Origin of the sequence: Mediterraneibacter catenae (genome assembly GCF_008691045.1) — a bacterium.
GTDB lineage: Bacteria > Bacillota > Clostridia > Lachnospirales > Lachnospiraceae > Mediterraneibacter > Mediterraneibacter ornithocaccae.
Window position 1 is genome coordinate 1 of the sequence record NZ_VMSO01000001.1, and the last position, 57,671, is coordinate 57,671.

Genomic DNA, 57,671 nt, shown 5'->3' on the forward strand with positions numbered 1-57,671 from the left:
CGTGGATGCGTGAATTGTCTGTGCTGTATCAATCTGTTTTGTGCTGTTTTTTAATTATGAGCCTGTACGATAAATCCGGAAGTTTAACGCTCCTCGCGGAAGTAGTTAAGACCGCAGCTCTTGGGCTGTGCATGCTCTCTGCTCTCCCGCATGCTTGTCACGACAAGCACAACGATCGTTGCCACATACGGCAGCATATCGTAGATCTGTGCCGGAAGTCCCGGGATATTGACATACATACGCATGATAGTCAGTCCGCCAAAGATAAGCGCCACGAGCATACCGCGTGCCGGACTCCATGTGGCGAAGATAACGAGAGCCACTGCGAGCCAGCCGTAACCGCTGACACAGTCGTGAACCCACACGCCGGACGTCGTTACCATGCTCATGTACATACCGCCGATGCCACAGATTCCTCCGCCGATTACGGTCGCCAGATACTTATAGAGCGTGATATTAATTCCGGCCGCATCTGCCGTCGCCGGATCTTCGCCCACTGCCCGCATGTTCAATCCTACTCGCGATCTGCTGAAGAACCATGCCATGATAATCGCCAATATAATCGCAAAGTATACAAGCCAGTTATACCGGAACAGAAGCGGTCCCAGCACCGGTATATCTGACAATACCGGTATATCCAGCCCGGAAAATGCTTTCTTCGTCACATCTGTGACCGCCACATACCCGCCAGCCTGCTGCCCGATATATTCTCCGAAGAAGTTACCGAAGCCGGTGCCGAAGATCGTCAGTGTAAGTCCGGTCACGTTCTGGTTCGCGCGCAGCGTGATCGTAAGGAAACTGTAGATCAAAGCTCCTCCTGCCCCCGCGATAAAGGCTGTAACCAGAGCAATCCCTGCCGAAAGGACTCCGTTTGGATTTCCGCCTCCTGCGATCACTGCCTGTTCATAGTAATAAGAACCGGCAAGCCCGGTGATAGCGCCCATAAACATCATACCTTCCACACCAAGGTTTAAGTTTCCCGATTTCTCAGTCAGGATCTCTCCGAGCGCACCAAGCAGGAGCGGTGTGCCTGCAAGCACTGCCGCAATAAATAATCTGTTTAATATATCAACCATGATGTTCCTCCTTTCCTCTCGGAATCAGCTTATAAGTGATGAAAAACTCACATCCGAGCATGAAGAACAGTATAATACCAATAAGAAGATCTGATGCCGATGCCGGAATCTTGAACTGTGTCTGGATCGCATTAGCTCCTCTCTCAAGCATTGCGATAAATACAGAGACAACCAGCATACCAAAAGGATTCATCTTGGCCAGCCATGCCACTGTAATAGCAGTAAACCCAACTCCTCCGGCCGTGCCTTCATTAATCGTGTAATCCGCCCCTGCAAACTGGAGCATTCCGACCAGACCGCAGAGCGCGCCAGAAAGGAACATGGTCCGTCTGAACACCCGGCCCACATTGATCCCTGCATACCGTGCCGTGTTGTTACTCTCTCCTACAACTGCGATTTCGTACCCCTGCTTTGTCTTATTAAAATAAATATAAGACAGCACAACGAGAACCAGCGCCAGTATCCAGCCCCAGTGGACTCCCAGGACTTTTGTAAGACGTGCCCCGGGTACAAGCATATCTATTTTCGGGTAACTGCTGCCTTCTGCTTTCCACGGACCGTTCATCAGATATTTGATAAATGCAAGGGCTATATAATTGAGCATCAGGGTAAACAGCGTCTCATTTGTTCCCCATTTTGCTTTACATACAGCCGGAAGAAGTCCGTAGATCCCACCTGCCACAATTGCTGCCAGCATCATGAGCAGCACCAGTGGAAGCTTTGGAAAGATGTGCGCTGTAAAGAGTCCGAATGCGCCGGCTGCCACAGCACCGGCAAGAATCTGCCCTTCGCCGCCGATGTTCCAGAATTTCATCTTAAAGGCAAAAGAGATACCGATTGCCGTGATCAGAAGAGGTACTGCATTCTTGATTGTCTCATGGATAACCGTACTGGATCCCCACGCGCCTTTTACCATCGAAACATACACAGAGAACGGATTATGTCCCAGCATAAGGATTACGATTCCTCCTGTCACAAGCGAAAGGACGAATGCAGCCGCACGGATTCCCCACGCTTTTTTCTGTGACATCGTATCTCTTTTGACCATCCTGATCAGAGGTTCTTTTACCTGTGTGCTGTGTGAACTCATGCTGTCACCTCCTCTTTCTTATCTTCTGCAGACGAGTGCCCGGTATGGATCATCATCAGGCCGATGTCCTCTTTTGTCACCTTACGCGGATCTACGATGCCGCTCACTTTACCGCCGCACATGACCATGATACGGTCGGAAAGCTGCATCAGAACATCCAGGTCTTCTCCGATAAAGATGACCGCGACGCCTTTTTTCTTCTGCTCGTTGAGCAGATCGTAAATCCGATAGGAAGAATTGATATCCAGGCCGCGCACCGGATAAGCTACAATCAGCACGGAGGGCTGACAGGCAATCTCTCTTCCGAGAAGTACTTTCTGGACATTGCCTCCAGAGAGCCTGCCAACAGGGGTATCTACTCCCGGAGTCACGATCTCAAGCTCTTCGATCAGTTTCTCCGCCAGTTCTCTTGGGGTCTTTCTATCGACAAACAGCCCTTTATTAGACTTATAGCTCCTAAGCATTACATTGTCTGTCATATCCATATCCGCCACAAGTCCCATGCCGAGTCTGTCCTCCGGCACGAACGCCATGGATATTCCTTTTTTTACAATCTCATCCGGCTTTAGTCCAAGGATACGTTCCTGGACAGGAATGCCATTGTGATCTCCCAGATACAGCACAGATCCGCCAATCGACGGATATAACCCTGCTATAATCTCGCACAGTTCCTTCTGTCCGCTTCCTGCGATTCCGGCGACACCCAGTATTTCGCCGCCGTATGCATCAAAAGACACATTGTCAAGGGCTTTCACCCCGTCGCCGTTCAAACAGGTCAGATCAATTACCTGGAGCCGCTTTTCCCCGCGTTCCACCTGCGGCCGTCCAATTTCAAGACTGATCGGACGGCCTACCATCATTTCAGTAAGCTGAGCCTGATCTGTCTTGTCCGTATCCACAACACCGATGTATTCTCCTTTTCGCAGAATCGCGACACGGTCAGAAATAGCGAGCACCTCATTGAGTTTGTGGGTAATGATAATAATGGATTTACCGTCTTTTTTCATATTCCGCAGCACAGCGAAGAGGCGGTCCGTCTCCTGTGGCGTCAATACCGCCGTGGGCTCATCCAGAATCAGGATATCTGCTCCTTTATACAATACTTTCAGGATTTCCACTGTCTGTTTTTCCGAGACAGACATATTATAGACTTTTTTTCCAGGATCGATCTCAAAACCATAACGTTTTGCAAGTTCCGCCACCTTTTTATTGATCTCTTTCCTGTTTACTGTCGCTTTTCCTTTCAGCCCCAGTACAATATTTTCCGCCGCCGTCAGCACATCTACCAGCTTGAAATGCTGGTGGATCATGCCGATTCCGAGAGCGAATGAATCTTTCGGGGACCGGATCGTGACTTCTTTTCCTTTCACATAGATTTCTCCGTGATCCGGAAAATAAATGCCGGACAGCATATTCATCAGCGTAGTCTTTCCACTTCCATTTTCTCCGAGGAGAGCGAGGATCTCTCCTGTCTTCAGCTCCAGATTCACATCTTTGTTGGCGATAACTTTACCAAACGTCTTCGTCACATGATGCATCTTCACTGCATACTCTGCTGTTCCTCCCAAAACCTCACCTTCCTTCTTTTTTCTTGTATGTATTCTACACAGTTCTTCTTTTTGCCAGGTATCCTGAACCGCATATCAGAAGTACCGTGATACAAACAAAGCCGTCCTAAGACGGCTCTGTATTTGTATCTTCTTCAAATCTGTTAAAAATATTATTTCAATTACTCAACAACATTGCATCCGTCTACAATGTACAGCCATGACGGAGCAGATGCCTCTTCCTGCTCATGATAGTATTCACCTTCAGCGACTTCATACTCTTCACCCTCCGGACTCACACCTTTGAGTGGTCCTTCAAACACATGAAGATCTCCGGATATCAGCTTTTCTTTAGCTGCATCGATAGCTTCCTGTGTTCCCTCTGCCGCAATATCCGTATTCAGAGGTGACAGATAAACTGCATCGTCTGCAAGACCTTTGCACCAGTCAACCGGAATTTCCTCGCCATTGATCACAGCCTGTACAGCTTCTGTCACATAGATACCCCAGTCAATACGCGGGGAAATCAATGAAGCATTCGGAGCTGCCTCAATCATGTCATTGTTGTAACCCACCTGCCATACACCGTTATCCTCTGCTGTAGTAGCCGGAGCCGTGGAATCAGAGTGCTGTGAGATCACGTCGCATCCGCGATCGATCAGAGCCTGTGCCACCTGGGATTCAACAGTCGGATCGTTCCAGGAATTTGTATACATAATATCCATTGTCACATCCGGATTTACGCTCTTCGCGCCCAGATAGAATGCCGTATATCCACTGATAACCTCTGCGAACGGGTATGCCGCGACATAGCCGAGCTTGTTCGACTCTGTCTTCATGCCTGCAGCGATACCTGCCAGATAACGTCCCTCATAGATGGATGCGAAATAGTTATGGAAGTTATCCAAACCAGAATCAGCTGCCTGATATCCCGTCGCATGGCAGAACTCCACATCCGGATATTCTGCTGCAACTTCCTTCACATAATCCTCGAATCCAAAACTTGTCGCGAAGATGATGTTACATCCTGCATCCACAAGCTCTCTGAGCGCTGTATCACACTCAGCATCCTCAGGTACATTGTATTTATTGATGATCTGGTCATCACTTAAACCAAGAGTCTCCTGCATCTCCTGTGTTCCCAGATCCTGATTGTATGTGTAACCCATATCACTGGGATCTGATATGTGCACAAATCCTACTTTAATCTCATCTGCCGGAATCCCTTCAGATGATGTAGAAGAGGAACTGTCCTCCTCATTTCCGCCGGTTTCTGCTGCCGGAGCTCCGCACCCCGCAATCAGGGTGACTGCCATAGCCGCACACAATAATACACTGATGATCTTCTTTTTCATACTTGTCCTCCTTTTTTTCCTGCCGTTCCGGCCGGCTTGTCGCCGGAACAATGCCAGTCTGTTAAAAAATGCTATCCTTTTTAAGAAAATGTGTTCTTTTTTCAGGATAGCTACGCTTTCATTCTACCCTCTGACGAACTAGAAGTCAATAATCCATGAACAAACTGTTAAAAATCTATAAAACTGCAGTCAGGTTTGAACAGCAGCAAACTGCCCGGCAACTTTTAGAAAGTCACCGGGCAGCCGAAAAATTATCAGGCGGAATAAGAACTCCTTATTCGATTCCCAACACTTTGTAATCCTGATCTTCCACCGTCTTTTTGAGCACATCATCCGCAATCTCCGCATTCAGCGTAACTATCGCTGTTCCTGCCTCGTGGCTTACTTCCGCTGCATCCACTTCCGGAAGCGCCTCCAGGACTTTCTTCACTCTCGCCTCGCAGTGCCCGCACATCATACCCTCGATCTTCATTGTCTTTGTCATTGTTGTTTCCTCCTTCTTTCTCTTGACTTTTATTTTCTTATCTCTGCTGGCGTCATACATTTTAAACCAGTTGAGCCTAAGTGCATTGCTCACCACACAAAAACTGGAGAGACTCATTGCTGCCGCTCCGAACATAGGATTCAGCTGCCATCCAAATACTGGTATCCATACACCTGCTGCCAGTGGAATACCGATCACGTTATAGAAAAATGCCCAGAACAGATTCTGATGGATATTCCTCAGCGTTGCACGGCTCATCCGAATTGCCGCAGGCACATCGCTCAACCGGCTCTTCATGAGCACTACATCAGCGGCGTCGATCGCTATATCAGTACCTGCGCCGATGGCAATGCCCATATCCGCCCTTGTAAGTGCCGGAGCATCATTGATACCGTCGCCAACCATGGCGACTTTCCCTTTTCGTTTCAGTGATCGGATCACACTCTCCTTGCCTTCCGGCAGGACGCCGGCGATCACTTCGTCTACACCGGCCTGGGCCCCTATAGCCTTTGCCGTACGCTCATTGTCACCCGTGAGCATAACAACATGGATTCCCATATTCTGCAATTCCTTTACAGCCTGCGGGCTGTCTTCCTTGATCACATCTGCAACCGCAATAATGCCGGCAAGCTTTCCATTTCTGCTGAAGAACAGCGGTGTCTTTCCCTGTTCTGCAAGCTCTTCTGCCTTTTGTCTGGTCTCACCGGAGATCTCTGCATTCCGGATAATAAACTTGAGATTTCCTCCGCAGACTGTCTCTCCGCCGATGTTTCCTGACAGGCCGTTCCCCGCAACCGCCCGGAAGTCCTCGGCCTCCGTTTTATTGTCCACGCCTTTTTCCTCCGCCTTTGCAAGGATAGCTCGTGCCAGCGGATGCTCACTTTTCTTCTCCAAAGTATATGCCAGGCTCAAAAGTTCTTCCTCAGTCACTCCCTCAGCCGGGATCATATCCGTCACTTTCGGTTCGCCGCTTGTGATCGTTCCGGTCTTATCCAGCGCAACGATCTGTGTCTTGCCCGTCTCTTCCAGCGAGACGGCTGTCTTGAACATAATACCGTTTTTCGCTCCCATACCGTTTCCGACCATGATCGCCACAGGGGTTGCAAGCCCGAGTGCACACGGGCAGCTGATAACAAGCACGGAGATTCCTCTCGCAAGCGCAAATCCGACCGTCTGTCCCGCGATCAGCCATACGATGATCGTTATCAGGGCGATAGCGATCACTGCCGGAACAAAGACGCCGGATACCCTGTCAGCCACCTTTGCGATCGGCGCTTTCGTCGCCGCAGCATCGCTTACCATCTGGATAATCTGGGAGAGAGTCGTATCTTCCCCGACACGTGTCGCCTCGCAGCGCAGAAAACCGGACTGGTTGAGAGTGGCTGCCGAGACAGCGTCGCCTTTCTTTTTATCCACCGGAATACTCTCTCCTGTCAATGCGGATTCGTTCACCGCACTGTTTCCCTCGACCACGATCCCGTCCACCGGGATATTCTCCCCCGGTCTTACAACAAAGATATCACCTTTTCTCACCTGATCGATGGGTACTTCTTCTTCCACACCATTTCTCATTACTATGGCTGTCTTCGGCGCAAGCTTCATCAGACTCTTCAGGGCGTCTGTCGTCCTTCCTTTGGATCTTGCCTCGAGCATCTTTCCGACCGTGATCAGCGTCAGGATCATGGCCGCTGACTCGAAATAAAACTCATGCATAAAGGACATCACCCCTGCAGTATCCCCCCGCAGCTGCGCATCTGTCATGGCAAAGAGTGCGTAAAGACTGTATCCATAAGAAGCTCCCGCACCGAGAGCAACCAGGGTATCCATGTTGGGCGCCCTGTGGATCAGGCCTCTAAAGCCGCTGATAAAGAACTTCTGGTTGATCACCATGACTGCCGTAGTCAGCAGGAGCTGTATCAGCCCTATCGCCACATGATTTTCTTCAAGGAAAGACGGCACCGGCCAGTTCCACATCATGTGCCCCATGGAGAAATACATCAGCGGGATCAGGAAACACAAAGATGCGATCAGTCTCCGCTTCATCTTCGGCGTTTCCTTATCTTTTAAAGAGTCCTCTGCCTCTGCCATGGACATTCCGGCGCTTCCGGTCTTCCCGACGCCGTGAGCTGCTCCTTTTTCCGATGCCCCGTATCCCGCCTCCTCTACGGCTGCTATAATATCAGCCGGCGAGGCGCTTCCTTCGACTCCCATAGAGTTCGTCAGAAGGCTTACGGAACAGGATGTAACGCCCGGAACTTTCGAGACAGCTTTCTCGACACGGGCACTGCACGCAGCACAGCTCATCCCCGTCACATTGTATTGTTCCATACCTAATCCTCCTTTACTCCGCTGCTGTTCACATCTGACCTCCGCCCGCATGCGAACAGCGGCTTTATTTCATCAGTTTCTGCAGGACAAGAACAAGTTCATCTATCGTCTCTTCTTTGCCCTCGCGTATATCCTCCGCCACACAGGAACGGATATGCTCCGCCAGAAGCACTTTGTTAAAGCTGTTGAGAGCCGCGTTGACCGCCGATACCTGGATCAGGATATCCGGACAGTACACGTCGTTCTCCACCATTTTTTTGATTCCTCTGACCTGCCCCTCAATACGGCTTAAGCGGTTGAGCATATCTCGCCTCTCCTTCTCGGAGCGTTCCTTCGTTTTATATTTGCACGCAGGACAGACTTTATTCGTTTCTCCCATATAAACTCTTCTCCTTCCTGTCATTTTTTCAGTTTTGCATCATGCGGCCTGCAAAATCAGGTTCACTTCTGCTATAAAATCAAAACCCCTGAGGGGTATCTCTCTTACAAGGAGAGTATATACCCTTCAGGGGTATTATGCAAGCATAAATTAAAACTTTTTACAAATTTTCTTCCCATTCTTTCTCGCGGAAGCCTACCAGTACCTTATCCCCGCTGACCAGAATCGGACGCTTTACAAGCATCCCGTCCGTAGAAAGCAGGCTGAGCTGCTCTTCTTCGCTCATTTTCGGAAGTTTATCTTTTAACTTCATTTCTTTGTAAAGGTTTCCACTTGTATTGAAGAATTTTTTCAACGGCAGAGAGCTCTTTGTCCACCACTCTCTCAGCTCATCCGCAGTCGGATTCTCAGTCTTGATATCTCTGAGCTCATATTCCATTCCCTTTTCTTCAAGCCATTTCTTTGCTTTCATACATGTGCTGCATTTCGGATAACATACAAATAACATCTTATCTCGCCCTTCTTTCTATTATATATGCGGTTACTTTTCTGCCCCGCTTCCATCCGTCCGCTCTGTACGGACAGGACTGTATTCCCATCATAACAGCTCTTTGTATGAAAATAAATATGCGTATTGCTAATTTTAGCTTTTATGGTAGAATAGAGTCGTTGATATTTGTTTATTCATTCACAATCTTATGATCACACTTTATAAGGAGGAATTTTTTCATGCACTGTTTCAGAAAAGTAACAGACGACCTGTACTGGGTGGGAGGTAATGACCGGCGCATCGAACTTTTTGAAAATATTTTCCCACTCTCTGACGGAGTCTCATACAATTCTTATCTTCTCCTTGATGAGAAGACTGTACTTATTGATTCTGCAGATTATGCCGTTGGACGGCAGTTCCTGGAAAATGTCAAGGCTGCATTAGACGGCAGATCTCTGGATTACCTTATCGTAAACCATATGGAGCCGGACCACTGCGCTATGATCGATGAGCTTGTGCTGCGCTATCCGGACATGCAGATCATCGGAAATGCCAAAACATTCCCCATGATCAGCCAGTTCTTTGACTTTGATCTGGAAGGAAAGAAAGTCATCGTCAAAGAGGGAGATACATTCTCCACAGGGAAGCACACACTTCATTTCGTCATGGCTCCGATGGTACACTGGCCGGAAGTTATGATGACATATGACGAGACGGACAAAATCCTGTTCTGTGCCGACGCTTTCGGAACATTTAAAGCCCTGAACGGCAATATCTTCAACGACGAAGTAGATTTTGACAGAGACTGGCTTGATGAGGCCCGCCGTTACTATACAAATATCGTCGGAAAATACGGTATGCAGGTACAGAGCGTACTGAAGAAAGCCGCAGGCCTCGACATCCAGATGCTCTGTCCTCTCCATGGCCCCATCTGGAGAACGGACCTCGACTATATCATCGGCAAGTATGACAAATGGAGCAGATATGAACCGGAAGAAAAAGGGGTTATGATCGCGTACGCATCCATGTATGGCAATACGGAGAATATGGCGGAGATCCTGGCAAACCTCCTTGCGGAAGAAGGCGTCAAGAATATCTGCATGCACAACATCTCCAAAACACATGTGTCCGAGCTGATCGCAGACAGCTTCAAGTACAGCCATATCGTACTGGCGGCTCCTACGTACAACAACGGTATCTATCCGCTGATGGATAACTATCTTGAGGATATGAAAGCCCTCGCCCTTAAGAACCGCACGATCGCAGTTCTCGGAAACGGAAGCTGGGCACCGCAGAGCACGAAACTGATCAGCACAAAGATCAGCGAGATGAAAGATATGTCTCTGATGGTGGCAAATGTCACGATCAAATCTTCCGTAAAAGATGAACAGATGGAAGAATTAAAATCTCTTGCAAGACAAATCGCAGAAGAAGTGTTATAATAACAGGTATCTCATTTTTTGAATACAAAGGAGGAGTTCTTATGAAATTAGTAATCACCATGAGCCGCCGTTTCGGAACCGGTGCAAGTATCATCGCAAAAGAACTTTCCGAACAGCTTAATATTCCCGTATATGACAAGGCATATATCGAGCAGAAGCTCCATGACCACATGTATGAGAGCGAAGCGGAGGCTATACGCAAACTTGCTGAAAAGCCCTGTATCATCCTTGGGCGCTGCGCTTCCGATATCCTGAAAGACCGTTTAAATGTCCTCAATATCTTTGTATGCGCGGACAAAGAAGACCGTATCCGCAGGATTATGGACAAGGAAAACTTAAGCTATGACGAAGCAAAGGAAAAAGTGGAGACAACTGATGAAGAAAGAGCTTCCTATTATTATGAACACACCGGAAAGACATGGGGAGATGTGAATGATTACCACATGATCCTTGACACCTCTGAGCTTGGGGTGGAAAACTGTGCCGATATCCTGATGCACTATTTTGAGAAATGTGAGTATATCTGATCCCGGATCAGGATATTTACATCTGCCAGATTATCACATCGGAAAATTTAAACCCAAAAGCCAGCGATCCTGTTTGACCGCTGGCTTTTGCATTTTTCTATATTTTTCTGTTCTTATCCGCTTAGTGCCTGTTTATTCCGATGCACTGTCCCCTGAATTAGTGTCATCTGCAGTGCTGCTGTCTGATGAGGTGTCTTCTGACGTATCGCTGCCGGTATCAGCGCTGCCCTCCTCTGATGACTCTTCTGTCTCTGATGTGATGATCGTCACTCCCGTATCTTCAAAGTCAACTTTATCCCAGGCTTTCTCGTCGACCTCAATCTCTGTACTGTCACGCCACTCTTCCAGAAGTGAATCGTACTGGTCCTGCCGGCGCTGCTCCACGATTGTTTCTTTTTCCTGATCTGTCGCTTCCCGGTCAAGAAGGCTGGTGAGCTGTCCTACGTAGATACCGCTGTCTGTCTCAATGACATCTGTCACTTCGCCCTCAGTCTCAAATGCATCAACCGCGGCGATCAGATCCTCATTCGGTGTTGTACTCTCTGAGTCAAATGTAAGATCAGAAGCTGTCTGTCCGAGTTCCTCAGCAACCGTTGCGAAATCCTCGCCGCCTTTCACTCTGTCCACGAGTGACTGGGCGTCTGTCTTCAGGCTCTCTTTCTCTTCATCGGTAAGCTCTGTAGAATTACCGGAGTCATCCGTAGTTGTATATGAGAAAAAGACATATTGCATTGCTTTCTGTGCCGCTTCTTCGTCAGATACTTCCTCGTCCACGCCCTCCCTCATCTTACTGTCCATCTTTGTCTGTATCGTGGCAAGTCTGAGGAATTCTTCTACATCCTTGCGATAACCGGATACTGTTTCTTTCGCTTCATCCGTATTATCTTCATCGAACTGTTTCGCTGCTTCAGAAATAGCATCCTCTTCCTCTTCTGTCAGCGACACGTCATATTCTTCCGCATGCTGGGCGATAAGATACATATTCTGCAGGCTCTCCATCAGTCCGTCCTTGACTGACTCTTCGTATGTCTGATCCTCACCTGCTTCCTGTGTCCACATCGCATCACCAGTCGTGCCAAGCATCGATGCATAATAAGTCTCATACTGTCCCTGCGTCATCCTTGCATAAAAATTGGCAAGTCCGAGTGTGATATCGTCTTCCCCCACTGTGGCAACAACTGAATCTGTATTGATCGAGCCGCTGCATCCTGTAACAGTCATGGCAGCCAGAGCGCCTGCGGCAGTCAGAACTGCGGCCTTTTTTCCGAATCGCATCATAAGTATCCTCCTCTTTTCCGGGCATATAAAATATGGCATGTATACAATGCCCGCATACTGATACATTATAACGTGTTTTGAGGGAAGTAACAAGTAGGATTCACAAATATGTCACGAAATCGCCAGCCCTTTTATGTCATCCAGCACCCTGCGCACCGTATCAAGCACGCTCTCCCCTGTATCTTTTCCGCTCTTGCCCAGTTTCCGGTAAAGGAAATACGGTGGCTCCTCTGTCCGGAACACAAGATCTTTTCCATAGCCCTGCAGCATTGCCGGAATCCTCTGCGGATCAATCTTTGCCTTCTCATACATAGTAAACCGGATATCTCCGCCTTTCTGCTCTACCGCCGTCACATAAGCCGAATGCGCAAGTCCTTTCAGAGATGCGATATGCAGGAGCTGCTGAACCTTCTTCGGAATGTCTCCGAAACGGTCGATCAGCTCTTCTGTCATATCATCCATCTCTTCCTCGTTCTCGATCGCGGCAATCCTCTTGTAGATATCCAGCTTCTGATACTCATTTTTAATATAAGACTCCGGAATATATGCGTCAATATTAAGATCGATGGTCGTCGTAAAGCTCTCTTCTTCTCCGCCGCCTTTAAGCTGGAGGACTGCTTCATTTAACATTTTGCAGTACATGTCATATCCCACAGCTTCCATATGACCGCTCTGGGCTTCCCCGAGCAGGTTTCCTGCGCCTCTGATCTCCAGGTCGCGCATGGCGATCTTAATACCTGATCCCAGATCTGTGAATTCCCGGATCGCAGACAGACGTTTTTCTGCCACTTCTTTTAAAAGCTTATCCCGCCGATAGAGAAGGAATGCGTAGGCCATACGGTTAGAACGACCCACGCGCCCCCGCAGCTGATAGAGCTGGGACAAGCCGAAACGGTCCGCATCCTGAATGATCATCGTATTGGCATTAGGTATGTCCAGCCCGGTCTCTATGATCGTTGTCGAAACAAGTACGTCAATATCCCCGTTGATGAAGTCATACATAATGTCTTCCAGCTCCCTCTCCCTCATCTGCCCGTGGGCAAAGGAGATATTCGCTGTCGGGATAAGCTGCTGAAGATGGCCGGCCACATCCGCAATATCATTTACTCTGTTATACACATAATATACCTGTCCGCCCCGGGAGAGTTCTCTCTCTATCGCCTCTCTCACCATCTCGTCATTGTATTCCATGACATAAGTCTGGATCGGCATCCGGTCCTGTGGAGCTTCCTCCAGCACACTCATATCACGGATTCCTATCAGACTCATATGAAGAGTTCTCGGAATCGGCGTAGCCGTTAGTGTAAGAACATCTATATTCTCCCTCAGTTTTTTGATCTTCTCTTTATGGGTCACTCCGAACCGCTGCTCCTCGTCGATGATCAGAAGCCCGAGATCTTTAAATCCTATGTCTTTTGAGAGGACACGGTGTGTTCCTATCACAATGTCCACCAGTCCTTTCTTAAGATCTTCCACTGTCTTTTTCTGTTGATAAGATGACCGGAAACGGCACAGAAGGTCGATCCGCACAGGGAAATCTTTTAACCTCTGCACAAATGTATTATAGTGCTGCTGTGCAAGAATCGTAGTTGGCACGAGATAGACAACCTGCTTCCCTTCCTGGACAGCTTTGAACGCCGCGCGGATCGCGATCTCTGTCTTTCCGTATCCCACATCTCCGCAGATCAGACGGTCCATGATCTTTGTGCTTTCCATATCATGCTTTGTATCCTCGATAGCCTGGATCTGATCTTCCGTCTCCTCAAATGGAAACATCTCTTCAAATTCTTTCTGCCACACAGTATCCGGTCCGTAGACAAATCCTTCTGACTGCTGTCTTGCCGCATAAAGTTCTACCAGATCTTTTGCTACAGCCTGGACTGCTTTTTTTACCTGACTCTTGGTCCTGCCCCACTGGATCGTCCCCAGTTTGTTGAGCTTCGGCTTTTTTGCATCCGCACCTGCATATTTCTGGATAAGGTCCATCTGAGCCACAGGAATATAGAGTACTCCGCTGTCAGCATAGGAGATCTTCATATAATCCTTGACCACTTTGTCCACTTCAATCTTCTCGATTCCATTGTAGACACCTATCCCGTGATTTTCATGGACGACATAGTCCCCCGGCTTCAATTCGGCAAAATCCTGAATCTTCTGGCCCTCGTATTTTTTGCGGCGTTTTTTCTTTTTCTTCCTGCCGAAGATGTCAGATTCTGAAATGACCATGAATTTCAGCATAGGATACTCATAGCCTTCCGCCACATACCCGCAGGAGACCATGATTTCACCGGGATTCACTTCACGATCCATATCCTCGCTGTAAAAACTGCTCAGGTCGTAATCCCGCAGATCCTCTGCAAGACGCTTAGCCCTCGTCCTTGAGCCGGACAAGAGCACCACCCTGTATCCGCTGCGTTTCAGACGTTTTAGATCACGGGTGAGCAGTTCGAAACTGTTATTGTACGGATTCACGCCCTTTGTCTGAATGCTGTACGTCTTCCGCACCCGGAAGAGACCGCATTTTGATTCCAATGTCGTCATCGCGATCCCGGTATAGAGATTCATGGAATTTATGATATCTTTTGTCTGATACACAGTCAGTTCCTGAGCCCCGCCATCTTCCGGATCAGACTCTTGTCTTTTCTCCCTGCTGCGGAAATATTCCTCTTCCACACTCTCTGCTGTTTCCTGTAGACGCTGCGGCTCATCCAGCAGAAGTATGCTCTTTTCTTCCGGAAAATACTCCAGAAAAGAGACTGTCTCCATCCCGTCTTCCCAGTTCTCTGATGCGGGATAAATCGTAACTGTTTCCAGATTTTCCACAGAGCGCTGACTCTCCACGTCAAAGCTTCGAAGAGAATCAATCTCATCTCCCCACAGTTCGATCCTGACCGGAAGCTCTTCCGTAAGCGGGAACACATCCATGATGCCGCCCCTCACGGCAAACTGTCCGGGCCCCTCGATCTGGCTCTCCCTCTCATATCCCATATCTGTCAGTCTCTTCTCTAATTCCGTGAGATCGATCACGTCCCCTCCCGTCAGGCTGATCCTCTGTTCTTTGAGTTTTTCCGGCCGGGCCAGTCCGTCGAGGAATGCATCCATGGTCGTGATCACCGTGACGTCTTTCCCCTCTTCTTTTTCGATCAGGGCGCGCAGGACTCCCATGCGCTGATCCGTGAGCAGCTTTCCTTTGATATCAGCATGGTAAAAAAGCAGATCTCTCGCCGGATACAGATACACATCCTCCGTAAAAACACGATACTCTTCGTACGCTTTTTTTGCCTTTTCTTCACTGGAAAAAGCGATGATCCTATATTCAAAGCCATCGCCCAGAGCATACATCAGATGCGTCTTCTGCGAACCGACGCCCCCTGCGATCTGTATGATCCCGTTTTCTTTTTTCCTGTCCTTTATGATTTCCTGATAGTCTGCCAGCTCGGCAAGCGGCGCAAGTAAAGCCTGCATGATCCTTCCCCTTTTTTCTGCAAAACTTCCCGGTCTTCCGCCCGGAGTTATTTCTCTTCTTTCTTTTTGCGGTTAAATTCACTCATCGCATCTCCGATCCGTCCGGAGATGATCATGCCGACGGCGCTCACCGCATTGTCATATCCTTCATCCATCAGTTCCCGTTCTGCTTTCGAAAAATGTCCCAGCACATAATCGGCGAGATCGTATCGGGATGGCTTTTCTCCCACTCCTACCCGTATCCGCGGAAATACCTGTGTTCCGAGGCAGGCTATAATATTCTTGATGCCGTTATGTCCGCCGGCGCTCCCCTTCTCGCGGATGCGGAGCTGTCCTACTCCCAGATTGATGTCGTCATAGATGACGATCAATTCATGTTCCTCAGCGATCTTATAATAATCCACAAGGCTCCGGATGCTCTCCCCGCTCAAATTCATATACGTCTGGGGCTTTGCCAGGATCACCTTCTGACCTTCGATGATTCCTTTTCCCACAAAGGCTCTGTGTTTTCTGGCATCCACCGATATATTGTATTTGTCTGCAAGTCTGTCTATTACATCAAATCCTACATTATGTCTCGTACCCTCATACTGTTTGTCCGGGTTTCCAAGTCCTGCTATGATAAACATGTCTTTCAACCTCCATGTCCTGTATGCATTCTGTCTGTCCGGCAGCATCCTTCCCCTTTGCCGCAGCACCGGCCGGATCTGCCGCATAGCTATTTTACAGTATCCGTTCCTCTTTGTCACGCAAAAGCCGTGAATATTTTCCCATTTTCAGTCATACACTTAATAAAAAGCGGACCGCCGTACACCGGCAGCCAATTTAATCGGGAGGTAACTCTATGGGTTCCAGAACTAAAATCGTTGTCCTGCACATGAAAGAGATCATCTACACCGCTATCTTCGCGGCACTGGCGGTTGTACTGATCGTCCTTCTTGTCATCATGTTCCGGCCGGATGAAAAAACAGATCAGGCCGACACCGGAAACCGGTACACACCCGGCATCTATACCTCAGCACTTACATTGAACAATACAAATCTTGAGGTAGAGGTATCGGTAGACGAATCCCGGATCAATTCCATCCGTTTTTCGAACCTTGATGAGACAGTGACGACCATGTTTCCTCTCATCCAGCCTGCCATAGAGGACATTGCCGAACAGATCTACGAGACGCAGTCGCTCGACGATATCACTCTGCCGGATGACACACCGTACACATCACAGATCATACTGGATGCGATCCGTGAAGCCGTTGAAAAAGCCGCAGTCGAATAAAACTGCGGCTTATCTCTATACTACCCTTCTACGATCAGATATTTTCCGTCGGGAAGCGGAAATACCTCGGATGCTTCCTCCAGCTCATCTGGTCCGAGTCCGTCCACATCCACGCCCTCTTCTTCGAAATACTCCCTTACTTCTTTAAGAGAATCGACAACGACTGCCATGCAGTCCTCAAGAAATGCCTCAGCCTCTTCCAGATTCTCTGCCACCGGTTCGTCGAATAATTTGCCCTGATCTCTCAGGAAAGTCTCTAAACATGCTTCGCTGTACTCGCTCATATTTTTTCACCCTTTTCTCTTACGATCTTCAATATTTCATCTGTTGTATCCACGATAAAACGCGGTTTTGCCGCCTCAAGTACACTGCGGGAGCGGAATCCCCAGGATACAAGTACTGTGTCCATACCGGCTGCATTTCCTGTTGCTCCATCCACTTCGGAGTCCCCGATATACAGTGTCTCTGCGGACTCGACTCCAAACTCATCGGCGATATAAAGCAGTGCGGCCGGATCCGGCTTTCGCGGAATACCGTCTTTCTGCCCCTGAATATGGTCAAACACATTCGCCCCGAAGATTTCCTCTACTACGTGTACCGCCTGCCGGTCCGGTTTATTTGAGAGAACACCAAGCTTCATCCCCTGCTTTTTCATGTCCTCTAACATCTCTGTGATCCCGGGATAGGGCGCCACGTGATATGTGCAATATTTGTCAAATATGCGCTGGTAGGCAGCGAATGCTTCCTCAAAGCGCGTCAGGTTCTCGTCCCCCGCTGCCCTCAGTGTCTTTTCTATCAGCACTTTTGCTCCGTTTCCTACGAATTCCCTGCACTGTCCGGAAGTAATTTCCGGCAGCCCCAGCTCTTTCATCGTCTCGTTTACCGAATAAGTGAGCGATTCCAGAGTATCTGTCAGTGTTCCGTCCAGATCAAAAACACAGGCTTTATACATGATTTTCTACCGTCCTCTCATACTGTCTTATCTTCTTGTATTCTTATATTCATTCCCCGAGCAGATATCTGCGCATAGTCTTGAGGGCATTTTTCTCCAGGCGGCTCACCTGAGCCTGGGAGATATTGATTTGTTCTGCCACTTCCATCTGCGTTTTTCCCTCAAAGAACCGAAGTGTGATAATATAACGTTCCCGCTCATTTAACCGCTCCATGGCCGCCTCCAGGGAAAGTTCTTCCACCCAGTTTTCTTCTTTGTTCTTCTTGTCGCTGACCTGATCCATAACATAAAGAGTATCTCCGCCGTCACTGTACACCGGCTCCTGCAGGCTCATCGGACTCTGGATAGCATCCAGAGCAAATACAACATCTTCTTTTGATATTCCTATCTCATCCGCGATCTCCTGCACGGTCGGTTCTTTCATATGACGGCGGATATACCCTTCTTTTGCATAGATTGCTTTATATGCCGTATCACGCAGCGAACGGCTCACCCGGATCGGACTGTTGTCCCTGAGATACCGGCGGATTTCTCCGATGATCATAGGGACCGCATAAGTTGAAAACTTTACCATCCTCGACGGATCAAAATGATCCACCGCTTTCATAAGTCCCACGCAGCCGATCTGAAACAGATCATCTGCATTCTCACTGCTGCCCTCAAAGCGTTTGATCACACTTAAGACAAGTCTTAAGTTCCCTTTAATGTACGTTTCCCTGGCCTCTTCATCCCCGGCTTTGATCCGTTCAAAAAGTTCTGCCTTCTCCTCCTCCTTCAGAAGCGGAAGTTTTGATGTGTTCACTCCGCACAGTTCAACCTTATTCACCATCATAGCAGCAATCCTCCTAAGCAATTTCTACTTAGAATGATTCTCACCTGGCGGATAAGATATTCCGGAAGTCAGAAAATTTTATAAACTTTTAGTCCTTGACAAATCAGTCGTCTATATCCCACTTGTCTGACAGATTGTTAATCTGCGTTTCAAATTTCGCTTTGTCTTTGTTGGATAATCCCTCGTTTTTGTAGATAACGTCAAGCAGCCGTTTTCCCGCCGCAACCAGACGCTCAAAGGCAGTATCAGCCCTGCGCTGTGCCGGCTTCTTCGCTTTCACCGGTATCCTGACGCCTTCGTTTATGATCTCGTTCGTCAGGAGGTCAACTTCACAGCAAGGGTACGGCGCCCATGTACTGTAACCGAACTCCTTGTTGACAGTGTCTGCGAACTTCTCAGTTACTGTATCCTCGCCATGTACGACAAACACCCTCTCCACCGGCGTTCGGAATGCACCCACCCATTTCAGAAGACCGTTCATGTCGGCATGGCCGCTGACTCCGTGCAGGCTTTCAATCCGCGCATGCACCTCGATCGGTTCCCCGAAAAGCTTTACATTCTTCTCTCCTTCCAAAAGTCTGCGCCCGAGTGTTCCGTTTGCCTGATATCCTACAAACAGGATCGTACACTCCGGTCTCCAGAGGTTGTGCTTAAGGTGGTGGCGGATACGTCCCGCATCACACATACCTGATGCCGATATGATAACTTTCGGCTTTTCGATAAAGTTGATCATCCTGGAATCGTCACTCGTAGTCGATGTATGCAGCCCCGGGAACACAAGGGGATTGATCCCCGAATTGACAAGCTGCATTGCCTCCTCGTCAAAGCACTCCCTCATATTGAGAGTAAACACTTTTGTTGCCTCGATCGCAAGCGGACTGTCCAGATAAACATCAAAATCCGGATATTCCGGCAGCAGATTATTCTCCTTGATCTCCCGGATAAAATAAAGCATCTCCTGAGTCCTGCCGACAGCAAAGGACGGAATTACGACATTTCCGCCCCGGTCAAATGTCTCCTTGATGATCCTTGTGAATTCACCGATATAATCCGGCTTCTCTGCCGTGTGGATACGGTCGCCGTATGTAGACTCCACAACCACATAATCGGCTGCCGCAGTGTATGTGGGATCTTTGATGATCGGCTGATCCAGATTGCCCACATCCCCGGAAAATACGATCTTCTTCGTCACATCCCCTTCAGTGGCCCACACTTCGATACTGGCCGACCCCAGCAGATGTCCTACATCAGTAAAGCGAATATCAATACCATCACAGATTGAAATACGCTCCCCATACTCGCACGGAACAAGAAGTTCTATCGCATCCAGGGCATCCTGCATCACATACACCGGCTCATACTCCGGTTTACCGGCTCTTTTTCCTTTCCGATTGCGCCATTCCGCCTCGAATTCCTGGATATGTGCACTGTCACGCAGCATGATATTGCACAGGTCCACTGTCGCAAATGTAGCAAAAATCTGCCCTTTAAAGCCGTTTTTTGCAAGTTTCGGAAGCATCCCGGAGTGATCGATATGAGCGTGAGTCAGGAACACATAGTCAATGTCTGATTCGGGGATCGGAAGTCCCGGATTCTCGTACAGATCCGGTCCCTGCTCCATACCGCAGTCGATCAGGATATTCTTTCCCGCCGCCTGAAGAAAATGACAGCTTCCCGTTACCTCATGGGCTGCTCCTACAAATGTCAGTTTCATAGTCTCACCAGCCTTTTTTGCTTTTTTTCTATTGTATCATACTGTCTTCCACTTTTTTACTTTCTCTTTGTAAAAGATTAACCCTTCTTTCACGATCTGTGCTTTTGAGCCATTTATCTCTACCACGGTAATCGAACAGTTCGGCGGGACCTCGTCTCTCCAGAAATGTTCCACTGACAGATTGCCCCGTATCCGGTTCAAAAGCGAAGTCATCGCCGCGCCATGTGTCGATACCAGGATGCTCTTGCCCGCAAGATCTTCCCTCCTCATCAGAGATTCAAGAAATCCCCCTGTTCTCTCATAGAGCTGCGGGATCGTCTCTGCGTCATCCGGAGGTATATAATTGCCAGTATCACAAAAGAAACGGTTGAATGCCTCGCTTTCCGGATCACAATGATCACCCCCGCAGTATACTCCTTCGTATCTTCCGAAGCTGATCTCCTGAAGCCGGGCCTCGTCATAAAGCGGAACATCTCTCCCTTTCAGTATGATCTGTGCCGTCTCCTTTGCCCTCAGCAGCGGGCTGGTCATTCCGATATCGATCTGTATGTCTTTCATGCCTTCCGCTGTCTCTTCTGCGAGACGGCGTCCGTAATCGTTGAGCGGGATATCCGTCCTCCCCTGTACTCTATGACTTTTATTCCAGTCCGTTTCTCCGTGACGGACAATGTATAATAACATGAATGTTCCTCCTATTCCGACGGGTGGACCGTAATTCCACTCTAGTATACCTACTCTAGTATACCTGCTCTGCAGGCACACGGCAAGCCTTGTATTTTACCGCCTGAAAAGCTATAATAGACAGGACAGATCACAGAGAAAGGAAGCAGATCATTATGAAAAAAATCGCAAGTTTTACCATTGACCATATTCGCCTGAAACCGGGCATCTATGTCTCCAGAAAGGATAATGTGAACGGTTCTGTCATTACTACATTTGATATCCGCATGACAAGTCCAAACGATGAACCTGTCATGAATACCGCAGAAGTCCATACGATTGAACATCTGGGCGCTACTTTTTTGAGAAATCACAAAACTTATCAGAATCAGGTAATCTATTTCGGACCCATGGGCTGCCGGACAGGATTCTACCTTCTTCTCGCAGGAGATTATACATCCCGCGACATCGTCCCCCTGATGAAAGAAATGTTCTCGTTCATCGCTTCTTTTGAGGGTAATGTTCCGGGAGCATCCGCCAAAGACTGCGGCAACTATCTGGATATGAATCTCCCGATGGCAAAATATCTCGCCCGCAGATTTCTTGCGGAAGTACTCACAGACATACATGATTCCCAGCTTTATTATCCTGAATAAGTTCCGGACTTATGCCTTTTTATCACAGGCGCACATATGTAATGTCTTCCTGTGCGCCTTCTTAAAACATATTTCTTTATATACCGGTACGTTTTTTCTTCTCCCTGTCCTGCCAGCATGTGAAGCAGCTTCTCCAGCAACGCCCTCGTCTCCGGGTGCATCATGTCTCCCGCCTTTCCGCTCAGATAATACTCGAGCGGATCGCTGTCTTTATACTGCCCGCCTTTATAAACTTTACTGGCCGCTATCCGGTCAAGAAACATCTCTACCACATATCTGACCGGCATTTTCATTCCTGCCAGCATTTTTTCCCCATCCAGACTATAGTCAATCCAGTATTCATAGTGGTGTTTATTTCTCCCTTTATGATGGAGCCAGGCCGACGAGTATCCTTTGTCTTCACGCTCCGCATTGTTCGGGCTTCTTGTTCCCTGATAATATTTACACCCCACACGGAATTCTGTGGGGCTGTATTTTGAGAGATCATGGAGCAGTCCCTGCCTGTACAGACCTACCCGGAAACATTCTTTCATAACAAGAATCTTATGCTTTGTGATTGTATTAAAATGTGCCAGTGCTTTTTTCATTGTTTCTCCTGTCCGCCGTCCTTTGCTGATGCTTTCTTTGTCCGGGCCGGTGTCTTTTTCGGCTTTCCGGGCTGTTTCTCGCTCACCAGCACAGTAATACTGCGTTCTTTCAGCGTTATTTTCTTCTGGTCATCCACAGGGACCAAAACAGCCTCAACTCCATTTTCCGTAGCTGCCGCCGAACTCCATCTCTTATTCTTTCCCGGTGAAGGCAGCGCATAATTATGTGGAAGCCAATGCATATTATAAGCTACAAAGCACTCGGTATCGCCCAGATCTTCTCCGGCATACAGCACTCCGAGCTGTCTGCTGTACACTTCTGCATTTACCTGCCATGCATTCTCTCCATGGTAAGATACATCCGGCATGCCGCACGCTGTACGGTCAAGCCCTTTAAGTTCTTCCGCGCGGTGCAGGCATGGATGTTTTTTACGGAAAGCAATCAGATTTTTTACATAGGTAAAGAGTGTATTATCTGTCTTAAGCCTGCTCCAGTCCACCCATCCGATTTCATTATCCTGACAATATACATTATTATTCCCTTTCTGGCTGTTGTAAAATTCATCTCCTGCCAGGATACAGGGTGTTCCCTGTGCCAGGAGCAAAAGCATAAACGCATTTCTGACCTGATTTTTTCTCAGTGTCATGACCGCACGCTTACGGCTCGGCCCTTCTGCCCCGCAGTTCCAGCTATAATTATAATCCGGTCCATCCGTATTATTTTCTCCGTTGGCATCATTGTGTTTGCAGTCATAAGAAACCAGATCCCACAGTGTAAATCCTGTCTGTGCAGTGATATAATTGCATTTTCCATCCGATGCCGAATGATGGGACAATGCCCACATCACATCGTTTATCATATTCTCGTCGCCTTTAAGAAAACGACGCATAATGTTCTGGAATGCATCATCTTTACGCATCAGTTTAATATCTTTGAGCAGCGGGTCAGAATTCAGCATTTCCCACGGTACGCTGTACGGATTAACGACAAATCCGTCCACATGATACTCAAGCATATAGAACCGCAGACATTCGAGTGCAGTCTGCGCCGGGACTTCCTGCGTAAATGGCATCTCCAGCACCACTTCAATGCCCGCCCGATGACACTCTTTTACCATATCTTTCAGCTCATGTACCGCAGAACCGCCTGCCGAGTAAGCCTCTTTCGGCGCAAAATAATACGCCGGTCCGTATCCCCAGTAATTGATCTTTGTCTTTGTACATTCCTCAAACTCATAAACAGGCATGCACTGGATCTGATTGATCCCCAGATCTTTGAGATATGGAATTTTTTCTATAATCCCTTTGTAGGTTCCCTTATGGGCTGCTTTGGAGGAACTGTGTTTTGTAAAACCTCTCACATGCAGACTGTACGCGATAACTTCGTTCCATGGCAGATGAAGCCTCCTGTCATTTTCCCAGTCATATTCGGGAGAGACAAGTTTCCCCCGCATCTCGTGTTCCTGTAGATTTCTCTTCTTCCCAAAAAACTTCTTCCCGGCAATCTCTCTTACATAAGGGTCCAGGCATACACGTCCGTCTATGCGGAAATTATACTCATATTTTCCGGCATCTATGTTTTCGACTGCCAGAAACCGGACTTCTCCGATCCCCTCTTCCTGCGGCATATCAAACGTACATTCCGGACGTGTCTTTCCCTCTTTGTAGAGTAAAAGCTCACATTTTTTTCCCGTGGGGACCTGCACCGCAAAATTCACTGTAGTTCCCTTTACAACCGTACCGAAGGGCTGCGGTCTTCCTGTTATTTTTTTCATATTCCGTTCCTTTCTCACTGCCAGCCGTCTGTTCCATACATGTCTACGTTATCTTTATTGATAAAGAACGTCTCAACATAAGTCTCAGGTTCATAGACACCATTTTCCAATATTGCCGCTGCAGTTTTTGCGGCTATCTTTCCTATATTGATCGGAGATTTTGCCCCGATTCCCGTCATAGGGTCTGCGACTTCCGCCAGAGCGCTTTTTATTGCCGGTGACCCGCCCACACTGTATACAAGAATATTGTTTTTGCTCTCTTCTTTAAGCGCGGACAGCACCTGCTCCGCCATCTGATCATCGCCGCACATGATCGCATCAATCTGAGTCTCGCCTGAAAGTATAGCTGACAGCTGATCCGGTATCGTACTGTAAGCATCGCCCGAATCAATCCGTTCTACTTCAAACCCTTGATCAGCGATTGCCTCTTCGAATCCGGTGATGCGCTCATTAACCGCCGCAGAATCCGGATGTTCGACGATCACCAGTGATCCGCCGTCCGGCTTTCTGCTGATCAGGTCTTCACCACACAGCCTTCCCGCATTATAATCGTCAGATCCGACAAATGCCTCTGTCAGGCTCGTCTCCTGCACTCGTACATCCAGGTTTACGACCGGTATATCTGCTTCGTCAAGAGCCTGCAAAGCGGGTGTAATCGCATCGGAATCCACAGGGCAGAGAAATACAGCTTCTACTCCCTCATTGATCAGTTCCTTTATCTGATCTATCTGCACATCTGCATCGCCTCCTGCATCCCGCACGAGCATGCGGCTTTTCTCTTCTTCAACGGTTGTTCCGACGGATTCTTTCAGCGCCTCATAAAACGGATCCGCCATATCAGAACAGCTGAATCCGTACACATGTCCGCCCGTTTCTTCCTCTTGTTCAGGTTCTTCGACCACGGCATTATCCTCAGGAGTTCCTACGTTTTGTTTGCATCCTGAAATAAAAAGTACTGAAAATAAAGTCGCCAGGACAAGCAGTATAGTCTTTTTTCTCATTACGTATTCCTCCTGATCCTGCATTTTAACGCATTCTACTCTTTCATTCTACCGTGTTTCGGGGGAATGTCAATAGATTGCAGCTTGCTTTTTCCGGCGTGATCTGATACCATCAGAGTACATTAAAGCTGTATATGCAGCACGTCAAAGGAGAAAATCTTATGAACGAAAATGAATCACTCACTGTAACACTGACCCTGGAGAACGATGAAGAACTGGAATGCGATGTCCTGACTATCTTTGAGACCGACGGACGGCAGTACATCGCCCTGCTCCCTCTGAATGACGAGGGAGACAGCGATGACGGACAGATCTACCTCTACCGCCTGACAGACAATGGAGAAGGTGAAGAACCAGGTCTGGAAAATATTCTGGATGACGATGAATTCGAACGGGTTTCCGAGGCATTCAACGACTGGATGGAAGCGCAGGATTTCGGGGATATCGATCTGGATGACATGGAGTAGACATTTAGCTGTCTTCTAACAGTTCATCTACAAAACGGGAAGGATCTGATGCTTTCCCGTTTTTTGTTTTTACATAACAGACCGTAAGCTGTTCTCTTGCCCTCGTCATACCCACGTAAAAAAGCCTTCTCTCTTCCTCGGTCTGCTGGTCGGTCTTCGCTTTTTTATAAGGGATCTGGCCTTCATTTACTTCGATGAGCCAGACTGTGTCAAACTCCAGCCCTTTGGCCGCATGCAGAGTCATAAGCCGCACGCCTTCCTGCTCCATGCTTTTCTGCCGCTCTTTGACGCGAAGTGTTTCCGTGTATTCTTCGATATGCCGGAACCACTCTTCTATCGTCGTATATGGCCTTGCCGATTCTTCCAGCTCAGCCAGAATTTCATTCAGATCCTGGCGCTCCACATTATGGGTATACGCGTAGTCCTTTATAAAATCATCATAGCCGATCCGCTTGCGGATATACTGGATTCCCGCATAGGGCGCCATCTTTGCAAGCATTTTTACATCCCATTCAAACTGATCAATGCGGTCGAGCATCCAGTCTTTGTCGCAGTAAAACTTCCTGATCTCCTCAAAAGATACCTCCGCCCCTGCGAGACTGTCCCGACCGATATACCGCTTCGGCCGGTTCATCACCTGCAGAAAATCCCTCCGCTCTCTCTTGCCCAGTGCAAGCCTGAAATATGCCAGGATATCCTTTGCTGCAAAGTGATTATAGATATTAGGGAGATGTTCTTTCATCTGGAACGGGATATGGCGCTCAATGAGCTCCTCCACAAGGGGACGCGCATCCGTATGGATACGGAAAAGGACTGCCATGTCTTCCGCCGCGGCTCCCGACTCCATCTGCTTTTCGATCGCATCCGCCACATATCCTGCCTCTTCCACAGGATCTTTTAATTCCTGGACGTGCAGGCATTTCCCGCTGTCTTTCACTGCGTTCAGTTCTTTCTGAAACCGTCTCTTATTATGACTGATCACTTTCAGGGAATTTTTCACAATATTGCCTGTTGACCTGTAATTTGTGCCAAGCACGATCTGCTCTGCATCAGGGTAATCTTCCCGGAACTGAAACATAAGCTCGGAATCTGCTCCGCGGAACCCGTAGATAGCCTGATCGTCGTCCCCCACGACGTAAAGATTGTTCTCCGGCACTGCAAGCATCCGGATCACATCATACTGTACACGGTTTATGTCCTGGAATTCATCTACCAGGATAAACTTAAACTTCTTCTGCCACAACGCAAGTATATCCGGTCTGGATGCAAACAGTTCATAGCACACGACAAGCATATCATCAAAATCGATTTTTCTGAGAGATTTCCGCTTTTCCTCATATGCCCTGTATATTTCCCTGAATGCATCGGCATTCACTTTCGCAGATACAAACTCGTCAGGGGAGAGCCTGTTGTTCTTGATCTTTCCGATTTCCTCCGCAATATCTCTGAGGAAATCCTCCTCGTCAAATATTTCCAGCTCTTGTCCGGATATAACTGATTTGAGGATCTGATACTTCTCTTCTTCCGACAGTATATTCTGACTCCCGATCTTGTAAGCCCACTTCAGTATCCCATAATAAATCCCGTGAAAGGTGCCGGCCGTCACGGGAATATTTCTCCTGCCTATCAGGGTCCGGAGTCTTGTTTTCATCTCAGCGGCCGCATACCGGGTAAATGTAACGACCAGGATTTCTTCCGGTCTCACACCGCACTCTTCGATCAGGTAACGGATCCTGTTTACGATCGTGAGCGTTTTACCCGAACCGGGCCCTGCCAGTACCTGACAGGGCCCGGTTCCGTGAATGACCGCCTTCTGCTGCATTTCATTAAATTTCATGTAATTTCTCGATTCCTCTTCGGATCCTTCTAAGCGACTCTTCCTTTCCGAACACTTCCATAAGTTCGGTCGCGCCGCCCGGTGTGCTCTGCTTTCCGGAGACAGCCGTGCGCAGAGGCCACATCACATATCCGATCTTATATCCTTTCTCTTCTGCAAATCCCTTGAGCATCTCAAACAGAGCGTCATTGCTGTAGTCTTCCTGTGCTTCCAGACGCGGGAGGACTTCCTCCAGAAGAGCCAGCCCTTTCTCAGGATCTGTCTTCATCTTTTTATGTCTGTAGAGCTCGCAGTCATAGTCCGGCAGCTCCCCGATAAAGTCGATCTGTTCATTAATGTCCGGAAAGATCTCAATCCTTGTCTTGACGAGCGCCGCGATCTTCTTCAGATCATAATCCTCTGTGACTGTCTTTCTGATATATGGCTCCGCCATCTCATAAAACTTGTCGAAGTCCATCGCCTTTAAATATTCACCGTTCATCCATTTCAGCTTAGTAGTGTCAAATACAGCTGGGGACTTGCTCATATGACGGTAGTCAAATTCCTTTACCAGCTCCTCAAGAGAAAATATCTCGCGATTGTCTGACGGACACCAGCCAAGAAGCGCCACATAGTTGACTACAGCATCTGACACAAATCCCTGATCGATCAGATCTTCATAAGAAGAATGACCGCTGCGCTTGCTCAGCTTCTTATGATTCTCATCCGTAATCAGCGGACAGTGCACGTACACCGGCACTTCCCAGCCGAACGCCTCATAAAGGCGATTGTACTTCGGCGCTGATGCAAGATATTCATTTCCTCTGACCACATGAGTGATCCCCATAAGATGGTCGTCTACTACATTTGCAAAATTATACGTCGGAAATCCGTCTGATTTGATGAGGATCATATCATCCAGCTCAGCATTCGGCACTGTAATATCGCCGTATATCTCGTCATGGAATGTAGTCTCTCCCTCATTCGGGACATTCAGACGGATTACCCACGGTTTTCCTGCCGCCAGATTCGCCTCGACCTCCTCACGGCTCAAACCCAGACAGTGCTTGTCATACACGACAATATCTGTTCCGTCCTCTGATACAGATGTTTTCAGAGACTCGAGACGCTCTTTGTCACAGAAACAGTAGTATGCATCTCCCTGCTCCACAAGCTGTTTTGCATACTTCAGGTATAGTCCCGACGCCTGACGCTCGCTCTGGATATACGGACCGTATCCGCCATCCTTATCCGGTCCCTCATCATGGATGAGACCTGTTTTTGCCAGTGTTCTGTATATAATATCCGTGGCGCCTTCCACATAACGCTCCTGATCCGTGTCCTCCACACGAAGGATAAAATCTCCCCCCTCATGTTTTGCGATCAGATACGCATAAAGCGCCGTCCTTAAGTTTCCCACATGCATCCTGCCTGTCGGGCTGGGTGCGAATCTTGTTCTTACTCGGTTACTCATTTCTTCTCTCCAATTTCAGTCGTTATTTTGCTTTTCATATTCAGATACCATGCCGGCAAGGAATTCATCGCTTCTTCCGTGGATAACGATATCCGCCCTCTGATCCGAATAGTGTTCATGCTCTGTCACAAGGATCAGATTCGGTCCGCTGTAATACTGCAGGAGCTGGCTGCACAGCGGCGTAGTCAGGTTTGCGCCGAGCACAAGCAGTGTATCTGCTTTCTCGACCTCCTCTGCCGCTCTTGTCATGACAGCATTGTTGATCATCTCCCCGAACAGACATACCTGGGGACGGATCGCCGTCATGCACTTCTCACAGAGGGGCACGCCTTTCGCCGCTTTCATATACTCGGCAGAATACTTTCTTCCGCATGCAGGACACACATTTTCAAAAACGGTTCCTTTCATATTCAGGACATTCCTGCATCCCGCCCTGTCTTCCAGTCCCGCGATACGCCGGGTAATGATCGAATCAACCAGCCCGTAATCCTGCAGTGACTTAAGTGCATGAAACCCTTTTCCAGGCGGAACTTCCGTTGCCTTCAGGATGAATTCTTTATAAAAGCGGAAGAACACCTCTTTTCTGGCCGAATAGAATGCACTGCTGAATATTTCTTCAAAAGAATATCCGTATTTTTCTTCTATTTCATAGGATTCTCTGCCATCGCGCAAAAGCGGATACCCGCTCTCGACCATCAGTCCGGCTCCACTTAAGACCACAGTATATCTGCTGTCTTCTAAAATCTGAAGCATATTTTTATCTTTCATAAAGATCCCTCCCTTCTGCTGCTGTTCTTATCAGCAGATCATGTTTCTGTAATATATCAAATATTATAAAACAATTCGGAGGATTCTTCAACAATCCTATGGCGTTTCCCTTTCCAGCAGAGTGATATTATCCGGCACTCCCGTTCTGTCTGCAAGGGCACATGACGTTGCATCGAGCACCTCGATCTGTGCGTACTCAAATGCCCCGGGAGCAAATCTTACAACCTGGGAAGGAACTTTATAATTTCCGGTCCTGCCTGCAGGAAATGCAAGGATACATGTTCCTCCTTCCGAAAACAGCACCCCTTCATCTGTATAATAATCACCGGCTGCTTCCGTCTCGAACCACTCAACATTGGAAAGTCCTGCGAAAGCACCTTCTTCGATATAAGAAATATTGGAAGGAATAAAGATTTCTCGCACAGACGGAAGCCCGGAACGGAACGTTCCCGCCGCTATTCCGGAACATCCTTCCGCGGGCAGCTCCATATATCCGTCGTCCTCGACCAGATCCGGATCGGAAATCCCGCAGATAATGCCGGATTCATTAACCAGAAATCCATCGACTACGACTTCTCCCGGCACTGCAGGCGGAGTTTCCGGAGGAACTGCCGGCGCCGCAGGCTCTTGTGCATCCTCTGCTGCTGTATCCTCTGTTATCCCTGAAGTTATATCATCTGCATTATCGGACGGGATGACTGCCTGCGGATTTTTCTCACCCGGCTGTTCCGCTGCTTGCGGGTCTTGTATAATCGGTTCCGGGGCAGTTGCTGTTTCAGAGATTTTCGGCAGTACTTCTTCCTGAACATCCTCCATTGCATCCGGAATCAGTATTGCAGTCATATCCTCTGTATTCAGAGCTGACAGCGCGGAAATCACCTGTCCTGACTCTATTGTCCGGGCAATATACGGATCAACAGTCTGCCCGGCAGCATCCGCCGACAGGACGGCTTCAGTTCCACTCGCCCTATCCGTCTCTCGTAGCGTCTCGCCAAAGCTCGCACTCGTAGTCACTGCACATAACAGCAATAATACCAGAAGTGTTTTCATGATCCTGGAAAATCCCGTTACAGAAATACGCTCTGCATAAAATACTTCACACCATTCCATTTTTATCCCTGTCCTTTCTTCACCACAATGGCACTATGGAAAATATTTCCATTAAGTTTTCCAGAAGATAAGATACCAGAGGAAAAGGAATGCCGCAATCCTTAGCAACATTCCTTTGCGTTTTTCTCAATCAGACATTAATCTCTGCCGTCATTCCCAGCACATCTTTGTTATTTTGAAGAAGTGGATTGATCACATTGTTAAGATATGCTTCCACCTGCTCTTTTGCTCTTCCTACATATTTTGACGGATCCATTGTTTTCTGCAGATCTTCCAGGCTCAGATTAAATGCCGGATCTGCCGCGATCAGTTCGAGCAGATTGTTGTCAAGTCCTTTTTCCTTCACATTTCTGCCTGCTTCCATGGACAGCTCCCTGATCCGCTCATGCAGTTCCTGCCTGTCTCCGCCCGCTTTTACTGCATCCATCATGATATTCTCAGTCGCCATGAACGGCAGCTCGGACATAAGACGCTTCTCGATTACTTTTGGATATACCACGAGTCCGTCCACCACATTCAGACAGAGATCCAGAATACCATCGATCGCCAGGAATCCTTCCGGAACACTTAATCGCTTGTTGGCAGAGTCGTCCAGTGTCCTTTCAAACCACTGCGTAGCTGATGTAATCGCCGGATTCAGCGCATCGATCATCACATAGCGGGACAGGGAAGCAATACGCTCACTTCTCATCGGGTTTCTCTTATACGCCATAGCAGAAGAACCAATCTGTGTCTTCTCAAACGGCTCCTCAATCTCTTTCAGGTGCTGCAGAAGTCTGATGTCATTGGAGAACTTATGCGCACTTGCCGCAATTCCTGCGAGGACATTTAATACTCTTGTATCAACTTTTCTCGAATAAGTCTGTCCTGATACCGGATAACAGGCCTTGAACCCCATCTTTTCGGCGATCATCGGATCGATCTTATCAATTGTTCCCTGATCCCCGTCAAACAGCTCAAGGAAACTTGCCTGGGTTCCTGTCGTCCCTTTAGAACCGAGCAGTTTCAGGCTTCCAAGAACGTAATCCAGATCTTCCAGATCCATCTCAAACTCCTGCATCCACAGCGTCGCACGCTTGCCTACCGTTGTCGGCTGGGCCGGCTGGAAATGCGTGAATGCAAGGGTCGGCTGGGCTTTCTGTGCGTCTGCGAACTTTGCAAGTTCCGCGATCACATTGATCAGTTTCTTTCTTACCAGTTTTAAAGCCTCTGACATGATAATAATATCCGTGTTGTCTCCCACGTAGCAGGATGTAGCTCCGAGATGGATGATTCCCTTTGCCTTCGGACACTGTACGCCATATGCATAAACATGTGACATAACATCGTGGCGCACAACTTTTTCTCTCTCTTTTGCCACATCATAGTTAATGTCGTCTGCATGGCTTTTCAGTTCCTCGATCTGTTCGTCTGTGATGTTAAGTCCCAGCTCTTTCTCAGTCTCAGCCAGAGCGATCCAGAGTCTTCTCCATGTACGGAACTTCTTGTCCGGAGAGAAGATGTACTGCATCTCCTTACTTGCATAACGTTCGGAAAGCGGGCTTACATAGCGGTCATTTGACATAATTATGATCTCCTTTTTATATATTTAATATTTATATGATACCAAGGTTCAAAAGCTCATGCGTTTCACTCAAATGCATGGCTGATATCTTCCCCCGGAACTTCCATCGGATAATTGCCTGTAAAACATGCATCACAGTAGTTTAAATCTCCCACCATCTCCTTAAGCTTGCCGATCTCCATATATCCGAGCGAGTCCGCCCCGATCATCCGGCGGATCTGCTCCGGCGTATGGGAATGAGCGATCAGCTGATCATCTGACGGAACATCTGTTCCGAAATAGCACGGATATAAAAACGGCGGGGAACTGATTCTCACATGTACTTCTGTCGCTCCTGCATTTTTCAGCATTTTTATAATATTGGCGCATGTCGTACCGCGTACGATAGAGTCATCCACCATAACAATCCTTTTTCCCCTGACAACTTCGGGAATCACATTCAGTTTGATCTTGACACTGGATTCCCGGTCGCTCTGCTTTGGCTTGATAAACGTCCTGCCCACGTAGCTGTTTTTATGAAATGCCATTCCATACGGAATGCCCGAATACTCTGAATATCCCTTTGCTGCTACCAGCCCCGAATCCGGCACCCCGACCACAAGGTCCGCTTCTACCGGATACGACTCTGCCAGTGCCTTTCCCGCAAGGATCCTGGAATGGTATACTTCCACCCCATCAATCCTGCTGTCTGTACGGGCAAAATAAATATACTCAAAAATACATCTTGCATGTTTTTCCTCCGGAACAGCCATACTCATATCCGAAGCGATTCCTTCGCGAGTGATCGTCACGATTTCTCCCGGCTGTACGTCCCTGACAAACTCTGCGTCCACCGCCGTAATCGCGCAGCTCTCGGAAGCAAGAAAATACGTATTATCCCTCTTTCCGATACACAGCGGCTTCAATCCGAATGGATCTCTTGCCCCTATCATTTTCCTCGGACTGTTGACAACAAGGGCATACGCACCTCTGATCTTTTTCATGGCGTTCTTTACCGCTTCTTCTGCAGTCCTTGTATTCAGCCTCTCTCTGGCAATGTGATATGCGATCACCTCAGAGTCGATCGTTGTCTGGAAAATAGCTCCCGTATATTCCAGCTCTTTCCTGAGCTCAATCGCATTGACAAGATTACCATTATGGGCGATTGCCAGCGTCCCTTTTACATAATTGATCACGAGAGGCTGTGCATTTTCCACTCTGGTGCCTCCGGCAGTAGAATAACGAACATGGCCCACTCCGAGATTCCCCTTCAGCTCCTGGAGAGTCTCTTCATTAAATACATCGTTTACATGTCCGAGCCCTTTTCTTGAAAGGACCTTTCTCTGTCCGTTCGTATCGGTCACTGCGATTCCGCAGCTCTCCTGTCCTCTGTGCTGCAATGCAAACAGCCCGTAGTAAATCGACGGCGCAACATCGTGTCCGTCCATATCATAAGCTCCGAAGACTCCGCATTCCTCGCCGAGTCCGGTAGACATTCTGCTAAATTCTGTCATTAAAATCCGCTCCTTACTGATCCTTACAAGCAATACGCTACATGTCAATCCGCAGAAAGGGTTGTCAGTCTGCAAACTCGATTATAATATAAGGCAGGCGGAAAATCAACATTCCCGCCTGCCCTGTATCTGTCCCTGTCATTATTTTATCGAGATTCCTTTTATAAGATTCATTAATAAATCAACTGTATTTTATCAATTTTGCATATAATTTATCTGCCGCATATCAGCCGTTTGTGTAACGTGACAAAAATTGCTTTGTACGCTCTTCTTTCGGATTTTCAAACACTTCCTCCGGTGTCCCGCACTCAAGGATGCATCCGTCATCCATAAAAATCACCTGGCTTGAGACATCTCTCGCAAATGCCATCTCATGAGTAACAATAATCATCGTCGTCTCCTGATCCGCCAGGCCTTTAATTACTTTGAGCACTTCTCCCGTAAGCTCCGGGTCAAGCGCGGACGTAGGTTCGTCAAAGCAGAGGATGTCCGGCTTCAGGGCCAGAGCCCTCGCTATTGCCACACGCTGACACTGTCCTCCCGAAAGCTGATGAGGATAATTATTAATTCTGTCGGAAAGCCCCATCTGATCCAGAAGCATCCTTGCCTCATGTTCAATCTGTTCGTGTATCTCTTTCTTTCTCGCTTTATAGTCCGGCTTTTCCTTCTCCAGAAGCTCTTTGGCAAGCATCACGTTCTGGAGAGCTGTATACTGCGGAAAGAGGTTAAACGACTGGAATACCAGTCCGAAATGCAGCCTCTTCCTGCGAATCTCGCTTTCCTGTCTTGTCTGCGGATTTGAGGCATCAAACAGTGTCTCGCCATTAACGCAGATCACTCCGCCGTCCGGCTGCTCCAGAAAGTTAAGGCAGCGCAGCAGGGTTGTTTTTCCGCTTCCTGAAGAACCGATCATTGAGAGAACTTTTCCCTTTTCCAGCGTGAAGCTGATGTCTTTTAACACTTCTGTATTTCCAAAACTTTTACTTATATGCTGTACTTCCAAAATCGCCATATCAACTGCCTCCTATCTGAAATATTCCAGTTTTCTTTCCAGACGTCCCAGAAGGACCGTCAGGATGCCGTTAAAGATCAGATAGTATACTGCCGTAAAGAACAGCGGCCAGATCACGCCCGCTATTCCCATATTACCTTTCATAAAGGACTGTCCCGCCCAGATAACCTCCTGAAGCGCAATGATACGAGAGAGTGACGTATCTTTCACCAGGGTGATAATCTCGTTAGACATAGGCGGTACAATTCTCTTGATCATCTGAAGCAGCTTGACCTTAAAGAATATCTGACTCTTCGTCATGCCGAGCACAAGGCCCGCCTCTTCCTGTCCCTTAGGCACTCCCTGGATTCCTCCTCGGTAGATTTCCGAAAAGTAGCAGGAATAATTGAAAATAAACGCAACAGAAGCCGCGAGAAACCTTCCGCTCTCACCGCCGCCCCATATATTGTTGTCTCCTACCAGACCGGGCATGAAATAAATGATCAAAAGCTGGATCATCAGCGGTGTCCCTCTGATGATCCATACAATGATCTTTGTAAAGTAACTCAATGGTTTAAAGCGGGACATCGATCCGAAAGAGATAATCAGCCCCAGAGGGATCGCACCGAGAAGCGTCACAAAAAACAGCTTCAGAGTCTGCAGAAAACCTCCATTTAACGCCTCAACCACAATTGGAAACTGTTCTGAAAATGTCATAACATAACTCCGTCCGTATTATAGTCTTCTTTACTCTTCAATCAGCGCAGCCTGCACCCCGTATGTTTCCGCCAGAGACTGAATGCTTCCGTCTTCATAGCAGGATGCAAAGAAATCGTTCAGTTCGTCTGTCAGATCTGATCCTTTTCTGAAACCTACGCCGTACTCTTCATTGTTTAAGTGCACTGTATATGTAAGATCGGCATAACTTGTTCCGTCACCGATCATCGCCGCTGCCATAAGCAGATCGATCACGGCCGCATCCGATGTGCCTGCCGCTACCTCCATAAGCGCGTCCGCCTGTGCCGTCACCGGTGTGACATTCAGTTCTCTTGCCTCAAGCTCTTCTTCCCCTGCGCTTCCCGCTTCAGCGGCAAAGTTCAGATCTGCAAGACTTTCCTCATCCTGATACTGATCTGCCACTTCTTTTGGAACTACAACAACCTGCGCATTATTAAGATATGCATCCGTGCACTCCATGGAACTGGTAACTTCCGGAGTCAGCGTCATGCCGTTCCACACGCAGTCGATGGTCTTTCCGTCGAGCTCCATGATCTTGTTATCCCAGTCAATCTCGACAAACTCAGCCTCCACCCCGAGACTCTCTGCGAATTTTCTGGCAAGATCTGCGTCAAATCCGACCCACTCGCCGCTTTCATCCTTATAATCCATTGGCTCAAAATTTGTGATGCCAACTACAAGAGTTCCCTTGTCCTGAACATAGGCCTTGTCGCTCTCGCTTTCACCGCCGTTGTCGCTATTTCCGGATCCGCAGCCCGCCAGAAGTGAAACCGCCATAACCGCACAAAGTAATACACTCAATACTCTTTTTTTCATAATTACCTCCGTCACCGGACATTTCCGGTTTTACTTTTTTTCTCTACCAATGAGTCACTGTACCACGGTAAAGTTACCGTTGTATTCTATCATAATGATATCCCCCTGTCAAATGTTACTTTGTCAGGGGGATAATGTCTGCTTATGAATGATTTCTTCTATGCTGCCGTTTCCACTTCTCGATGAGCTCCGGATCCGTCTCTTCCGGCATATTCTTCCGTATCTCATCAATCTCGCGGCGCATCTGCGCGTTAATCTCCATGTACTCATCCTGCTTTGTAATGAGTATATGATATTCTTCGAGCGACATATATTTATACGATGCGTAAAGATACGGCTTGATCAGGGCTTTGTCCTGGCATATCTGATATGCTCTGTCATACATACGGGCCGACTCCTGATAAAGGAAAAGGCGCCCATATGCAGCCCCCAGACCGGCATATATCCTTCCATAAAACTTATCGTCCACAGTCTCGTCTTTTTCCTGGTTGAGGATTGCCTGATAGACAAGAATTGCCTCCTCGACCTCCCCGCTCTCCAACAGGTTATCGCCTTTGTATTTCTGCCGCTCAATATCTTTTTGATTCTTCAGATGCTCAAGCACATTCTGAATCCGGATCATCTCCGGCTCGCGGTAAATTCTCGACGCTTTCAGGATAGTCAGTACAAATTTTTCTACTGATCCGTGCAGACGGAGCACATCTTTCAAATCCGATGCAAGCCTCTCCATACCAAGTTCTTCTTCAAGCCAGTTACACAGCTGCTGATTCATAATTGTATAATCGATCAGATAAAGATTATTACACAGATAGTAACAGAGCTCTTCGATCGTAAATATACGGCAGTGTATCCTTGTAATTTCATAAGGATGTACAGCATGTCTGTCATGACAAAGAATTAAATTTCCCATCATTGCCTCCTAAATGTATCGTCTTCTCAGCATGAAAATCCGTTGCCGGGAAGAAATCGCCGAATCCTGCATCCCTCACACTGATCCTGCACGTCTTATTATCCAGAAAAGTTGTCTCAAGCTGCAGGCGCACAGAATATTCCGGCCGTTTCGGGAGCTGAGCAAGAGAAATTGATTCTGTCCTTACATTTCCCTGGATCAGCGATTCAATATGAAATTCAATCTCCTCCATATCCTCGCAGAGCACTTCCCACTGATTGTTGGATTCGTACCAGTGCGCTCCCCAGGATACGATCGGATACCACATTTCCTGACCATCCACTCTCATATTTACCGTAATCTGATCCGTCAGTTTATCCTCCGAGAGATAAACAGGATTCTCAATATGCATGAAAAGCTTACGATACGCAGTATAACATGCACCCTTACTGTACAGATTGTTTCCGATAAACGCACGCCGCCCGTTACACAGAACACGCAGGGCTTTCGGATACCAGTTATTCTCAAATCCTTCTCCCGTCAGAAAGACAGAAGATACAATTCGCTTGTCAAACACGCTCTCAATAAATTTACAGAACATGGCATCCGCCTCTTTAGCCTTATCTTCGTTAAGAACCGGATAGACCATTGCCAGCTCTTTCATATGCGCGCTGGCCACTTCGTCGACAGTGACAAATGTAGTCTTGCCCCCGCCAAGTCCGGGCTTCAGCCTGCGGAGCATATAAGCTCTGATCTCATTACGGTCGCAGCAGAACAAAGCAGCATCATACTGCCACAGTTCCTTTGGCTGATAAAACAGATAGTTGCAGAAACTCTCTTTATAATCCTGTATAAAAATGTGCCTCTTGTCAATATTCATGCGGACGGCGATCTCCCGCAGCATCTGTGCCAGTTCTTCCGACAGCGACGGCACCGTGAAGACAATGCCCTCTATCACCGGAAACGGCTGCAGTGACATCTGAATAAACTGTGAGAGCAGCCAGGACGCATCGTACGTCTCCTCGCCGAACTCTATTTTGTCGCCGGCAAGACTTTTACTCAGAAGCCGTGTGACTGTAAATCCTTCTTTAATACTGACAAGACGCTTTGCCTCTTTGCCGTATGCCCATGTATCTCTGAGTTTTCCTATGATCAGGGGAATCTGGTAATTATCGGAATCCACTTCCAGTGTATCCGGCTCCATATCCTCATCATTATAAAAACTGATCTGACATGTCTTTTCATTTATCTCATATCCTATGATACTGCCTTGTCCCATACAAAAGACAACCTCCTTACTCCTGTGCAAACATATGGGCAGCTACTGCATCTTCCAGCGCATATGCCATCATCTTCCGCTTTCTTTCCTTCTCGTTTTTTTCCATCAGAATATCATTCAGGCGTCCGTATCTGCCCTGTTCGCCGGGCCTGCTCTCACGTGAACATGTCTCCTTGTCGCTGCGGTAAGAGTTCCCGTCTATTGTTTCTTTGAAGTAATATTTCAATTTTTCATTTGAAAAAAGCACAAACTTTTTCACATAAAGATTCTCATACATAGGAGTCAGCACTTCTGTTGAATAGTCAGCCTGCTCTTTCCCGGCTTTCTGGAGCTGGTAATAAAGCATGACCCTGCTGCCCTTCTGTCCTTTATATTCAATCAGCGTCTTATCCCACAGCTGAAGCTCGATCAGCCAGTCCTTCTCGTAGGAAAGGAAGAACGGGAAATATATCTGTTTTCCACAGAGTTCCTGCAGAAATTTCTTTAACGTCTTTCTTGTCTGTGTATTATATTCCCTCCGGGAATAGTACTTCAGCACGGCTATCTTACATATATCACTCGTCTCTTCACCTTTTTCGTACTCGCGGCAGATAATATCTATCACGCTCCTGCCGATCTTGCGTTCCTCCACAACGTATTCTCTTGAAACATATGTGAGATACGCTTGCTGGAGCCTGAAGTAAGCCCCCTCCGCATAATATTGTTCAAAAATAGGAGCTTCCTGAAAAAGTTCTTCTGAAAATAGCATCTGAGTAAGTATTCTTTCCGCCAGTTTATGAGTAGGTATCTCATAATCTCTCGCTTCACGCCAAAGCAGCTTCATGTCAGGAGTAGCACCGCAGTAATAATCTGCAAGATAGGTCAGTATTACCTTATCAAACTGCTGCTTTTTAAACAGCTCAAAGCAGACATAAGTAAGAAAATCATCATTCTCATAATTATTCTCACGAATCGTCCTGCTGCACAGACTGAAAATCTCTTCTTCCGCGTAATTTTCAAGTCCGTTTTCGTGCACGATCTCCAGTGTCAGTTCCTGTTTCTGCAGCTCCTCACGGTTCCTTCGGAGTCCGTTGAGATATTTCCTGCACATATCCATATACCGGAGTTCATAGAAAAGCCTCTTGCTTTCGTAAGGGATAGAATCCGTATAATGCCTGCCGTCTTTTGACTCCCATACAAGCCTGTCCGTCTTAGAGTAGAGGAACACTCTGGCACCTTTTTCTGTATATGGTGCTTTCTGCGTGATCGTTCCGTCATCGGCAATAACATGGACGTATTTCATGTTCCGGACTTTCGTGGTGATCCAGTATGCATGACATACATCGTACAGTGCTTTCACACGTTCGGAATTCATGGACGATTCTAGCACAAACCTTTTATATATGATCCTGAGCTGTTCATTTATGTTGCGACGGTCTAACTGATTCCAGGCAAAAGCCTCCATTTCATCACGATAGTGTGCGTATATCTCGCTGGACTCATCCTCGTATGTAATAAGATTGGAATAAAGGAAAGCACACTTGTGATAATCCAGATTATTCCCGTGCATAAAATACAGATATACGGATCTGGGCAGCGGTTTATGGAACTGTTCCGGCCGCACGGTCGCCATATAATACTCGTAGAGCTGTGCAATCTTAAGCTCATTCTCCACTGCTTTTTCATACCATTTGAAATAGCAGCTCTCTACACAGTTTCCCTTGATCAGAAGCGTACAGATCGCCGTCAGGATCATAGACTCGTTGTACATCTCGTATGCCTGGACAAGGACATCATACAAATGCCGGTCAAAGACTTTCATTTGACTGGCAAGATTTGCAGTATACAGAGCAAGCTCCCTCGTCATAAGCTTATATTTGACCGCGAAAAGGAGCACCTGTACTTCAAACATACCGAGCTTCTTCAGAGAAGAGCTCTTGTCCCTGAAACAGCGGAAAGCCTGGAGATAAAACCAGATGCTGTGGGACTTATCCTCATAAAACTGCTTTTCCAGCGCCCTCAGCCTCTCGCTATATATCTTATATTCTGAATCTACCTCCACCAGCATACACAGGATTTTCCAGCTGTCCGGATGCTTCATAAAAGATCTTGAAAGCTCCTCAGCGACCTTGCGCTGTCCGATGGTATCATTTGACAGAAGTGTAGTCAGGTATAGATAATAAGAACTGAGTTCCACATCCTTTCCAATCGCAAAACGGTTATAATTATATGACTCCAGAATCCACTTTGCCTCATCCGTCTTTCCTCCGATCAGACAGATATGAGCATGAGCAAGAAGATAATGCTCATTGCTGTCATCTTTTTCACGAAGATGGCTTATCCTGCGTACCGCTTCATCAACCCAGTCAGCAAGCTGCATCTTCCCTGCTTCATATTTCAGATAGCTTTTTATGATTCCGGCAAACTCCCGGTCATTCGCTCTCCTGTCTTCATCTCTGACAATATCCTTCTCAACTACAACCTCATAGATCAGAGTCTCATACGGCGACTCCAGAATGATCCTTCCGAAATTACTTCCTTTGTGAAGTTTCTCAGTATCAAGGAAATACTCAAGACGATATGAATTTCCTATAAACTCTTCCGTAGTAATACGTGTATGCTCCACATAAAGAAAGTCGCCTTCCGTCTTGACGTCGATCTCAAGGTATCCCCATGTATTCTTCTTGATCGCAAATGTCTCTTTACGCGGTTCCGTCAAAGAAATAAATGCTCTGCTTTCTTCTTCCAGCGTCAGGAATATCTTTTCCTTCTGCTTGCACCCTACAAGAAATTCTTCCAGTGCCTGCTGGTCCAGCTCCCAGCGTCGCATATTATCATAAAGGGCCTGTATTCTTTTATCTTCATATTTCAGGATCTCATAGAAATCTCTTGAACGGAACAGTTTGACCGCTTCAGCGGCGTCCTGGAATGTAAGCTTTTTAAAATCATCCAGACTCTGGACCTTGCCGTAACTTGTCATGACGTACGGCTTCTCTATGATCGCCGTAAACGCAATGTCGAATTCTCCTCCGTTGCAGACGATCGTAAACTTGCCGTGTTCCACGTGCCCGGGCACCAGACCTGTCCCGTCATATGTATAATAGATATTGACCGGATTGGAATCAAATCCCTGCTCATCGCAGTGGACACGATAAGAAGAGGGATATACGAGTCCCCGGATCGTACCTTCCCCCTGATTCTGGAGCGAGAAACTCCCTCTGAATTTTTCTCCCTCTCCAACCCGCATTATAATACGTGTTTCCGGGAAGATGATCTCCGGCTGCGGGATATGAAAATCTCCTTTGGCAAATCGTTTGATCTTATTCTTCAAAATCAGTCACCTACTCACAATTCTTCTTCTGCCCAAAGGGCAAAAATACGCTACTATGAATTATAGCATTGTTGTATAGTAACATGCAATGGCGGATTCAAAGAAATTGTGTCAAATTGTATACATGTATTCATTCAAAATCTTTTATCATCTGAACATAGTCAAGGACCTCATATCCCAGTCTTTCATATAAGGATATGGCGCGTGTGTTGTCCGCTTCCACTTCGAGCCTCAGACGCGCAATCTCTCCTTTGTTCTTTTCTTCCAGATAAGCAAAGAACTCTCTGCCCAGTCCTCTGGAACGGAATGCTTCCCTTATATACAGTTCCTCGATCCACAGCACCTGTCCTCCCGCTTCCTGAGAAAATGTCCTCGCAGTCAGGCCATAGCCCGCAGTCTTCCCCTCGTATTCCAGCAGGTATATCTCCGCGTATGTTCCTGATTTCAGTGCCTCTTCCGCCGTCTTCTCAAAATGTGCACGCGGAATCGGATGGAGCACAGCATCCGAATGATAGAATTCTTCCGCCATCTCAATATACAAATCCCTGTCGCTTTCAGTCATTTTCCGTATCATGATCTTGTCCTCCTGTCGCAGATATGGTCTTATATTATCCTATTTCAATCCGCTTATCAACAAATCCAAAGATTTTCTAAAGATTCTGTATATGAATTCACCGCCGAGAGCGGCGATATAGAACTGGAAACAGCAGAGTAATAATTGCCGGATCAATACATAAGAGAAGAGACTGTAAATCTGGTGCTACAGTCTCTTCTTTTTGTATCCTGTATTCTATTTTTCAAGCAGGCGATCGATCAGCGTATATCCTTTTTCCACAAACATCCCTGTCTCCTGTCCGCTCTTCTCACTATAACTGTCTTTTCCCTGTACAGGCCGTGTGCTGTCATAGATCATGTACGGCACGGGATCGGCTGTATGAGTACGCACACGCACCGGTGTCGGATGATCCGGCATGATGAGCATCCGGTAATCAACGCCGGCTTTATCAAGCGCCGCCGTCACCGGACCGACCACCTGATCATCAATATACTCGATCGCGCTGATCTTGTCTTCGGCGCTTCCTTGATGTCCCATCTCATCGGGGGCCTCTATATGTACATAAACGAAATCATATCCGTCTTCTGTCAGGGCTTTTACTGCCGCCTCGCCTTTGCCGCGATAATTTGTATGCAGGCCGCCGTTGGCGCCTTCTACGATGATATTGTGCATCTCCGCCCCCACTGCAATACCTTTCAGCAGATCGACAGCAGAGATCATCGCGCCTTTTACTCCGTTCTTCTTTTCGAAGGAAGAAAGTGCCGGCCGTGTTCCGGCTCCCCAGAACCAGGCGGAATTTGCCGGGTTCTTTCCTTCTTTACGCCGCTTCACATTGATCGGATGATCCTTTAAAATATCGTAACTTCTCACCATCATATCACGGAGTACCGGATCAGACGGCAGATATTCTCCAATCCTTCTGGTCAGGATGTCATGGGGCGCAGTCAACTCTGAGACTTTTCCGTTATTCTGGATCAGCAGATGACGGTAGCTTGTTCCTGCGTAAAAGGTATAGCCCTCTGAATAGCAGGGACGTTCGCCTGCTGAGCCTCGTGCGAATTCGTCTTTCAGCGCCTGAATGAGGACAGCAGCATCTTCTGTACTGATCTCTCCGGAGCTGTGATCCAGTATTGTGCGCTCCTCATATTGCTCTTCTTCCTCGGACAAGGTAACAAGATTGCATCGGAACGACACATCATGTTCACCCATCTCTGCTCCAATGCTTAATGCCTCCAGGGGAGAACGTCCGGAATAATATTTCTCCGGGTCATACCCGATTACAGACAGATTCGCCGTATCACTGCCCGGGGCCATTCCCTCCGGCACTGTGCGTACCATCCCGATTTCCGCACATTTTGCAAGACGGTCCATATTCGGAGTACGGGCAGCCTCCAGCGGTGTTTTCCCACCCAGCTTTTCAAGCGGCTCATCAGCCATCCCGTCACATAGGATCACAATGTATTTCATCTTTTCCTCCTGTCATCTGCCTGTCATACTTAGTCTTCAATGCGGATCATGTGAAGGATACCTTCGATCTGAGACGATTTTTTCCGATATTCACCCTCGCTCATCACTTCCGTCACAATACCAAACTCTCCATCCAGATCATCGGCATTGACTATCCGCACCGGCCCGAACACCTTTTCCACCTCATCTCGCCGCTCATCTGTATTTCCTTCGATGCGGACGAAGAATCTTTTCTCGGTATCTTCGATCGGAAGAAGGGTCAGTTTCTCATTTTTCCACATAGTCATGATATTTCTATGGAGATGTTTCGCCTCATCCACCACATCGGCCACGACCGCGCTGGCTGTCGGAAGCTTTCCTGCGCCACTGCCATAGAACATAGCATCGCCAAGCATATTGCCGTGCACGAACACTGCATTAAATACATCATCCACACTGTAGAGCGGATGCTCCTTATTCAAAAGCATCGGTGCCACAATGGCATGAACGTGGTCATCATGACGTTTACTTGATGCGATCAGTTTGATCGTCATGCCCAGTTTCTTTGCATAGAGCATGTCTTTCTTTGTAATCTTCGTTATGCCTTCTGTATAGATATCTTCAAAGTCTACCTGCTGACCTGAAATCAGAGAAGAGAGTATTGCTATCTTGCGACACGCATCATATCCTTCCACATCCGCTTCCGGATTGCGCTCTGCGTAGCCGTTGTCCTGAGCTTCTTTTAACACCTCATCATAATCGGCGCCCTCATAGAACATCTTGCTGAGCATGTAGTTGGTCGTTCCGTTCAGAATTCCCGTGATTACCTCGATCTTATCTGCAGTCAGACATGAATTCAATGCACGGATGATAGGAATACCGCCCCCGACGCTCGCCTCAAAGAGGAAATTCAGCTCTCTGTCACGCGCAATAGACAGAAGTTCCGCGCCGTGCTTTGCGACGAGCGCTTTGTTGGATGTGACAACGCTCTTTCCCGCCTCAAGGCAGCGTTTTACAAAAGTATATGCCGGTTCAATACCTCCCATCACTTCTACTACAATGCGGATCTCCGGATCATTAATGATCACATCCACATCGTGAACGATCTTATCCTGTATCGGATCTCCGGGAAAATCACGAATATCCAGCACATATTTGATATTAATCTCATCAGCTGCACGCTGGTTGATGATATCGCTGTTTGTATTGATCACTTCAACTACACCGGAACCTACGGTGCCGTATCCCATTACTGCTATATTTACCATCGTTTTCTCCTTCTCTGTACTCTTTCGTTTTGCTACCTGTATACCGGCGGATTCTACGCTTCATCCGACTGACCTGTGCCGGCACTCAAATATGCATTGATAAACGGATCGATATTACCATCCATCACGCCGTTTACATTGCTGACCTCCGTATTTGTCCTGTGATCCTTCACAAGGGTATACGGCTGCATGACATAAGAGCGGATCTGATTTCCGAAGTTAATATCCCGGACTTCTCCTCTGATGTCTGACATCTTTTCCGCCTGCTCCTGCTGCTTCATCAGATACAGCTTCGATTTGAGCATCTGCATCGCCTTGTCTTTATTCATATGCTGTGAACGCTCATTCTGACACTGCACGACGATTCCTGTAGGCAGATGCGTGATCCGGACAGCTGATGATGTTTTATTGATATGCTGTCCACCGGCGCCGCTGGAACGGTAAGTATCTATCTTCAGGTCGTCATCATTGATCTCTATATCGATATCCTCTTCGATATCAGGGATCACATCGCAGGAAGCAAAAGATGTCTGCCGCTTTCCCGCCGCATTAAACGGAGAGATACGCACCAGGCGGTGCACTCCTTTTTCTGAGCGGAGATACCCGTAGGCATTCTCGCCTTTTACCTCGAAAGTGACACCTTTGATACCGGCCACATCACCCTCCAGATAGTCCAATTCCTCAACGTCGTATCCCTTTTTCTCTGCCCATCTCGTATACATGCGGTACAACATGCCCGCCCAGTCACAGGACTCAGTGCCGCCTGCTCCTGCATGGAGCGTCACAATGGCATTGTCTTTGTCATACGGTCCTGTCAGCAGAGTGCCGATCCGGAGTTCCTCAAAAGTCGCCTCAAATGCTTCAAGTTCTTCTTCAATCTCGCTAGATGTTTCCTCATCGCCTTCTTCTTCACTCATCTCTATCAACAGTTTCATATCCTCATAATTTGAGAATAGCTGCTCTATCTGTTTAACAGAATCCTGAAGCCCTTTCAGCTCTTTCATCACCTGCTGGGATGTCTCCGGGTCATCCCAGAACCCGGGCTCCTCCAGCCTTTTCTGTAATTCTTCTATACGCAGTTTCTTTGACGCTAAGTCAAAGTGAATCCCTCAAATCTTTCAGCGGTTCCTCATATGCAGTCAGTCTTGACTTTAATTCATCTAACAAAACCACCTTATTCACCTCTTTCTTTTTCTGAAATTTATGTTATAACAAAATTCTGCAACTTTGTTCAGCCCGGCTTTCACTCCTGCCGGGCTGCTCTCAGTCTCAGCCTACTTTCTTACGGCCGCAGCACTGTTTGTATTTCTTTCCGCTTCCGCACGGGCATGGATCATTCGGGTAAATTTTCTTCTCTTCACGTTTCTTGGGAGCACGGACCGAAGTGTCGTCTTTATTTGTACCGGTCACCTTTGCCACTTCTTCACGTTCAACTTTCTGCTCTACACGAATATTAAACAGTGTACGGATCGTTGTCTCGGCGATCATATTTGTCATCTCGCCAAACATATTGTAACCTGTCATCTTATACTCGACAAGCGGATCTCTCTGCCCATATGCCTGCAGCCCGATCCCCTGACGAAGCTGATCCATATCATCAATATGATCCATCCATCTGGCATCAATGACTTTCAGAAGAACAACCCTCTCAATTTCACGGATCTGTTCCGCCTCCGGAAACTCTGCTTCTTTTGCTTCATAAGCTTTAACAGCGCGCTCTTTTAAGAGATGCTTGAACTCTTTCTGGCGCATCTTCCGATACTCGGCAGCATTCGGGAGCTCCATCTGCGGGATCACATTATGGAGATTCACGTCAAGTCCTTTGACATCCCAGTCCTCAGCATCCGCTTCCGGCGATGCAAAGCGATCAGTGATATTCTCCACATATTCTGTGATCATATTGTAGATGGTATCCCTCATGCTCTCGCCGTCGAGAACTCTCCGCCTCTCGGCATAGATGATTTCTCTCTGCTCATTCATGACCTGATCATATTCCAGCAGGTTCTTACGGATACCAAAGTTATTGATCTCCAGTTTTTTCTGTGCGGACTCTATCGCATTAGAAAGCATCTTATGTTCTATCTGCTCGCCTTCCTCAACTCCGAGTGCGTTGAACACACCCATCAGACGTTCGGAACCGAACAGGCGGAGGAGATCATCCTCCAGAGAAATATAGAAACGGGATTCACCCGGATCTCCCTGTCGTCCGCTTCGTCCGCGGAGCTGATTATCGATACGTCTCGACTCGTGGCGCTCCGTACCGATGATCTTCAGTCCTCCGGCTTCCCTCGCATCATCATCCAGCTTGATATCTGTACCACGGCCCGCCATGTTGGTAGCAATGGTCACCGCTCCGTGTACACCTGCATCAGCTACGATTTCCGCTTCCTGCTCATGATACTTGGCATTGAGCACGTTATGCTTGATTCCCTCTCTCTTGAGCATTCCGCTCAGGAGCTCAGACACTTCGATCGTGATCGTACCGACGAGCACCGGCTGTCCTTTGGCATGTGCCCGCTTTACTTCCTCTACTACTGCTTTATATTTTTCTTTCTTTGTCTTATATACAGCATCTTCAAGGTCGACACGCTGTACCGGTTTATTCGTCGGGATCTCGACAACGTCCATTCCATAGATATCCCGGAACTCTTTCTCCTCAGTGAGCGCTGTACCGGTCATACCACTCTTCTTGTCAAATTTATTAAACAGGTTCTGGAAAGTGATCGTAGCCAGAGTCTTGCTCTCCCGGCGGACTTTCACATGTTCCTTTGCCTCAATTGCCTGATGGAGACCGTCTGAATAGCGGCGTCCCGGCATGATACGTCCGGTAAACTCATCCACGATCATGACTTCTCCCTCTGACGTCACGACATAATCCTGATCTTTGAACATCAGGTTGTGCGCGCGGAGTGCCAGAATGATATTGTGCTGGATCTCCAGATTTTCCGGATCTGCCAGATTCTCTATATGGAAGAATTTTTCAACCTTTTTTACACCGTCTTCTGTCAGGTTGACCGTTTTTTCTTTTTCATTGACAATAAAGTCACCGGTTTCTTCAATCTCCTCGCCCATAATGGCGTTCATTTTGGAAAATTCACCGCTCGCTTCACCACGTTCCAGCTGGCGGGCAAGGATATCACAGGCCTCGTACAGCTTCGTAGACTTCCCGCTTTGTCCGGAAATGATCAAAGGAGTTCTTGCCTCGTCGATCAGCACAGAATCCACCTCGTCGATTATCGCAAAATGAAGTCCTCTCTGAACGAGCTGCTCTTTGTAAATAACCATGTTATCACGTAGATAATCAAAACCCAGCTCATTATTTGTAACATAAGTAATATCACAGTCATAGGCTTCCCGACGCTCTTTACTGTCCATTCCGTTTAACACAACTCCGACAGTCAGGCCAAGGAATTCATGCACTTTTCCCATCCACTCGGCATCACGTTTTGCAAGGTAATCATTGACTGTGACAATATTGACACCTTTTCCTTCCAGTGCATTCAGATAAGCAGGAAGTGTAGACACTAGCGTCTTTCCTTCTCCGGTCTTCATCTCGGCAATACGTCCCTGATGCAGGATAATACCTCCAATGAGCTGAACCCGGTAATGACGCATTCCCAATGTCCTAAACGCTGCCTCCCGTACGACCGCATATGCTTCCGGAAGAATATCATCCAGGGTTTCTCCGTCGTTCAGCCGCTCTTTAAACTCTCTTGTTTTGCCCTTTAGCTCTTCATCCGAGAGTGCTTTCATATCAGGCTCCAAAGCTTCGATCCGATCAACAACAGGGTAGATCCTCTTCAGTTCGTTCTCGCTGTGAGTGCCGAAAATCTTCTCTATAATACCCATATTACCCAATTAACTCCTTATACATAATCTTGCATCGCCATGTAGCCCGATGCACTTACGTTTCCCATTTTAGCACTAACTTATAGGTAATTCAACAACTTCATAAGTTGTTAACATTTACTGAAATCTTTTCACTGTCTCATATGGCAGATTTCCTCCGAACAGATCCAGTGCGCTTCCGATAGTAAAATCTATGTTTCCTCCACTCAGTCTCCTAAATTTATCCAAGTCTTCCAATGAACTGATGCCCCCGGCATATGTAACAGGTATTCCGCTCCACGCTCCCAGCATATGCACGAGTTCTTCCTCCATGCCGGAACGCCTCCCTTCTACGTCCACTCCATGAATCAGGAACTCATCACAGCATGAGGACAGTTCTGTGAGAACTTCTTCTGTCAGTCTCATATCGGTAAACTCCTGCCACCTGTCGGTTACTACATAGTAACCGTCTCCCTTTTTTCTGCAGCTCAGATCAAGGACAATATGTTCTTTCCCTACGGCAGACAACAGCCTCTCCAGATTATCTCTGTAAAATGTTCCGCTTTTGAATACATACGAAGTCACGATCACATGGCTTGCCCCTGCATCCAGAAAATTCTTTGCATTTTCCGCAGTAATGCCGCCTCCGATCTGCATCCCTCCCGGATACGCTTTAAGGGCGCCGTACGCCTGCCTTTTCGTCTCCTCGTAATACTTTGAGCCCGCAGGATTCAGAAGGATGATGTGTCCTCCCTTTAGTCTGTCTTTTCTGTACAATTCTGCATAAAACGCCGCGTCCAACTCTGATGCATAATTCGTATTAGCGCGGTCCCCTTCGTCTCTTAGGCTTCCCCCGACTATCTGTTTCACTTTCCCATTATGTATATCTATGCATGGTCTGAATTTCATTTTGTTCCGTCTCTCTTTCACTGACACTGCCGCAGAAAGAGTTTTTCTTCCTGCGGCAGCCCTGATATTGCTCTAAATTAATTTTCTGACAGGTTCATCGGCTGTCCCGGGTGTCATTCTGTGCCCTGTTATCCTCGGTCAGATCATCTGTAGCTTTATCTATACCATCCGTTACATCGTCTGTCACATCATCTATACCGTCTGTCACGTCATCTACGGCATTATCCAGAATACCATCTCCTTCTGTTGCATCATTCATCGTTCTGTCGTCCGAATTTGTGGTACTGTCGCTGTCATTATTATTTTTCTCAGCATCTGTATCTGTAGTCGACTGATCAGCACCATTGTCAACATTATCCCGGCTGCCGCATGCCGTCGTCCCCAGAAGTACAAATGTACATATCATAAGCAGCAGAAGTTTTTTCATTTTTTTCATAAAAACAGTCTCCCTTTCCATAAATATTGTTGTACTTTTACTATCTGCACATTTTCAATATTTATACATATAAAGGGTGCTTTTTTAAATCATTTTGCATTTTTACGAAGTTTTTCCATTGCTCTCGCTTCAATCTGACGCACACGCTCTCTGGTAACACCGAGCATGTCCCCGATTTCTTCCAGAGTATGGGTGCGTCCGTCCTCCAGTCCGTATCTCAAACGAATAACCTGTCGTTCTCTGTCGCCCAGCTTTTCCAATAGCTCCTTCACTTCTTCCTGCCGGGCCAGGATGTTCATTGCTTCCTCCGGCGTAGGCTCAGATCTGTCTTCGACCATATCTCCCAAGCTGTTTTCTCCATCATCCCCGACCGGTGTTTCCAGCGATACGGGGCTCTGCAGATAGTTAATGATAGCTTTTACCTCTTCCTCCGTCTTATTTCCCAGCTTCTCCGCAATTTCTTTCGGAGTTGCATCACGTCCCAGCGACTGCTGCAGCTCTCTTGCAGTCTTCTGAACACGTTTCATATTTTCCGCCACATGTACCGGGACCCTGATTTCACGTGACTGCTGGTCTATCGCTCTCTGCATAGCTTCCTTGATCCACCAGGCTGCATAAGTAGAGAAACGGTTCTCTTTCGTATAATCGTATTTCTCTGCCGCTCTCATAAGCCCCATATTTCCTTCCTGGATCAGATCCATGAGCGGAATGCCTCTGCCTGTATAATGTTTTGCCAGAGAAACAACCAGCCTTAGATTTCCTTCCGACAGTTTTCTCCTCGCTTCTTCATCGCCCTGTGCACTCTTCTCGCCAAGCCTTTTTTCATCCTCCTCGCTAAGGAGAGGGATCTGCCCAATCTCGCTTAAGTAAATCTGAAGAGGCTCAGACATTTCCTGAGTAAGATTCTGCTGTTCTTTTTCCATCACTTTCTGCACCTTTTCTATAGTTTTTCGTAACAGTTCAGCCATCTGATGTATGGCGCGGGCTGAACTGTTACAGTTTCTCGATAATCTCGCCGTTTCTATATGCTGAAAGAAGCTGCTCAAGATCTCTGATCTGCTCCTTGAGTTCTCTGCCGTTGTCTGTATCACCTACAAGAATCCGGTCATGGACTCTCTGGACAACGGTAAGCTCAGAATGAATATCATTCTCTTTCTCAATTGCCGCTTCTGTTGATTCAAACGGTTCATGAGCAACAAGCAACAGTCCGTAAGAATTAAAAATAAGCGTATATCCGGCTATCCCCGTCTCTTTCTGATATGCTTTGGAAAATCCGCCGTCAATGACCATTACCTTACCGCCGCATTTGATAGGATTTTCACCGTCTTTTCTCTTGACCGGCACATGTCCGTTCACGATATGACCGTAAGAAGGATCCAATCCGAACTCTTTCATGATATTGTCGATCACTTTTTCATTTTCTATGTAAGAGTAATACGGATTCTTTTTCTCAATATGAGTCTCCTTTTCCGCAATAAAATAACGCTCAAACGTAGCCATCTTGTTTTTTCCGAACAGCGGTGAATCCGGATGGAGCCATATATACCACATGATATCTTTACCATCCTCACGTTCCTTTTTATCGAGGGCAAAAAAGCCCTTTCTGACATAAGCGTCAAGCATATCGTAAAGCGCCTTCCCGCGGTATTTCTTTCCGTAAACTTCTGTCTCTTTCAGACTTCCGTCTTCATCCAGCGGCACACATCCGTGATAGAGCAGATTGTCATTATAGACTTTATAGAGACCGCCTTTGGCAAGCAGGAACCGCATATGGCGCTGAAGCTTCTCACAGTTGATAAACGCTTTTTCCAGCCGCTCCATGATCTCTTCTTCCTCTTCCGTCAGCGCGTACGGATCCTTCGGATCCACGGTCGGGAAATTCGTATCCAGAAGCTGATACTCCTTTCCGCCCAGTACGATTGTTCCCTTTTCGTAGTCAATCTTGTCCAGAAGCGCCCTGTCCTCAAGATGGAATGACTTTTGTCTCGATATAATCTGACCTTCCACCTTAAACTGCAGGATTGAAATTGCTTTATGAATACGAAGGTTCATCTGCATTTCCTCAGAATCCGGACGATCCGGAACCTTCAGTTTAAAGCAGGTACACGGATCATCCTTGTATACCTTGAGTGCAAATGTAGCCAGCGGGAGCAGGTTAATGCCATATCCTTCTTCCAGAATATCCAGATTGCCGTAACGGGCACAGATCCGGATCGCATTTGTGATGCACCCTCTCTGTCCTGCCGCCGCTCCCATCCATAGGACATCATGATTTCCCCACTGGATATCCAGCGAATGATATGTCATGAGTTTGTCCATGATAATATGCGGTCCGGGACCTCTGTCATAAATGTCGCCTACAATGTGGAGGTGATCCACAACCAGTCTCTGGATCAGTTCAGAAATTGCCACAATGAAATCTTCTGCTCTTCCGATTCTTATGATCGTAGAGATGATCTCATTATAGTAGGACTCCTTATCGCTCACTTCTGCTTTTTCCGTGATCAATTCCTCAATAACATATGCAAAATCCTTTGGAAGTGCCTTTCTTACCTTTGATCGGGTATACTTGCTTGCTGCCCGCTTACTCACTTCGATGAGCAGATAGAGGTGGACACGATACCAGTCGTCCATGTTGGTCTCTGTCTTCTTGATCATATCCATCCTCTGCTTCGGGTAGTAAATCAGCGTAGCCAGTGACCGTTTGTCCCGGATACTCATAGTGTTGCCAAACACATCATCAATCTTGCGTCGTACAGAACCGGAACCGTTTTTAAGCACATGCGAAAATGCCTCATACTCTCCGTGAACATCCGTCAGAAAATGTTCCGTTCCTTTCGGCAGGTTCAGTATCGACTGCAGATTAATGATCTCTGTAGACGCTGCCGCGATCGTCGGATACAGGTCGGACAGTCGCTCCAGATACCTGGCTTCAAGATTTTTCATTTCTTCCTCCCGTTTTTCTCTTTTATAATCCGACTACATCTCCCATATCATACATACCTGCTGCCTTTCCTGCGAGAAATTTTCCCGCCTCTACAGCGCCTTTTGCAAATACACTTCTGGAATAGGCTGTATGAGTGAATTCAATTACTTCATCTGTCCCTGCAAAAATCACCTCATGGTTACCCACGATTGTTCCGCCGCGTACAGCTGAAATTCCAATCTCCTTTTTCTCCCGCTTCTGACGCACCTGGCTCCTGTCATATACATAGTGATACTCATTATCCAGTTCATCGTTGATGGAATCAGCAAGTGCAAGAGCTGTTCCGCTGGGAGCGTCAAGTTTCTGATTATGGTGGCGCTCTACGATCTCAATATCGTATCCTGCAGGAGCGAGTACTTTCGCCGCATCTTTCAAAAGCTTCAGGAGCAGATTAATCCCAAGCGACATATTGGCCGATTTCAGGATTGCAACCTCTTTCGAAGCTTCTTCCACTTTCTTAAGCTGTTCCTCGGAAAGGCCTGTCGTACAGAGAACAAGCGGAAGCTTCTTCGCTACACAGTAGTCAAGCAGGCCGTCGACTGCCTTCGCTGTTGAGAAGTCGATAACCACATCCACGTCCACATCGCACTTTTCAATCGCGTCAAATACCGGATATTCATTCGGTACCTCTGTGTAAGCATCTACTCCGGCGGCAATCGCTGCACTTTCTTCACCCTTTACGATCTCAGTGATCATTCTTCCCATTTTACCGTTGCATCCATGCATCAAAAACTTTACCATTTTATCCATCCTCCCGTGTTTTATGAATTATACTTAGGCTGTAACCACCGTATCCTCAGGTGATTTTGTCTTTCTTCGCATATAAATAAGGATACCATATCTGAGAGTTAATCTCAATATATGATATCCTTTTAACAATGACTCTGTTACTTACTCTTCTATGCACTCCAGCTTGCTCACGGAGACTTCATATGCTGTCCTCGTTTCCGTCTCTGTCTCAGAGAGTTTCTTTACATATTCCCTGCTCTGGATGCGTCCCAGTATCCGGACATGCTCACCCACTTCAAAACCCGACGCATATCTCGCGTTCCTGCCCCAGCAGATGCACGGGATGTAATCTGACTTTCCATACGGCCTGTTGACTGCCAGCAGCAGGTCCGCGATTTCCCTTCCGAGCGGCGTCTTCCGGTACACCGGACGTTTACACATATATCCTTCAAGCAGGATGTGATTTGTCCTTGCTCCGTCCGGCTCTTCTTCCACAAACTCAATCTCCCGTGCAAATACGGACAGCACAAGCCGATTTCTCTGCTCTTCATGGCGATTGTAAGAGCGGAACTGCCCTGTCACCATGATGCACCGGTTCCTGTAATCCTCCGTCACATCGATCAGCCGCTCCGACACCATGACCGGAATCCTGTCATTTGAACTGCTCAGTCTCCTGACAAGGATGTCTACCATGTAGAACCCCTCGCCGAATACCTCGTGGCTGTATGTAAACTCCGACACCACTGTTCCTATGACTGTTACCTGATTGTTCTCAATGATCTTATCTGACATAATCTGTAGTTCTCCCTTCCTCTTCCTGGTATTTTTGAGTCACTACTAAATTTATGAAATAATATCATTATTTAGAACTTTCAGTGACAAAAATCATTCGACACATTTCTCATCACCTATTCTTGTCAATATAAACACTGAACTTTTTCAACTCCTGAGCACTTGTCAAATATATATTTTGTGATAGAATAAGGAAGTTGCAGCTATATGAACTATGATTATATTTATAAGGAAAGAGTGTAGATATTTATGAAAACAAAACGTGAAGATGTAAGAAATATTGCCATTATAGCTCATGTCGATCACGGCAAGACGACTCTGGTCGACGAGCTGTTAAAACAGAGCGGCGTATTCCGCGAGAATCAGGAAGTTGCGGAGCGTGTCATGGATTCCAACGACATCGAACGGGAAAGAGGCATCACGATCCTCTCCAAGAATACTGCTGTCCACTACAATGGCGTAAAGATCAACATCATCGACACCCCCGGCCATGCTGACTTCGGCGGCGAAGTGGAACGTGTCCTCAAGATGGTAAACGGCGTAATCCTCGTGGTGGACGCCTTTGAGGGAGCTATGCCACAGACAAAATTCGTGCTCAGAAAAGCGCTGGATTTGAATCTTCCGGTCATCGTATGCATCAATAAGATTGACCGTCCTGAAGCCCGCCCGGAAGAGGTGATCGATGAGGTGCTCGAACTCTTTATCGATCTCGGCGCTTCCGATGATCAGCTTGAATGCCCGTTCGTCTATGCCTCTGCCAAAGCAGGTGTAGCCGTACTTGATCTTACCGACGAAGAACGTGATATGAAGCCTCTCTTCGAGACGATTCTGGACTACATCCCTGCTCCCGAAGGTGATCCGGATGCCCCGACACAGGTGCTCATCAGCACGATCGATTACAATGAATATGTAGGACGTATCGGTATCGGCAAAGTAGACAACGGAACCATTGCTGTGAATCAGGATATGGTGCTTGTAAACCACCACGATCCTGACAAGCAGGAGAAAGTAAAGATCAGCCGTCTGTATGAATTTGACGGTCTGAATAAAGTAGAGGTAAAAGAAGCGACTATCGGTTCTATCGTAGCCATCTCCGGTATCTCCGATATCTCTATCGGAGACACGCTCTGTTCTCCTGAGAAGCCGGAAGCGATCCCGTTCCAGAAAATCTCGGAGCCTACGATCGCAATGCAGTTTATTGTAAATGACAGTCCATTTGCCGGGCAGGAAGGCAAATACGTAACCTCCCGCCACTTAAGAGACCGCCTCTTCCGTGAGCTTAACACGGATGTCAGCCTGCGTGTGGAAGAAATGGAAAACACAGACAGCTTTAAGGTATCCGGACGCGGGGAACTGCATCTGTCCGTACTCATCGAAAACATGCGCAGAGAGGGATACGAATTCGCCGTAAGTAAAGCTGAAGTCCTCTACCATACAGACGAAAACGGCAAAAAGCTGGAACCAATGGAACTTGCTTACATCGATGTCCCGGATGAATTTACCGGCGTAGTGATCGAAAAGCTCGGGCAGAGAAAGGGGGAACTCCGGAACATGGGCACTACAGGCGGCGGTTATACACGTCTGGAGTTTTCTATTCCTTCAAGAGGTCTGATCGGCTACCGCGGAGAGTTCCTGACTGATACGAAAGGAAATGGGATCCTGAATACAAGCTTTGACGGCTATGCACCGTACAAGGGAGATATCCAGTACCGCAAACAAGGCTCCCTTATCGCATTTGAAACCGGAGAATCCGTTACTTACGGATTGTACAGCGCTCAGGAGCGTGGTACACTGTTTATAGGTCCCGGCGAGAAAGTATACGCCGGTATGGTCATCGGGCAGAACGGAAAAGCCGAGGATATCGAGCTCAACGTCTGCAAAACAAAGCATCTGACCAACACCCGTTCCTCCAGCGCAGACGAAGCGCTCCGTCTGACACCGCCTCGTATCCTGAGCCTGGAGCAGGCGCTTGACTTTATCGATACAGACGAACTGCTTGAGGTAACTCCGAAATCACTGCGTATCCGTAAAAAGATCCTGGATTCCAGAATGAGAAAACGGAGTGCCATGAAGCAGTAAAAGACAGCGCCGATTAACAATAAACATTTGTACGAAAATGAGGAGATACTTATGGAGAAATACGCACGTCTGTTTTTAAAACACCTGACAAAGATCATGGAGTTCATTATCGCCGTTCTGCTTGCCTGCGGCATCATTATTATGATCGTCCAGCTCATCTTCTCCATAGGTGAGCTCCCGGATCTGAATACTTATCCGAATTACGACGATCTTCTCACCTCATGTTTCAACCTGATTATCGGTGTTGAGCTGATCCGCATGCTGTATCTTCATACGCCGATCACGGTATTTGAGGTGCTGCTGTTCGCCATTGCCCGCCAGGTGATCATCGATCACTCATCTCCGTTGAACAGTCTCATCGGAGTCATCGCAATCGCGATCCTGTTCGCTACAAGGAAGTTCCTGTTTGCTCCTTTTGACGAGACAGAAAAGACTGTTTTCCGTGCTTCTCAGAAAGTATGCCGGATTAACAGACTGTTCCATCTTGATATTCCTTACAGTGACAAAGATGACACCCTGCTTGATGTCCTTCTCCGGAAAATGGAGGAAGACGATACTGAGCCTGGATCCGGGGCATGCGTGTACTTTTCCGACTTCGGCCTGCGTATCGCTAAAGTGAGGGATGGAAAAATCACCCGCATAGAAGTGATTCGTTCTATACATTAATCATCTTCCATGTTATAATATTTACATAATACATACACATATTTAACACATGTTTATGTAAAATATAAACAAAAGGAGTTGAACAGTATGAATTTTATCATCAGCGGAAAAAACATTGAAGTAACACAGGGACTCAAAGACGCAATTGAACAGAAATTAGGCAAGCTTGAGAGGTACTTCACTCCTGAAACAGAAATCATTGTTACCTTAAGCGTAGAGAAAGGTCGCCAGAAGATTGAGGTGACGATCCCTGTCAAGGGAAACATCATCCGTTCAGAGCAGACAAGCAATGACATGTATGTATCTATCGATCTCGTAGAAGAGATCATCGAACGCCAGCTCCG

49 protein-coding genes (1 of these 49 running past the window's edge) are annotated in these 57,671 nt (G+C 47.4%); 8 read left to right on the plus strand and 41 right to left on the minus strand.

The features are described 5' to 3' along the window. Nucleotides 1-83 precede the first annotated feature (83 nt). The 7 genes from FNY66_RS00005 to FNY66_RS00035 form a co-directional block, all read right to left on the minus strand. Nucleotides 84-1,076, minus strand: a complete 993-nt coding sequence (locus FNY66_RS00005; RefSeq protein WP_150309901.1) for an ABC transporter permease — start codon at nucleotides 1,074-1,076, stop codon at nucleotides 84-86. Next, entirely contained in the window at nucleotides 1,069-2,166 is a 1,098-nt protein-coding gene (locus FNY66_RS00010) for an ABC transporter permease (RefSeq protein WP_087151105.1), read from the minus strand. The genes FNY66_RS00005 and FNY66_RS00010 overlap by 8 nt, the downstream gene beginning before the upstream one ends. Further along, entirely contained in the window at nucleotides 2,163-3,704 is a 1,542-nt protein-coding gene (locus FNY66_RS00015; RefSeq protein WP_190324746.1) for an ABC transporter ATP-binding protein, read from the minus strand. Before FNY66_RS00015 ends, FNY66_RS00010 begins: the two co-directional genes overlap by 4 nt. A gap of 191 nt (nucleotides 3,705-3,895) precedes the next feature. Then, nucleotides 3,896-5,068, minus strand: a complete 1,173-nt coding sequence (locus FNY66_RS00020; protein ID WP_087151103.1) for a BMP family ABC transporter substrate-binding protein — start codon at nucleotides 5,066-5,068, stop codon at nucleotides 3,896-3,898. 274 nt (nucleotides 5,069-5,342) lie between these two features. After that, nucleotides 5,343-7,880, minus strand: a complete 2,538-nt coding sequence (locus tag FNY66_RS00025; protein WP_150309902.1) for a heavy metal translocating P-type ATPase — start codon at nucleotides 7,878-7,880, stop codon at nucleotides 5,343-5,345. Nucleotides 7,881-7,944: 64 nt separating this feature from the next. Beyond that, nucleotides 7,945-8,259, minus strand: a complete 315-nt coding sequence (locus tag FNY66_RS00030) for a metal-sensing transcriptional repressor (RefSeq protein ID WP_087151101.1) — start codon at nucleotides 8,257-8,259, stop codon at nucleotides 7,945-7,947. 160 nt (nucleotides 8,260-8,419) lie between these two features. Further along, entirely contained in the window at nucleotides 8,420-8,767 is a 348-nt protein-coding gene (locus tag FNY66_RS00035; RefSeq protein ID WP_087151100.1) for an arsenate reductase family protein, read from the minus strand. A 221-nt stretch (nucleotides 8,768-8,988) separates the two neighbouring features. Here FNY66_RS00035 and FNY66_RS00040 point away from each other — a divergent pair, with 221 nt between their 5' ends. Together FNY66_RS00040 and FNY66_RS00045 are read left to right on the plus strand one after the other, a co-directional pair. Next, nucleotides 8,989-10,191 (plus strand): FprA family A-type flavoprotein, encoded by a 1,203-nt coding sequence (locus FNY66_RS00040; RefSeq protein WP_087151099.1) that lies wholly within the window; start codon nucleotides 8,989-8,991, stop codon nucleotides 10,189-10,191. Between the two features lie 41 nt (nucleotides 10,192-10,232). After that, nucleotides 10,233-10,718, plus strand: coding sequence for a cytidylate kinase-like family protein (locus FNY66_RS00045; protein WP_087151098.1), 486 nt, complete (start codon nucleotides 10,233-10,235; stop codon nucleotides 10,716-10,718). A gap of 132 nt (nucleotides 10,719-10,850) precedes the next feature. Here the strand turns inward: FNY66_RS00045 and FNY66_RS00050 are convergent, their stop codons facing one another. From FNY66_RS00050 to pth, 3 genes are all read right to left on the minus strand, one after another. Continuing rightward, entirely contained in the window at nucleotides 10,851-11,996 is a 1,146-nt protein-coding gene (locus FNY66_RS00050; RefSeq protein WP_150309903.1) for a peptidylprolyl isomerase, read from the minus strand. A 111-nt stretch (nucleotides 11,997-12,107) separates the two neighbouring features. After that, complete coding sequence (mfd, locus tag FNY66_RS00055) at nucleotides 12,108-15,461, minus strand: transcription-repair coupling factor (RefSeq protein ID WP_150309904.1); 3,354 nt, start codon at nucleotides 15,459-15,461, stop codon at nucleotides 12,108-12,110. 47 nt (nucleotides 15,462-15,508) lie between these two features. Beyond that, on the minus strand, nucleotides 15,509-16,090 hold the full coding sequence (pth, locus tag FNY66_RS00060; RefSeq protein ID WP_087151109.1) for an aminoacyl-tRNA hydrolase: 582 nt from the start codon (nucleotides 16,088-16,090) through the stop codon (nucleotides 15,509-15,511). 215 nt (nucleotides 16,091-16,305) lie between these two features. Here pth and FNY66_RS00065 point away from each other — a divergent pair, with 215 nt between their 5' ends. Then, the gene (locus tag FNY66_RS00065) at nucleotides 16,306-16,740 is read left to right on the plus strand and encodes a hypothetical protein (protein ID WP_087151095.1); all 435 of its coding nucleotides are present in this window, start codon (nucleotides 16,306-16,308) and stop codon (nucleotides 16,738-16,740) included. A 20-nt stretch (nucleotides 16,741-16,760) separates the two neighbouring features. Here the strand turns inward: FNY66_RS00065 and FNY66_RS00070 are convergent, their stop codons facing one another. The 5 genes from FNY66_RS00070 to FNY66_RS00090 form a co-directional block, all read right to left on the minus strand. Then, a complete protein-coding gene (locus FNY66_RS00070) occupies nucleotides 16,761-17,024 on the minus strand; it encodes a glyoxalase (RefSeq protein ID WP_087151094.1) in 264 nt (87 codons plus the stop codon). Then, a complete protein-coding gene (locus tag FNY66_RS00075; protein WP_087151093.1) occupies nucleotides 17,021-17,692 on the minus strand; it encodes an HAD family hydrolase in 672 nt (223 codons plus the stop codon). The genes FNY66_RS00070 and FNY66_RS00075 overlap by 4 nt, the downstream gene beginning before the upstream one ends. 49 nt (nucleotides 17,693-17,741) lie before the next feature. Beyond that, complete coding sequence (gene sigG, locus FNY66_RS00080) at nucleotides 17,742-18,524, minus strand: RNA polymerase sporulation sigma factor SigG (RefSeq protein WP_087151092.1); 783 nt, start codon at nucleotides 18,522-18,524, stop codon at nucleotides 17,742-17,744. Between the two features lie 103 nt (nucleotides 18,525-18,627). After that, the gene (locus tag FNY66_RS00085) at nucleotides 18,628-20,238 is read right to left on the minus strand and encodes an MBL fold metallo-hydrolase RNA specificity domain-containing protein (protein WP_150309905.1); all 1,611 of its coding nucleotides are present in this window, start codon (nucleotides 20,236-20,238) and stop codon (nucleotides 18,628-18,630) included. 36 nt (nucleotides 20,239-20,274) lie between these two features. Then, nucleotides 20,275-20,919, minus strand: coding sequence for a histidine phosphatase family protein (locus tag FNY66_RS00090; protein WP_150309906.1), 645 nt, complete (start codon nucleotides 20,917-20,919; stop codon nucleotides 20,275-20,277). Nucleotides 20,920-21,074: 155 nt separating this feature from the next. Here FNY66_RS00090 and FNY66_RS00095 point away from each other — a divergent pair, with 155 nt between their 5' ends. Continuing rightward, complete coding sequence (locus FNY66_RS00095; RefSeq protein WP_150309907.1) at nucleotides 21,075-21,554, plus strand: S-ribosylhomocysteine lyase; 480 nt, start codon at nucleotides 21,075-21,077, stop codon at nucleotides 21,552-21,554. Here FNY66_RS00095 and FNY66_RS00100 read toward each other — a convergent pair. Genes FNY66_RS00100 through FNY66_RS00110 form a run of 3 tightly spaced genes read right to left on the minus strand, consistent with a single transcriptional unit; the run spans nucleotide 21,542 to nucleotide 24,917 of the window. Continuing rightward, a complete protein-coding gene (locus FNY66_RS00100; protein WP_087151088.1) occupies nucleotides 21,542-22,141 on the minus strand; it encodes a DUF5662 family protein in 600 nt (199 codons plus the stop codon). The two genes, FNY66_RS00095 and FNY66_RS00100, sit on opposite strands and share 13 nt — an antisense overlap. Next, complete coding sequence (locus FNY66_RS00105; RefSeq protein WP_150309908.1) at nucleotides 22,138-23,916, minus strand: alpha-amylase family glycosyl hydrolase; 1,779 nt, start codon at nucleotides 23,914-23,916, stop codon at nucleotides 22,138-22,140. The genes FNY66_RS00100 and FNY66_RS00105 overlap by 4 nt, the downstream gene beginning before the upstream one ends. A 14-nt stretch (nucleotides 23,917-23,930) precedes the next feature. Continuing rightward, nucleotides 23,931-24,917 carry a substrate-binding domain-containing protein gene (locus FNY66_RS00110; RefSeq protein WP_150309909.1) on the minus strand — a complete coding sequence of 329 codons (987 nt, stop codon included), beginning with the start codon at nucleotides 24,915-24,917 and terminating at the stop codon, nucleotides 23,931-23,933. Nucleotides 24,918-25,078: 161 nt separating this feature from the next. Between FNY66_RS00110 and FNY66_RS00115 the strand changes: the two genes are divergently transcribed. After that, nucleotides 25,079-25,384, plus strand: coding sequence for a DUF1292 domain-containing protein (locus FNY66_RS00115; protein ID WP_087151085.1), 306 nt, complete (start codon nucleotides 25,079-25,081; stop codon nucleotides 25,382-25,384). Between the two features lie 4 nt (nucleotides 25,385-25,388). On the opposite strand, the gene FNY66_RS00120 is transcribed toward FNY66_RS00115, so the two are convergent. The 23 genes from FNY66_RS00120 to FNY66_RS00230 all read right to left on the minus strand — a co-directional run bounded on the left by FNY66_RS00120 (nucleotide 25,389) and on the right by FNY66_RS00230 (nucleotide 54,582). After that, complete coding sequence (locus tag FNY66_RS00120; RefSeq protein ID WP_150309910.1) at nucleotides 25,389-27,221, minus strand: ATP-dependent helicase; 1,833 nt, start codon at nucleotides 27,219-27,221, stop codon at nucleotides 25,389-25,391. Continuing rightward, nucleotides 27,211-28,674 (minus strand): glutamate--tRNA ligase, encoded by a 1,464-nt coding sequence (gene gltX, locus FNY66_RS00125; protein WP_150309911.1) that lies wholly within the window; start codon nucleotides 28,672-28,674, stop codon nucleotides 27,211-27,213. The genes FNY66_RS00120 and gltX overlap by 11 nt, the downstream gene beginning before the upstream one ends. A 15-nt stretch (nucleotides 28,675-28,689) precedes the next feature. Next, nucleotides 28,690-29,442 carry an SIR2 family NAD-dependent protein deacylase gene (locus FNY66_RS00130; RefSeq protein ID WP_150309912.1) on the minus strand — a complete coding sequence of 251 codons (753 nt, stop codon included), beginning with the start codon at nucleotides 29,440-29,442 and terminating at the stop codon, nucleotides 28,690-28,692. 96 nt (nucleotides 29,443-29,538) lie between these two features. Beyond that, nucleotides 29,539-30,552, minus strand: a complete 1,014-nt coding sequence (locus FNY66_RS00135; RefSeq protein WP_150309913.1) for a hypothetical protein — start codon at nucleotides 30,550-30,552, stop codon at nucleotides 29,539-29,541. A gap of 130 nt (nucleotides 30,553-30,682) precedes the next feature. Then, nucleotides 30,683-32,116: an adenylosuccinate lyase gene (gene purB / locus FNY66_RS00140; RefSeq protein ID WP_150309914.1), complete on the minus strand. Its 1,434-nt coding sequence runs from the start codon at nucleotides 32,114-32,116 to the stop codon at nucleotides 30,683-30,685. A gap of 65 nt (nucleotides 32,117-32,181) precedes the next feature. Continuing rightward, complete coding sequence (gene purF, locus FNY66_RS00145; RefSeq protein WP_150309915.1) at nucleotides 32,182-33,609, minus strand: amidophosphoribosyltransferase; 1,428 nt, start codon at nucleotides 33,607-33,609, stop codon at nucleotides 32,182-32,184. 226 nt (nucleotides 33,610-33,835) lie between these two features. Continuing rightward, nucleotides 33,836-34,621, minus strand: a complete 786-nt coding sequence (locus tag FNY66_RS00150) for an amino acid ABC transporter ATP-binding protein (RefSeq protein ID WP_150309916.1) — start codon at nucleotides 34,619-34,621, stop codon at nucleotides 33,836-33,838. A 12-nt stretch (nucleotides 34,622-34,633) separates the two neighbouring features. Further along, nucleotides 34,634-35,317, minus strand: a complete 684-nt coding sequence (locus FNY66_RS00155; RefSeq protein ID WP_150309917.1) for an amino acid ABC transporter permease — start codon at nucleotides 35,315-35,317, stop codon at nucleotides 34,634-34,636. 30 nt (nucleotides 35,318-35,347) lie between these two features. Continuing rightward, nucleotides 35,348-36,154, minus strand: coding sequence for a transporter substrate-binding domain-containing protein (locus FNY66_RS00160; protein WP_150309918.1), 807 nt, complete (start codon nucleotides 36,152-36,154; stop codon nucleotides 35,348-35,350). A gap of 142 nt (nucleotides 36,155-36,296) precedes the next feature. Beyond that, nucleotides 36,297-37,064: a hypothetical protein gene (locus FNY66_RS00165; RefSeq protein ID WP_087151075.1), complete on the minus strand. Its 768-nt coding sequence runs from the start codon at nucleotides 37,062-37,064 to the stop codon at nucleotides 36,297-36,299. Further along, the gene (locus FNY66_RS00170) at nucleotides 37,039-38,322 is read right to left on the minus strand and encodes a DUF5716 family protein (protein ID WP_087151074.1); all 1,284 of its coding nucleotides are present in this window, start codon (nucleotides 38,320-38,322) and stop codon (nucleotides 37,039-37,041) included. The genes FNY66_RS00165 and FNY66_RS00170 overlap by 26 nt, the downstream gene beginning before the upstream one ends. A gap of 16 nt (nucleotides 38,323-38,338) precedes the next feature. Beyond that, complete coding sequence (locus FNY66_RS00175) at nucleotides 38,339-41,632, minus strand: DUF5717 family protein (RefSeq protein WP_150309919.1); 3,294 nt, start codon at nucleotides 41,630-41,632, stop codon at nucleotides 38,339-38,341. 130 nt (nucleotides 41,633-41,762) lie between these two features. Then, the gene (locus FNY66_RS00180; protein ID WP_150309920.1) at nucleotides 41,763-42,206 is read right to left on the minus strand and encodes a GNAT family N-acetyltransferase; all 444 of its coding nucleotides are present in this window, start codon (nucleotides 42,204-42,206) and stop codon (nucleotides 41,763-41,765) included. A gap of 216 nt (nucleotides 42,207-42,422) precedes the next feature. Continuing rightward, nucleotides 42,423-43,655 (minus strand): cofactor-independent phosphoglycerate mutase, encoded by a 1,233-nt coding sequence (locus FNY66_RS00185; protein WP_150309921.1) that lies wholly within the window; start codon nucleotides 43,653-43,655, stop codon nucleotides 42,423-42,425. Between the two features lie 29 nt (nucleotides 43,656-43,684). Next, entirely contained in the window at nucleotides 43,685-44,902 is a 1,218-nt protein-coding gene (locus tag FNY66_RS00190) for a homoserine dehydrogenase (RefSeq protein WP_150309922.1), read from the minus strand. Nucleotides 44,903-44,955: 53 nt separating this feature from the next. Continuing rightward, nucleotides 44,956-46,075 (minus strand): peptide chain release factor 2 gene (prfB, locus tag FNY66_RS00195; RefSeq protein ID WP_190324735.1). Its coding sequence is split into 2 segments (ribosomal slippage): nucleotides 44,956-46,011 and nucleotides 46,013-46,075, totalling 1,119 coding nucleotides; the frame shifts between segments, so codons are not numbered across the junction. 96 nt (nucleotides 46,076-46,171) lie between these two features. Continuing rightward, complete coding sequence (gene secA / locus FNY66_RS00200) at nucleotides 46,172-48,751, minus strand: preprotein translocase subunit SecA (RefSeq protein ID WP_150309924.1); 2,580 nt, start codon at nucleotides 48,749-48,751, stop codon at nucleotides 46,172-46,174. 117 nt (nucleotides 48,752-48,868) lie between these two features. Then, complete coding sequence (gene hisA, locus FNY66_RS00205) at nucleotides 48,869-49,639, minus strand: phosphoribosylformimino-5-aminoimidazole carboxamide ribotide isomerase (protein WP_150309925.1); 771 nt, start codon at nucleotides 49,637-49,639, stop codon at nucleotides 48,869-48,871. Nucleotides 49,640-49,733: 94 nt separating this feature from the next. After that, nucleotides 49,734-50,075, minus strand: coding sequence for a hypothetical protein (locus FNY66_RS00210; RefSeq protein WP_150309926.1), 342 nt, complete (start codon nucleotides 50,073-50,075; stop codon nucleotides 49,734-49,736). Nucleotides 50,076-50,164: 89 nt separating this feature from the next. Then, nucleotides 50,165-50,998, minus strand: a complete 834-nt coding sequence (locus FNY66_RS00215; RefSeq protein ID WP_150309927.1) for a sigma-70 family RNA polymerase sigma factor — start codon at nucleotides 50,996-50,998, stop codon at nucleotides 50,165-50,167. Nucleotides 50,999-51,068: 70 nt separating this feature from the next. Then, nucleotides 51,069-53,021 carry a fructose-1,6-bisphosphatase gene (locus tag FNY66_RS00220; RefSeq protein ID WP_150309928.1) on the minus strand — a complete coding sequence of 651 codons (1,953 nt, stop codon included), beginning with the start codon at nucleotides 53,019-53,021 and terminating at the stop codon, nucleotides 51,069-51,071. A gap of 22 nt (nucleotides 53,022-53,043) precedes the next feature. Further along, nucleotides 53,044-53,802: a 4-hydroxy-tetrahydrodipicolinate reductase gene (gene dapB, locus FNY66_RS00225; RefSeq protein ID WP_150309929.1), complete on the minus strand. Its 759-nt coding sequence runs from the start codon at nucleotides 53,800-53,802 to the stop codon at nucleotides 53,044-53,046. Nucleotides 53,803-53,952: 150 nt separating this feature from the next. Beyond that, complete coding sequence (locus tag FNY66_RS00230; protein ID WP_087151063.1) at nucleotides 53,953-54,582, minus strand: single-stranded DNA-binding protein; 630 nt, start codon at nucleotides 54,580-54,582, stop codon at nucleotides 53,953-53,955. 249 nt (nucleotides 54,583-54,831) lie between these two features. Between FNY66_RS00230 and typA the strand changes: the two genes are divergently transcribed. From typA to hpf, 3 genes are all read left to right on the plus strand, one after another. Continuing rightward, nucleotides 54,832-56,661, plus strand: coding sequence for a translational GTPase TypA (gene typA / locus FNY66_RS00235; protein WP_150309930.1), 1,830 nt, complete (start codon nucleotides 54,832-54,834; stop codon nucleotides 56,659-56,661). A 51-nt stretch (nucleotides 56,662-56,712) separates the two neighbouring features. Further along, entirely contained in the window at nucleotides 56,713-57,327 is a 615-nt protein-coding gene (locus tag FNY66_RS00240) for a transporter (protein WP_150309931.1), read from the plus strand. An 87-nt stretch (nucleotides 57,328-57,414) separates the two neighbouring features. After that, nucleotides 57,415-57,671, plus strand: partial view of a ribosome hibernation-promoting factor, HPF/YfiA family gene (gene hpf, locus FNY66_RS00245; protein ID WP_087151060.1) — the start only. It continues 301 nt past the right edge of the window; 257 of the gene's 558 nt are visible here — the first part of the coding sequence; its start codon is at nucleotides 57,415-57,417; its stop codon lies off the right edge, out of view.

Bases quoted from the DNA above. Each gene is read 5' to 3' on its own strand.
- sigG (WP_087151092.1), bottom strand. From the start codon at position 18,524: ATGATGGTGAATAAGGTTGAACTGTGCGGAGTGAACACATCAAAACTT.
- FNY66_RS00095 (WP_150309907.1), top strand. From the start codon at position 21,075: ATGAAAAAAATCGCAAGTTTTACCATTGACCATATTCGCCTGAAACCG.
- FNY66_RS00090 (WP_150309906.1), bottom strand. From the start codon at position 20,919: ATGTTATTATACATTGTCCGTCACGGAGAAACGGACTGGAATAAAAGT.
- FNY66_RS00190 (WP_150309922.1), bottom strand. From the start codon at position 44,902: ATGGTAAATATAGCAGTAATGGGATACGGCACCGTAGGTTCCGGTGTA.
- FNY66_RS00120 (WP_150309910.1), bottom strand. From the start codon at position 27,221: ATGAAATTTAATGAAATGCAGCAGAAGGCGGTCATTCACGGAACCGGG.
- FNY66_RS00035 (WP_087151100.1), bottom strand. From the start codon at position 8,767: ATGTTATTTGTATGTTATCCGAAATGCAGCACATGTATGAAAGCAAAG.
- FNY66_RS00130 (WP_150309912.1), bottom strand. From the start codon at position 29,442: ATGAAAGATAAAAATATGCTTCAGATTTTAGAAGACAGCAGATATACT.
- FNY66_RS00110 (WP_150309909.1), bottom strand. From the start codon at position 24,917: ATGAGAAAAAAGACTATACTGCTTGTCCTGGCGACTTTATTTTCAGTA.
- FNY66_RS00065 (WP_087151095.1), top strand. From the start codon at position 16,306: ATGGGTTCCAGAACTAAAATCGTTGTCCTGCACATGAAAGAGATCATC.
- FNY66_RS00180 (WP_150309920.1), bottom strand. From the start codon at position 42,206: ATGATACGGAAAATGACTGAAAGCGACAGGGATTTGTATATTGAGATG.
- FNY66_RS00050 (WP_150309903.1), bottom strand. From the start codon at position 11,996: ATGATGCGATTCGGAAAAAAGGCCGCAGTTCTGACTGCCGCAGGCGCT.
- FNY66_RS00230 (WP_087151063.1), bottom strand. From the start codon at position 54,582: ATGTCAGATAAGATCATTGAGAACAATCAGGTAACAGTCATAGGAACA.
- FNY66_RS00010 (WP_087151105.1), bottom strand. From the start codon at position 2,166: ATGAGTTCACACAGCACACAGGTAAAAGAACCTCTGATCAGGATGGTC.
- typA (WP_150309930.1), top strand. From the start codon at position 54,832: ATGAAAACAAAACGTGAAGATGTAAGAAATATTGCCATTATAGCTCAT.
- secA (WP_150309924.1), bottom strand. From the start codon at position 48,751: ATGGGTATTATAGAGAAGATTTTCGGCACTCACAGCGAGAACGAACTG.
- FNY66_RS00100 (WP_087151088.1), bottom strand. From the start codon at position 22,141: ATGAAAAAAGCACTGGCACATTTTAATACAATCACAAAGCATAAGATT.
- FNY66_RS00020 (WP_087151103.1), bottom strand. From the start codon at position 5,068: ATGAAAAAGAAGATCATCAGTGTATTATTGTGTGCGGCTATGGCAGTC.
- FNY66_RS00085 (WP_150309905.1), bottom strand. From the start codon at position 20,238: ATGAAACTGACATTTGTAGGAGCAGCCCATGAGGTAACGGGAAGCTGT.
- FNY66_RS00135 (WP_150309913.1), bottom strand. From the start codon at position 30,552: ATGGAATGGTGTGAAGTATTTTATGCAGAGCGTATTTCTGTAACGGGA.
- FNY66_RS00105 (WP_150309908.1), bottom strand. From the start codon at position 23,916: ATGAAAAAAATAACAGGAAGACCGCAGCCCTTCGGTACGGTTGTAAAG.
- FNY66_RS00150 (WP_150309916.1), bottom strand. From the start codon at position 34,621: ATGGCGATTTTGGAAGTACAGCATATAAGTAAAAGTTTTGGAAATACA.
- FNY66_RS00240 (WP_150309931.1), top strand. From the start codon at position 56,713: ATGGAGAAATACGCACGTCTGTTTTTAAAACACCTGACAAAGATCATG.
- FNY66_RS00165 (WP_087151075.1), bottom strand. From the start codon at position 37,064: ATGGGAAATTTAATTCTTTGTCATGACAGACATGCTGTACATCCTTAT.
- purF (WP_150309915.1), bottom strand. From the start codon at position 33,609: ATGACAGAATTTAGCAGAATGTCTACCGGACTCGGCGAGGAATGCGGA.
- pth (WP_087151109.1), bottom strand. From the start codon at position 16,090: ATGTTTATCATAGCAGGACTTGGAAACCCGGACAAACAGTATGAGGGT.
- mfd (WP_150309904.1), bottom strand. From the start codon at position 15,461: ATGCAGGCTTTACTTGCGCCGCTTGCCGAGCTGGCAGACTATCAGGAA.
- FNY66_RS00045 (WP_087151098.1), top strand. From the start codon at position 10,233: ATGAAATTAGTAATCACCATGAGCCGCCGTTTCGGAACCGGTGCAAGT.
- FNY66_RS00040 (WP_087151099.1), top strand. From the start codon at position 8,989: ATGCACTGTTTCAGAAAAGTAACAGACGACCTGTACTGGGTGGGAGGT.
- FNY66_RS00215 (WP_150309927.1), bottom strand. From the start codon at position 50,998: ATGGAAAAAGAACAGCAGAATCTTACTCAGGAAATGTCTGAGCCTCTT.
- FNY66_RS00155 (WP_150309917.1), bottom strand. From the start codon at position 35,317: ATGACATTTTCAGAACAGTTTCCAATTGTGGTTGAGGCGTTAAATGGA.
- FNY66_RS00185 (WP_150309921.1), bottom strand. From the start codon at position 43,655: ATGAAATACATTGTGATCCTATGTGACGGGATGGCTGATGAGCCGCTT.
- FNY66_RS00005 (WP_150309901.1), bottom strand. From the start codon at position 1,076: ATGGTTGATATATTAAACAGATTATTTATTGCGGCAGTGCTTGCAGGC.
- FNY66_RS00070 (WP_087151094.1), bottom strand. From the start codon at position 17,024: ATGAGCGAGTACAGCGAAGCATGTTTAGAGACTTTCCTGAGAGATCAG.
- hisA (WP_150309925.1), bottom strand. From the start codon at position 49,639: ATGAAATTCAGACCATGCATAGATATACATAATGGGAAAGTGAAACAG.
- FNY66_RS00030 (WP_087151101.1), bottom strand. From the start codon at position 8,259: ATGGGAGAAACGAATAAAGTCTGTCCTGCGTGCAAATATAAAACGAAG.
- FNY66_RS00160 (WP_150309918.1), bottom strand. From the start codon at position 36,154: ATGAAAAAAAGAGTATTGAGTGTATTACTTTGTGCGGTTATGGCGGTT.
- gltX (WP_150309911.1), bottom strand. From the start codon at position 28,674: ATGAGTAACCGAGTAAGAACAAGATTCGCACCCAGCCCGACAGGCAGG.
- purB (WP_150309914.1), bottom strand. From the start codon at position 32,116: ATGTCAAATGACCGCTATGTAAGCCCGCTTTCCGAACGTTATGCAAGT.
- FNY66_RS00075 (WP_087151093.1), bottom strand. From the start codon at position 17,692: ATGTATAAAGCCTGTGTTTTTGATCTGGACGGAACACTGACAGATACT.
- dapB (WP_150309929.1), bottom strand. From the start codon at position 53,802: ATGGTAAAGTTTTTGATGCATGGATGCAACGGTAAAATGGGAAGAATG.
- FNY66_RS00015 (WP_190324746.1), bottom strand. From the start codon at position 3,704: ATGCATCATGTGACGAAGACGTTTGGTAAAGTTATCGCCAACAAAGAT.
- FNY66_RS00210 (WP_150309926.1), bottom strand. From the start codon at position 50,075: ATGAAAAAAATGAAAAAACTTCTGCTGCTTATGATATGTACATTTGTA.
- FNY66_RS00115 (WP_087151085.1), top strand. From the start codon at position 25,079: ATGAACGAAAATGAATCACTCACTGTAACACTGACCCTGGAGAACGAT.
- FNY66_RS00025 (WP_150309902.1), bottom strand. From the start codon at position 7,880: ATGGAACAATACAATGTGACGGGGATGAGCTGTGCTGCGTGCAGTGCC.
- FNY66_RS00220 (WP_150309928.1), bottom strand. From the start codon at position 53,021: ATGAAAAATCTTGAAGCCAGGTATCTGGAGCGACTGTCCGACCTGTAT.
- FNY66_RS00170 (WP_087151074.1), bottom strand. From the start codon at position 38,322: ATGGGACAAGGCAGTATCATAGGATATGAGATAAATGAAAAGACATGT.